This window comes from Clostridium lundense DSM 17049, from assembly GCF_000619945.1.
In the GTDB taxonomy this organism is placed as follows: Bacteria; Bacillota; Clostridia; order Clostridiales; family Clostridiaceae; genus Clostridium_AO; species Clostridium_AO lundense.
The window spans coordinates 1-57671 of record NZ_JHVC01000007.1 but is presented as its reverse complement, the minus strand read 5'-3'; the positions used below and the strand labels follow the sequence as shown (position 1 = coordinate 57671).

Genomic DNA, 57671 nt, shown 5'->3' with positions numbered 1-57671 from the left:
AGTTTGCTCTTAATGTATCTATTAAATCATCAATTACTCCTATATCATTTTTAGTTGCCTCTTCTGATTTTTGTCCTAAAAACAATACATCTTTTACAATTGGTTTTATCATAAATTTACCTCTTTTTCAGTTATATTTTTTATAAAATAAGATATGATTTTAAAATCTATCCTATTAACTACTCTATTCTTACTTTGCTTTATTACTTATTCCCTAATAAATATTATTTATATTATGTGTTAAGCTAATTAATATTAGATATGTAAATTGTTATCCTTTATTTTATCTTCTGTAAAGCAGACCTAATATCTTTATACACTAATGGTTGCATACTATCTCCATATATTTCTGTATCTGCTTTTAATAAAGCTTCTCTGATACAAGGTACTAAATCCTGCTTATATTTTGCAATATTGGGTAATGCCTTAATACATTGCCTTGCGGTAATAGGTTTCACATCTAAAATGTGTTTCAAATATTTATCAATAATTTCATCAATTTTATTGTCTATATCCCATTTGGCATTAGCAGATATTAAAATAATTCCTCTTGTTCTAATATAAGAATTGGTATCTTCTATCATCTCAACGAAGGTATCAAAAAACTCATAGGCAGTATTAGATTGTTCGCTTTCCGATTCCAGAAGTTTTAAACATTTATAAGCAATCTTATTATCTTTGGAGTACAAACTTGCAATTAATTCAGGAATATTATTCATAAGCTCACCTCATATTTTCTAATAAACAAATGTTTAAAATTAAGCAATTTCCCATAATTTTATACTTTCATAATAGATTTAATGGTAATGTAATTATACCATAACGAGTAATATAATGGTTTTATGGTAAATATATAATATAATCTTAATATTTGCTTATAAATAAAATATAAAAATAGCAGCTCCAGTTTGTAATTGGATGCTGCTATTTTTAGTACTTTATAATACATCTTAACAATGTCATTTTAGCAAGCAACGATTTCCTTAATCATAAACTCTTTTCCACATAGTATCTCCCAATCTTTACTTGCGCAATTTGGACATTTATTATTATTCTCAATGAGATTAAAAGCTTTATTACACCTTTTGCAAATAGCATTGCCTGGCAATATCTCAATTTTTAATTTTGTATCTTGCAATAATGTACCATCAACTGCAGCTGGGTAACATGCTTCAATATATCTTGGAATTACAGATGAGAGCTCACCAATCTGAAGAACTAATATATCTATTTTTGTTAATCTATTTACTCTTGCAAAATTTTCAATATTTTTAATAACTTCAATCATAATTCCCACTTCATGCAACTGATCTCACCTCTCTTGTAAAAGTATAAATAATGTATGAAACTAATCTCTCCCATCTTTTGTCTCAAATAATACTTTAATTATTCTGTCTTGCCTTTTTCTCTTGAGAAAATTGATTTCACTGATTTCTTTACACTTTTCACTGCAATTCTTCCTTGACGTTTTATAACATGTTTTATAACTGCAGGTTTCATATCCTTAAACTCTAAGCCAGAACTATCATATTTTCTTATCAATGAGATTGCGTCAAATTTACATTTTATAGTACACATTCCACAACCCACACATTGGTATTGATCTACAACCACAGCACCACAGCCAAGGCAACGCTTAGTTTCCTCCTTTATTTGTTCCTCAGTAAATGTACCACGCAAATCCTTAAAGGTTAACTTTGATTCACTTCCTTCAACATGAAGTGGTCTTTGTCTAGGCAAACGATCATAGCCATCCATATTTAAGTTTTCTTTATCAAAAGCATGATATTCTCTTTCACGGCTTATTGTTAAGTTATCACCATGAACATAACGATGAATTGAAATGGCACCTTGCTTGCCTAAAGCAATGGCATCAATAGCAAACTTAGGTCCTGTTAATGCATCTCCACCAGCGAATACATCTGCCTCACCTGTTTGGAAAGTAATAGGATCAGCTTTTATTGTCTTATTTGGATTTAATTCTATTTTGGAATCTTTTAATAACTCCCCCCAATTCATTCCTTGGCCAACTGAAGTCAATACACTGTTTGCTTTAACAATCTTTGTTTCATTTTCATCGAATTTAGGACTAAACTTTCTATTTTTATCAAAGACAGAAATACATTTTTTAAATTCCACACCAACAACACGTCCATTTTCCTGAATTATACGTTTAGGTCCCCAAGAATTATTGATGCTAATACCTTCTGATAATGCTTCTTCAATTTCTTCCCCAAGTGCAGGCATTTCTCGTCTATTTTCTAAACAATACATATCTACTTGTGAAGCACCAATTCTTTCAGCAGTTCGAGCAACGTCAATAGCAACATTTCCTCCACCAATAACGACAACTTCCCCTTCCATCTTTAACTCTTCACCTAGGCTTACTTTTCGTAAGAAATCTACACCTGTCATTACTCCTTCAGCTTCTTCACCCTCAAGCCCTAGTCTTCGACCAGCTTGAGCTCCAATTGCTACATAAAATGCTTTGTAGCCAAGTTCTCTCAGTTTAGGAAGAGTAATATCCTGTCCAACCTGAACTCCTGTTTTAAATTCTACTCCTAATTCCTTCAAAATATCAATTTCTGCATTTACTACTTCTTTCCCTAACCTAAATGAAGGAATTCCAAGGGTTAACATGCCACCAAGTTTTTCTTCCTTTTCAAACACTGTTACCTGGTAACCATCAACAGCTAAGAAATAAGCACAAGATAGTCCTGCAGGACCTGCTCCAATTACAGCAATTTTTTCCGGCCTCTCATCTTTCCTTTCAGGTACAAAGCGGTGTTCTTCTTTTAAATCCTGCTCAGCAATGAATTTTTTGATTTCATCAATAGCAAGTGGTTCATCTACACCTGATCTTGTACAAGCAGACTCACATTTTCTGGGACAAATACGTCCACAGATTGCTGGAAATGGATTTTCTTTCTTTATAAGTTCCAAGGCTTCTCCATATCTTCCTTGAGATGCCATCTTGATATACCCTTGAATAGCTATGTGAGCTGGACATTCAGATTTACACGGACTTGTTCCGCCCTCAGCAACAACTTTACGATGACGATAATCGGGATTCCATTTGTCTTTTCCCCACTTAGTATCATATGGGGTTTCTTTTTCCTTCTCCACTGCAATAGGCTTCTTTGTGCATAAATTTTGTCCTAGTGTTAATGCATTGGATGGGCAATTTTCTACACATTCTCCACAAGCAACACATTTATCTTTATCTACCTGTGAAACATAGTTTGATCTTGAAAAATCAGGGTTTCTATAAAGATTGGCATTCCTTAATCCAAAGCAGGAACATCCACAACAATTGCAAATAGCAAGGGTTTTTCCCGGTCCTGATAAATTAGGTATCTGATGTATCAAACCTTCCTTTTCAGCTTTCTTACAAATAGCAATAGCTTCTTCTCTAGTAATCTGTCTACCTCTTCCTGTACGAATATAATACTCTGCAGCTGGACCAAGCTGAATACACATTTCTTCAACGGTATGTCCACAACCTTGCCCAATAACTCTCATGGATGTACGACATGCACAATCCGCAACAGAAAAAATCTCATGTTTATTAAGCAAATCTGAAATTTCCTCATAAGAGGCTCTTCTTGTATCACCTTCAATGGCGCTTTCAATTGGTATAACTCTCATTACACCCATTCCTACAGGAATATTTCCTGCCATTAATCCCCCTAATTTTCTTGTATATTCTTCAAAGGATTCAGGAATTACTGGATACTTCTTTATATTTTGCCTATTTGCAACCATGTATTCCATGACACCAGGAACATAAAGTTCAAGAAAATATTTATCAACACCATTTTCCTTTTCTACTTTAACTGAGCCATCAACTGCCATCTGGTATAGAATCTTCTCTACCTCATCTACAGGTTTTTTGCAAAGAGCAGCAACTTCCTCCAAAGTTTTGGGTTTGCGGATCTCTAGATGAAGTGCTACTTCTGCCATTTCATCTGTAGTAACTGTGGCAAGAATTTTATATTCTGGATCCGTTGGTTTTACTTTTACTAACCCACCAGTAATGCCAGCAGCAATCTTATTGGCCAGTTCAAGTACTTTTTTCTTTACCATATTTATTTCCCCCCAAATTAAATTTCACAGCTACTTATTTATACCCTCCAATTTTTTACTTCAGTACGTATCCAATTGATCCATTCATCTATTCCCTCACCAGTTTTAGCCGAAATTTTCATAACCTTAGTATTAGGATTCAAATTTTTTATACGTTCTTCCACCGCCTTAAAATCAAAGTCAAAATTAGCTATTGCATCTATCTTGTTAATTAATACAACATCAACAACAGAGAACATCAAAGGATATTTTAATGGTTTATCATCTCCCTCTGGTACACTTAAAATCATAGCATTTTTAGATGCACCAGTATCAAATTCTGCTGGGCATACCAAATTGCCTACATTTTCTAATATGGCAAAATCAATTCCTTCTGTTCCAAGTCCCAATAAACCTTGTTTGGTCATATCTGCATCAAGATGACACATTCCACCTGTGTGCAATTGAATTACTTTTGCACCAGTCTGAGCAACAGTATGAGCATCAACTTCAGAATCAATATCTGCTTCTAAAACACCAATGCTCATTTCATCTTTCAAGGCTTCAATTGTTCTTAAAACAGTTGTTGTTTTACCTGAACCTGGTGATGACATCAAATTTAATAAAAAAGTCTTCTCTTTCTTTAATTCTTCCCTAAGCAAATTCGCTTGTCGATCATTATCTTCAAAAACACTTTGCTTAATTTCAATAACTTTATATTTGTCCATATCACTCGTACCCCCATTTTATAGTAAAGTTTATTTATATTTTTTCTATTTGCTAAATAAAAACTATTATCCTATTGACATGATATTTATTCTGCAAGTGATTTAACTTCCTTATATTTTTCTAGATCTGTATAAAGCTCGCCAAGATAAGGATTTCTCTTTGTTTTACCTATTTTGTAAATCATATAAATAAATACTGCTATATTTACAACTAGTGCTACAAAACTAAATGCAAATAGTAGTGCTGGATTGTATGGTGACATAACAGCAAAGGCACCCTTATCAATAAATGATGGGAAGGTTTGTGCAAACATACACCATAATGCCAGCGTTTGTGCACGGTGCTGCAGCCATGCTCCTTTTCCTACAGTAAATGCACAAATAGTTGGAGCCAATAATAAAGCAAACCCACAATACCAAGCATGTCCTGGCAGACAGTTGTACGTATAAGCAAAATTCCATAAATCATATGCTATTATCCAAAACCATAGCATATCCGGCCATAGCATATCTTTGCTTCCATCTTTAGAAGTCTGTTTTTTTATACAAATTCCAAACCATCCGGTTATAGTTATTATATTCAAGATACCTGCTATACCATTCATAAAATTCCATGAACCACCAAGTACATACATAGCTTCATCTGCTAAAGTTCCTCCCCCATGATATTGAATACCAACTTGGAAATCACGGGCTACTGCCTCTACAATATTGATAGCAAGGATAAGCGGTGGAAAACATAATGCCCATTTTTTATCAGATAATCTCCACTCTTTACCTGTAAGTTTATTTTTCCATTTAACATGCCTGATACACCAAAAACCTATACATCCTGCTGTAGAAGAATACACCTTTGCTAAATGGAACCAGTCTGTATAAGTTGTATCACTTAATACTGTAAACCATAATATTGAAAGTATTAATGGTAAAATAAAAAAACAGAAGAAGCCAATATATTTCCATCTACGAGCTATTTCATTAAGACCAAAGAGCGCTAAAAAAACAATTATCCAAACACCCCATACACTTAATGCTGATGCTCCTTCGGCATAATTGAAAATAAACATACTGCGTACCTCCTTAATATAAAAGTTAGCATTCTATCAAGTTTATTATACAATTTATTCCAACGGCCCTTCAATAGACAGATAAATGGAAGTGTCTATTTAAACACTTTGATTTCCTTCACTTAAGCAATCTATCATTAAACTGTTAAAAACCTTCCTATAAAAATAAAAAATAGTAGTTTCCTACATAAAAGGATAGCTACTATTTTTAAGTATTAATTTTAATAATGAATTGTCTTTAGTATTACTCCCATTTAAAAAATCGAAGAGCTACACCAGTACATATTACTCCAAGAGCGATCATTACAATAATAGGCATTATGACGCTATCTATAGTCAAACCAAGCGTAGCAGCTTTTAAAAGCTTTATTCCTTGTGTTAATGGTAATATATTAGCAAATTTTTGAAGCGCTGTTGGCATAATCTCATAGGGCAACGTTGCTCCTGAAAAAATCAACATGGGAAAATATAATACACTTGCCATAATACCTGCTATCTTTATATTTGGAGCAATGCCTCCCACCATCATGCCTATGCTAAACATGGATGCCATTACCAAAAAGTAGAAACCTAAGAACTGAAGCCAGGAACCACTAAATCGAAAACCAAAGAAAATTGTTGCTATGGTATAAACAAGTATTAATGAAGCAATAGAATACAATGCATAAATTACTACCTGCACCATTAAAATCATGGCAGGACTTATAGGTGTTACTTTAAACCTTTTTAGAATTTTTCTATGACGATAGTCAGACATAACCAGCGGTAACCCCATCACTCCCCCTGCACATATTGCAATTGTAGTAATAGCTCCAAATGATTGCTCTAAAAATGTGTAGCCTGCACCATGAAAAGCTAATTTATTTCCATAGATGATACCTAAAATAATTGTTACTACTACTGGCATGCAAATTGCAAAAATAAACATATCCATCCCTCGTAGGGATAATTTCAACTCTGTTTTCAACATTGTTCTAAATACTCTCATTATCAACTTCCTCCTCCTTTGTATACCACAAATAAGCTTCCTCAAATTTTTCAAACGGACTTCCTTCAATTGCTTCCTGCACAGTTCCGTAGAAAATGCTCCTTCCTTTTTTAAGAATACAAATACTATCACATAATACCTCTACCTCATCCATAAAATGCGAAGTTAAAAAGATAGTAAGCCCTTTCTTCTTTAAATCCAAAAGTCCTTTCCATATATCTCTCCTTGCTTTGGTATCAAGCCCTGTTGTCAGTTCATCTAAGAACACAACTTCAGGATTAGGAATTAACGCAAGTATAATAAATAAGCGTTGTTTTTGCCCTCCTGAAAGCTCACTCACTTGGCTTTTGCATTTATCCAAAAGACCAAATTGTTTTAACAATTTCACATAATCTGATGGATGTTTGTAAAGGGCTTGTGTAACTTCGCAAAGTTCTCCTACTGTTAGTTTGTCTTGATAATTTGATTCTTGAAATTGAACTCCAACTCGTTGAAATAATTCCTTTCTCTCTGTTTGCGGATTCATTCCTAAAATGGAAATTGATCCACTATCAAATTTCTTTGTGCCTAAAACACATTCAATAGTCGTACTTTTCCCTGCTCCATTAGCACCAAGCAATCCGAACACTTCGCCACGTTTAACTGATATGCTAACACTATTTACGGCTTGTGTATTTCCGTATGCTTTACATAAGTCATGAATTTTAATTGTTTCCATATCCATAAACCTCCTACTCTTTAATACATAAAAAGAATAACACCAGAATGAAGTCTGGTGTTAAACTGTAGGGTTCATATTAAATTTTTCTTTCATGGTTTTTAGCTGTCTTAAAATGCACTTTGCATTTAATTCTGCATTGCTTAGTGAAGTAAGAAGTTTATCACAGACAGTTACAATATCTTCATCAGTTTTGGGTGTATTAATGACCTCTCGTATATCAATTTCTAAGTTATTTGACATGGCATTTATCATACGTAAAATTGCTGCAAGAGAATAATTGGCACAACGTAGAGAACGTATTATCTTTAATAACTTAATATCATTTTTAGTGTATACCCGATATCCATTCTGTTTTCGTTTTACAGAAACCAACCCATTCATTTCCCAATTTCTTAAGGTATCTATTGTAACTTGCAGATAATCTGCAGCTTGTTTTCTTGTCAAATATACATCCTTTTCTTCCTCCTGTATACCAGAAAGCAATTTTTTTGTAATTTCGATAGCCTCTTCTGCATTTTTCTGTTCTATTTTAACCTGGCCTATATAGTTATTAGTGCATAAAATTGCTTTTTGAAAATCACCTTTAGCAGATAATTTAATAATACTAATCATCTTTTTTCTAAGACCACTTTGCAGAACTTCAACTTTAAATGCTGTCCTAGCTAGCTTAAATTGTGCAATATGAAAATCCGTAAAAACTCGATATCCATTAGATAATCTTTGAGGTTCAGATATCAATCCTAGTTTTTCATACAAACGTACTGTGTTAGGGTGTATTCCTATTATTTTTGCTACCTGTGCTGTCTTATATTTATTTTCCATCATATTTCCACCTCCATTAACCCTATCATAACTCAGGTTTTTAGTCTGGTGTTATAATGGATAGTTTAATAGTAAAACAAACAAGACTATTTTTCTATACCAATAATATATAATAATCTATCACTGTTTATATCAGTAACAATCCCTTTTTCATGCCAATGATTCCTACATCCACAATAATCTAATAATACGCATTGAGGAATAAATCTTAACTCTTTTGCTTTCCATCCGCCTGAAATAAGGTTAAGAGCACAAGCTACACCTATTATACCTATATAATCTTCTTTAATTTTTTTCTTTGTAAATGCAGATGATTCGTGAGGAATAATATAAGTTTGGAAATTATACTTTTCCCCTAATTTTGTATATTCATTAATCTTACAAGATTTTGTACAATTTTTGCATACATATCCATTTTCAGTTCTGTAAGCTTTACAATTATGAAAATTTAATCTCATACACGCTGGCAAAAGCAATCTTTTTTCTTTCGTTTTTAAAAATTCTTCTCTATAAACTCTATTTAATATATCAGCTCCTACCATATTTAAATGATATTCTACTCTTTTGCGCCCGCAATATATATAATCTTCTTTCCATTTATGTTTTTTATGAGTAGAATTATGAAACTCATTAACATTTTTAGTGTAAATGCCTAACACTTCTTCACTTCTTATTTCAAACCATTCACCTAAATTTATTATTAATAATAAAAAATTCTTAATTTCATCTTCTGATTTATTAGATAAAAATCTTTCCCATCTTTCTAATCTTTTGATTTCTTGTTTAAACTCACCTGTAGCTGATAACCACTGGATTAATTTTTTTACATTATCTAATGTATAATCTACCTTATGACTACTATTTTTATCTAAAAATAATGTTTCTAAAACACCTCTAAAAAAATCTGATAACTTTTTCATGTTCTCTTTTTCTCTTAAATCAGCTAATTTTATGAGAATATTTTTAGGTGTATTTTTTAGTAAAATTGCTTTATTTATATAACATGTCCATAATACGCCTAACATAAGTAGTTCAAGCAAATACTCTACATTACTTCTTAATTTTTCTATATTATTTTTAACTATAAATTTTTTAAAATCACTTATCCAATCATTAGCTTCATTATATATTTTACTTATCACTTCATCTGTAAAAATCGATACCTCTTCATAATATCTATTAGAGTTTTTATCCTTATTACATAATGTGTAAGTTATAATTTCTTTCATTAAATTCTTCTTCGCACTCCAATCAAAGTATTTATTGTCTTATTACCATAGTATCTATATTTACATACGATTCATATTATTTTAACTAAATTCATGGCCTGGTATTCCATTATTAACATAAGTTTTACCTTTCAATGGCTCAAATCCAGATACCTCCATGTCTGTTACAACAGGAAATGCACCATGATGATTTGGAAATGTAAAATGAAGAGTATAATTTTTTCCATAAAAAGCAGCTTTTGTTCCATCTCCTGTAAAAATTGCTGTATTTGTAAGGAAAATAACTTTTTTCTTTTCTGTTTTTTCATCTACTTCATAGATGGTAAAATCAAAAGAAGTATCAGTCACATTAGAAATAACAACTTCACAATAGTTTTTCAAGGTCAAGATATTATCTCCAAAACGCCTGTCATCAAAATAGGTGCCTTTATATAACTTAACTTTTCCCTTTACTTTATCTGTTCCTGGAGAGATATTACTTTTATAATTTTTATCTTTCCCTGATTTTTCAGTTGAGTCAACTTCTTTAGAAGAATCTTTTGATATCTCTTTTTTCTTATTTTGTGATATTGAAGAATTTTTTTTATTGTTAGAATCTGTTGGAGTTGTATTAATAGAGCAGCCAGCTAATATATTTGAAAATAATAAGGATAAAACAACAAGATTAATTTCTTTCTTTAAAAATTTTGACTTCATTATATACAAAATCCTTTCTATAAAAAGTTGTTGTTTTGTCATTAAACATAGTAGAAACATAATGTATCTAATTCTGTTCTTCTATTGTCCTTAAAGTAATTCTATTATATCATAAAAACATGAAATTTTTTCTAAATTATATCTTAGAAACAGAATATAAATATAGGCCTACCCCTTAGAGTAAGCCATGTTACATTCTTTATCATAAAATCGCAATTTTTATCTATTATTTAATCATTCAAGGATAATTCTGATTTAAATATTATTACAGCATTTCCAGAAACCTTAACTTCAACAGGCTCTTTATCTTCTATTTTCACCTGAACTTCAATAATACCTGGTCGTTTTATAGCTTCCCCCTGCTTAGCCTTAAATCTAAACACAGAATTATTATGTTTAACAAGATTATGATGAACAAGGTATGCACCTAGAGGACCATTTGCATTACCAGTGACAGGGTCTTCACTAATACCTATTGCAGGCGCAAACATTCTACCATGTATTAAAATATCACTATCTTGTGAATCAACCGTAAAAACATAATACCCATTACATTCAATAATCTTACTTAATCTAGAAAGTGAATCATAATCCGGTTTTAATGTATTTAAAGTATCAATATCTTTTATAGCAATCATAACCTTAGAATGCCCTGTGGAAACAATTTGTACTTCATAATCTTCCAGTAAATCATTATTTTCTATATTAAGAGCTGATATAATTTCTTTTTTATTTTCCCCCTCAATAGTTGCACCAAACTCAATTTTACCCTGTGTCATAACAATTTTGTAATCTCCATCTTCCTTTATTACATCAACAGGTAAAATTCCAGCACCTGTTTTATGATAAACCCTTGAAGTGTCTAGTCCATTTTCAACAGCACGAGCATAATGAGCAGCAATAGTAGCATGACCACAAATTGGAACTTCATTTGTTGGAGTAAAAAAACGTACATGAGCATCATACTCATTGCTATTTGAAGAAAAGATAAAGGCCGTCTCAGAGTTATTAAGTTCCCTAGCTATTTTCTGCATTTCATGATCAGTTAATCCATCTGCATTGGTTATTACTCCTGCTGGATTTCCTGTAAATTTTTCCTTTGTAAATGAATCAATTTGATATAAATTGTATTTTTTCACCATGATTTACCCCCTAATAGTTTATACTCTATTTCTTACTTAACCATATATCGTAGTATTGTTTTTAATTTATTACGTTCTACTTTTCTTGCATCTGACAAATATATTTCTCTATGAGTTTTCCCTCTTCTTTCTAAATTATTTTCATTCATAAATTTTATTATCTTTTCAAAGCTTTCTGGCTCATCATCATAATCCCCCATATGAAGAATTTGTACTGAGAAACCTTCTTCTATTTCATCATAATAAGCTTCTTTTAAAAGTGGGTTTGGTTTTTTCACATTTGCTATTTCAAAGGCTCTTTTTGCAACATCCTCTGTAACAAAATCTGGTTGCCTTATCATGATTGTATAAGAAAATGTAGATTTATCACTTGTATCACACTCTTCCCAAACCCCTTCAAGTGGATATACAGTGTATTCAAAATATCCATCTGGTACAAATCCGCTTTTATGCATCATTCTAACCGCATATGATAAAGAATATAAAACGCCTATTCTCTCTGAAAAATCCTCATCATTAGGATTCCCTTTTCCTTTAATCATAAAGAATTTTTGTTTTGGAACAGATAATAACTGTGGTATCTCCTTAGGTGCATATAGTTCTTTTTCATTTTTTCTCCATTCATGCTTCATTTTTTATTCCCTCCAAAATCCTATGATATGCTTTTTCTTCAAGGTCTGCTATGTCATTAATCATATATGGTAGTCTATTAAGTTCTTTAATTTCCTTCAATAAGTAATCTACTATTAAATCTGTCATCTCTTGAATAATAATGCCGCTCTTTTCAAAAAGATCCGCTGCTACTTTCCACTGTTGAAAACCGTACTTATCTCCTAATTGCATTAATAAATTAGCATATTCTCTTCGAGCAGCTTGATGTTCTATTTCATCTTTTTCTTCTATCTTAGTTAGTCTGTTGGGGAGAATTGGAACAGTACCTGTACACATAACAATATGTTTAAGAGCTGTTTCATATTCTTCAGCAGTTAATTCATCTTTCCAATTAAGAATTTCTTTGCTTAACTTTCTCATGCCGGGAATTCCGCAAAATCCTACCTTAGGATTGAGCATTTCCCGTGCTTTTTCATAAAATCCCCTTATAGCAATTTCTCTAATGCTCTTAATTTTATCATCAAACTCTATAAGGCAAATGGAATTTTTATCAGATAAAGATGTCTTTTCAATATTCATAGCCTTTTTAAGAGTTTCATATTTAATTTTTTGTAATTTTTCAATTCCACAATCATATACATATGCACACTGCTCTTCATCATCATATCCAACCATTAGTATATAATGAATTGGTATATGTTCTTTGTAATAAAACTTTGGATAATAGCTTAAATAATACATATCTAAACATCCAAGAACAACTGGTCTTTCATTATCAATCTGTTCTTTTGCTCTTTTCATTACATATTCAAATTTTCTACCTTCTATATGCTTATATTTAAATCCTACAATATTACAAATTGATGCATACATTTTTTTCGTTCTTCCATCATTCCATGAAGCCATTCTTCGCATATTCCCACTACTAAACTTCAAATATACAAATTTCCCTATTCCACTTAAACAAAAGAAAAAATAATCTGGTATATCTTCACCTAATTTTGTTCCATATAAATCTTCAATACCGTTCCACATACAGGTATAATCACAAACTTTATGTCTTAGTTCAATTACTTTTTTAGGCATATTTTCATCACTCCTTCTATAAACAGAGTTCTTGGCTTCAGAAGGAGTTTTTACTCCCACTGAAGCTTTAGAAATCGTTATCCAGGGACGTAGCCGCTCTTTACCACCACTTTAAAGAAGATGAGAGTATTAAAGCGGATAGTCATCGGATAAAATTTTGTTTATTTATAGAAAAAGCATATACCCTCGCATTGTGCTAGAGTCAATACATTATCTTTTTTTAATAGGAAAACATACTTCTGTAACAAATTTTTCTTCGTTTACTTCATGTTCTGGCGAAATATAATAAATGTTAAATGCAGGTCCACAAATTTCAAATCCATTTTGAGTTATCCATTTGGCTATGTAAATATTTATATCTTTAAGTTTGCTATACCCACCTTGATATACTAGTGAGGCTACCTGACAAGATGGTATATTATAAAACTTAACCTTACCTGTACTTTCATAAATATTTTCAACTAATCTTTGAACTTCAACATCAATGTAATTTTCATCAAAATTTATTTCATGTTGAATAGCAATAGAATAATTTGAATCTGCAAATTGAACATTTAACTTTTTACATTCATCACCAAGTGTTTTCCATAAGATCCCCTCATCTGAAAACTCTTTAATCTTCATTCTAAAGCTAGCAACTTTTCTATCTGGTATACACTTAATCACTATAGACAATGGGTGTGTCTTCTCACTTGTCAAATCCTTTAGTGCATTTTCCATTTGTGCTAACTGTCTTCTAATTATTTTTGCTTCTTGTTCTTTAGCCTCAATTTTATTTTTTAATACATCTTTAAACTTGTCCATTTGCATATCTTCTAGTCGTAACTCTGCTATTTCTTTTAGTCCAAATCCCATCATCTTTAAAGCCACAATTTGATTTGCAATTGGCAATTGATCACTTTCATAATATCTATATCCTGTCCATTCATCTATATACTTAGGTGTTAACAATCCAATTTTATCGTAGTTTCTAAGCATATGAATACTTATAGATGTAAGTACTGAAAATTCACCTATTTTAAACATTTTTTATCCTTCCTAAACTTATTATATTAGCTAAGTTATAATCTTTTATTACTTTCTAATTCTTTATCTCATTGCTGTATTAAATCAGCTTTCTAATAAAATTATAAGCTTCCTCATCTTCAACTGAAGATAATTTTACATGTCCAAAAGTTGTTTCTTTACAAGAAAAGTTTAAAAGTTCTTTTAATCTTTCGTAATGTAATTTCCTATCTACCCTTATTTTGCTGAAGAGAATCTTTTGAGCACAAGGTTTACTATTTGCATCTGAAGGTAACATAAGGAGAGCTATACCTCCCACATATTTATTTTTATTCACATTAGGTTTAACCATATTTATATATGTAATACCGTCATTAGCACTTTGTAAATTAAAAAATATAAGCTTATCAAAAGTATTGTAATCTCCTTTAAATAACTTAACAACTTCACTATTAGAAAGAATTTTAAATACTACATTATCATTGCAAAATTCAACAATTCCTTCATGTATAGCTCCTTCTTTAGCTATATTAGTAACTAAAAAATAAACATGGTATTTATCTTCAAATATATCTGTATTAATATCCATATTATTTTCTAAGTTTTCTATATCAGCTGCTGTTAGTGGAGTAGAAATAAGTTTATCTATGCCTATATTATATACTTCACAAATATATATTAAGGTTTCTATAGATGGAAAAGCTTCTGCTGATTTATATTTAGAAAGTAGATCTTCTGAAACACCTATTTTCTTGGCAAGATTTTTTTGTGTTATTTCTAGCTGAATAAGCTTTTTTAAATTATATATAAATATTTTAGATGTTTTTTCATATATGTTATTTTTTAAAGCTTTTATTGTATTAATATCGCACATCGCACTATCATTATTAGATTTTATATAATTTAATCTATCTTTTACTTTTTCATTCATTTCTCTAATTTTACATAACTCATTCTTCAAAATTATCCCTCCAAATTATATTTATAATCAAGTTACTTGAATAATATTCAACTTAAACTTTTATACTTTTCAATTTATTTTGATACTAATATATAGTTATTGTTACAACTCAATCACTATATTACCATAATTATAAAGTTGAAATAAATTTTTATAACAAATTAAACTATAGAAATTACAACATTATCAAGAACTTAATAGACGTTAACAAAATATTAGGTTAGAAAGGATTTATTATGAGCACTATTATCTATGCTGTACTATTCAGTTTTTTATTATCTACAATTACTGGCTTATTGCTTATACCATTATTTAAAAAATTAGATTTAGGCCAAAACATTAAAAATGGAATTCCAATAAACCATAAAAAGAAGGCTGGAACTCCTACATTTGGTGGTATTATTTTTATTTTTTCATCAATAATAACAATGTTGTTATTGATAAAAAATTATAATAGAGAGCTGCTGCTTGTGATATCTTCACTTATTGCTTTCGGACTTATAGGTTTCATTGATGATACTTTAAAGAAAATACATAAAAAAAATGAAGGGTTAACTTCAAAAGGAAAAATGATTTTATTGCTTTTTGTATCAAGTATTTTTGCCATTTATTCATATTATAATCCTTCAATTGGTTCAATAATTATGTTTCCATTTACTAAAAAACTATTTGACTTAAAAATTTTATACATACCCTTTATTATTTTTTATTACGTATCAACAACTAATGCATTAAACTTAACAGACGGTCTAGATGGGCTTGCTACTTCTATAACATTACTTGTAATAACTTTTTTTACTTTACTATCTTTTGGAATGGGGCATTATACATTATCAATTAGTTGTGGTTGTATAGCAGGAGCTTTATTAGGATTCTTACGATATAATTGTTATCCTGCTAAAATAATTATGGGAGATACTGGTTCCTTAGCCCTTGGTGGTGCTGTTGCAACAATAGCTATGATACTGAAAAACCCATTTATTGTTATTATTGTTGGAGGAATTTATGTTATTGAAGCATTATCATCATTAATTCAAATAGTATTTTTTAAACTATTTAGTAAACGTATTTTTAAAATGGCTCCTATTCATCACTCATTTGAACTACATGGCTGGCATGAAACCAAAATAGTTTCAGTATTTTCTATAATAACAACAATTTTATGTCTTATTGGATTTCTATCTATTTATTAAATTTATTAGAAAAGCCATAAGCATGAACATTTAGGTCAGATTTTGACATAATCTAAAACATGTTGATAATTATATGTACTATTACTATTTAACCAACATATTCAACATAACTTGTTTAGGATATAGTACGATTTACAGCATTATTATTCATATTTGACTATATCAAACCTATAAAGTTTTTCTTAAATAAAAATGAACCATAACTATAAAATTAGTTTTGGTTCATTTTTATTTTTTAGATTTTATTTTTTTAATAATACAATTAGAACATAATGCTTTAATATCTCTATATTTTTATTTGTAACATCTAACTCTCTTCTAAATTTATATATATTATATCTTTTGTATTAGGTAAATATTTAATTTTGACCACATCTCCTTCATAACAATTTTGGAGAATATAATCATAAACATTATCACCATTAAATACTTCAAACTTATTATTATTTGTTTCTATTTCTATGTATTGATACTTACCTTTATCCACCATATCAATATATTTAATAGTTGTAATTTCTTCAACATAACTTTTTGATACAACATAGTGCAAATCTTTGATTCTTGCCTTTAAACTTGATGGATATGATTGTGCAAAAAAATTAAAACTTATCCAAAATAGTAGCATTAAAATTACTGCTATAGCCTTTAAATATTTTTTACATTTAATCATATAATTGATCAATAATACCATGATATTAATAGTAAGCACTTTACTAAAAATATCTAGTATAAGACAGTCCCAATAATCCGAATATGTATTACTCCTTAATCCCATAGTTGCAATAATTTTCCATAAATATATTATAATAATAGGACATAGAATTAATAAACCATATTTATTTTTGAATATGCTTTTTATATCTATAAATAAAAGTAGTAGATTTCTCATAAAATCTGAATCTCTAACTTTTAGCCATATTCTATCTTTAAAACTTATTTTTTCATTAGTTTCATTTTTATTAATAAATCCTTCATATTCAAGATTCATATATTTCATTTGAATATCTTTTATTTTCTTCTTAAATAGTGGTGGTAGTTTTTTCTTATCCTCAAGTAAACCATTAATTATAAGTTTTGCTTTATTTTCTTTTCCTATATTAAAATATATTTCAGCTTTTAATATAGCATAAAATATATCATTTTTTTTATCATAATCAGCTTCTAAAAGAATTTTATTACTCTCTTCGTATAAACCTTTGAAGTTATTGTAATTCATATTCAAATTTCTATACAATTGAGGATATTTTTCTTTTATTTCTTCTAGTGCACTTTGTGATTCTTGCCAAAGCTTATCAACCATAATTTCATCACTAGCAGCAATATAGCAATTTATTAAATAATAATAATATACACTTCCTATAGAATTATCTAATCCATTAATATCTAAAGCCTTTATTGTCTCTTCTGCTTTTTCTAATTGATTGTTAAAATAATATGCATTATATAAATTTAAGATTGCTACTATTTTTGATGTTTTATCATTTATTTTACTCACAGCCTTTTGTTGCTGCTCTATGAATTTTTCATAGTCATTAAATTTTGTCATTATATACATTCTTCTTTTTTCATTACACTTATGATATATAAGCTTTATAAGTTTTAAAATCCACATTTGTCCCCCTAAATTTAAAATTTTCATTAGTTTCTTCTTTTGAATTCTTATCTTCTAGATATTAAATCTAACATCATGTCTAACTTTTCATTTATCGTATTATAAGTCATAATCTTAATAATTCAATTGTAAAAACTTACTCTATAAACTTCATTTATCCTATAAAACCAAAACAATACTTATAATGAAGCTTTTCCATTTGCCTCACACTGAAACAAATACAAAAACGCCCTAATTCTAACTAGAATTAGAGCGTTTATATATTCCTTAAGCTTCATGTTTTCTTTTCATCGCAATCAGAAAATTGCAGTTAATAGCACATAACTTAAATTACTAGCCATGAAAATAACCAGTTCTTGATGAAACTACAACATAAGGCACTTCGGAACCATTTTTTATAATATATGCCTGGTATAAATCACCTTCCAAATGTTCTAATCTAACAACTTTTTCTCCATATGTGTCATATAAATCTTTTTTAAATAACCCTTGCCAGTCATTAGAAATAGGTGCATTTAGAGTCATATAGTTGGCAAAGTCCTCCAAGTCGTCAGCATGGCCTCCATTAGCTATATATTGCTTATATAAACTTTCAATATCAACTCGATTTAGAAATGTTTTACTCCACTTTATTTTTTGTGCTTCTAGTTTATTTTCTTGACCATTAATAATATAATTTTTAACTTTTTCAGTAATATTTTCTCCTGAATGAACTTTATTTTTCACGTTATCCTTAGAAGAGAGATATTTACCCTGCGAAGTATTATCATAGCTTTTGTTAAAAGCTTCACTTGTCTTATTATTATTTTTACTTGGAGTAGTTGAATTTTCTGAAGTTGTTCCAACATTAGATTGAGTATAAGTTTCATTTTTATCTTTTGTACCATTTAAACTAATGTCTGATTTATTAGTTTTTTTTGAACAGCCAGCAAAAATAAATACTAACAAAACTACAATAATTACTATAATTGATTTTTTGTTAAATAAAGATATCATAATTATTCTCCTTTTATTAAATTTATTAAAAAAGTCATAAGCATCAACATTTACGTTAGATTTTGATAGACTCTAAAACATACTGATAATTATATGCATCACTACCATTTTAACTCTATTAAACCAATATAATCAAGACAACTTGTTTAGGGTATAATTCAATTTACATCATTATTATCCCTATTTACCTATAATTAAGCCTATGAAATTTTCTTAAATAAAAATGAACCATAACTATAAAATTAGTTTTGGTTCACAAATATTACTCTTCTTAATTATATTAGCTACTGACAATTAGATTTATTTAATGGTATAGGTTGTTTTCCATCTATATCTTTATAACCATAATCTAATGCAACTTGTGCCGCTATTTGCTTTGTTCCACTCTTTTCTAATACATTCAAATCAGTAGCTAAAGCAGCTATTGCAAGTCCAATGAATTCTGTTGATTCAGAATTAGATAAGTCAAAAAATTCTGCCGACTTAATTACTGATTCGGTTCTTACAAGTCCTGGATAAACAGTAACAACACTAATATTATGTTCTCTAAGTTCATGTGCCATTGTTTCTGTCATTTTATTGGTTGCTGCCTTTGCCATTCCGTAAGCAACTCCCATGTCATTTCTTTCTGCTGCCCAATAGGATATATTAACTATAAGCCCGCTCTTCTGTTTAATCATTGAAGGTACTGTATAACAAGTGGTCACATAATGCGCCCTCACACCAGATTCAAACATTTTATCAAAGCGACTAATTGGCGCAGTCCAGAATCCCTTTTCATTCCAAAATTCTGTTCCATCATTAAAATATTCATATCCTCCCCAAACATTATTGACTAATATATCTATTCTCCCTTGCTCTAAAACAATTTTATCTATAACCATCTTGGTCTGTATATCATCTTTATGATCACATTTAATACCATACCCTATACCCCCTACCTGCTTGATTGCCTGTTCAGTAGCTTCTATTGAACCTCCAAGTTTCACTGCTCCTTGGTATTCTTTTTCTGTTCTTCCAGTAAAATATATAATTGCTCCCTTCCTTGCAAGTGATATAGCAATTCCTTTTCCAATTCCTCTAGTAGCCCCTGTTACTAATACAACTTTTCCTTTTAAATTAAACATTATCATTCTCCTTTACACATTAAATAAATACTTTATAATTTTATTTTACTTCACTTGATTTGACACCAATATACATGATCTCATAGTTAATGTTTAGATGGAGAGAGTAGTTCTATTAAGCAAACTCCACCTTAACCTAAGAATCACTTAATTGGAATATAAATATCAATCTCTGATAAACGATTATTTGCACCTTTAAACCTTTCATCATATAATTCAAAATCATCCCTCATATCAAGCTCTACCTTAGCTAAAGGAATCCACGTTCCCCAGATATACTCATAAGTTTTTTGTAACTTATCTATACTTCCCTTATGAGTAAATACTACATATTTTCCCTGTGTAATAATTTTAGCTACCATTCCCTCTGGTATATAATCAAAAGAGGTAACTTCTATACCCACAATTTCACTATATACTACATTGTTACCAAATTGATTATTTGCCCCATCATTTTCACAAATTCCATAATATTTAAGTGGTTCAGCCTTATTTATTATTTTTGAGCTATTCATGTTAAAAGCATTCCATAAATCAGGTAATAAATTATCTTTTAGTGTAGTCTTTCCCTTTATACCTATGACTTTAACTTCAGGTATAACTTTAGTTACTGGCTGAATGGTAATATTATTCAATATATGCTTTAATCTTTCATTATCTATATATTTCTTGTTTCCTTTTAATACATCAATTCTATTTTTTCTATATTCAGTAGGACTAGTATCATATATTTTTTTAAATGCTCTTGTAAATGCTTCCGGTGATTTAAATTGAAAGTCTAATGCTATATCTATAATCTTTTTATCTGTATATATTAAATCTTGCGCTGCTTTTGTAATTCTTCTTTTTCGTATATAATTTCCAATAGGTTCACCTAACAAGCCTTCAAATAAGCGAGTAAAGTGGTAGTAAGAATAACCAATGGACTTAGCTACATCCTCTGCTTTCAAATCTTCATTCAGATTTTCTTCAATGTACATAATTGCTTTTTCTAATGATTTAATATAATCCATAATGCCTCACAAAATCCTTTCTTGGTTATATGCTTCACTTTACTAATCTTTTTAAGTTTTTCATAACTACTTTCCTCCTTAACTTTGTTTTGTAATATAAAGTTATCATTTTTAGAAAATGTATACCTGATATTTTCTGCTATTTACAGTGTATATGTATAAATAATTTTTTTATACATATACATAAATTAAAATAGCCCGGAAAAATCAAACAACTTTAATTTTCCGGACTAAATGGTGGAATATGATAATAAATCCACATGACTATACAACCTAATAATAAAAAGGATTATTTCACCCTCATATTACACACTACAACATCTCCAATCTTCACAATTCCATATATCGGTTGTAATATCTTTATAAAACTCTGGCTCATGACATACTAGAATTATGCTACCATCATACTCTTTTAAAGCACGCTTAAGCTCATTTTTTGCATAAATATCTAAGTGGTTTGTAGGTTCATCTAAGACTAATACATTGCTAGGTTCATTGATTAACTTACACAATCTAACCTTAGCCTGTTCCCCTCCACTTAATATATTAATAGGGCTGTCTATATGCTGTCTTGTTAACCCACATTTAGCAAGACTACTCCTTACTTCTGTTTGAGTTAAATCGGGAAACTCATTCCAAACATCATATAAAACTGAACTGGCATTATCCTCCATAACTTCCTGTTCAAAATATCCTATCTTTTTATACTCGCTTAAAGTCACCTCACCATTTATAGGTTTTAAAAGTCCAAGTAAAGTTTTTATTAAAGTAGTTTTACCTAAACCATTAGCACCTGTTATTGCAATTTTTTGTCCTCTTTTCATTTTTAAATTTAGAGGTTTGCTTAATGGTGTGCTATACCCAATAATTAAATTACTGGCATTGAAAATTATATTTTCTGGCATTCTCACACTTTTAAAATTAAAATATGGTTTTATGATTTCTTTTTTGATTTCTATTTTTTCAATTTTATCAAGCTTTTTTTCTCTTGATTTAGCTTGTTTTGCAGTGGAAGATCTTGCCTTATTTTTTCTTATATAATCTTCAAGCTTTGCAATCTCGTTTTGCTGCTCTTTATATTCAATTAACCTTTGCTCTTTTCGTACTTCATAAAGTTTAACAAAACAATCATAGTTTCCCGCATATCTTGTTAAGGTTTTGTGCTCAAGATGATAAACCACATTTACTACACTATTTAAAAAACTATTATCATGTGATATTAATATAAATGCACCTTCATAATTTATTAAATAACTTTTAAGCCATTCTATGTGTTCTTCATCTAAATAGTTGGTTGGCTCATCTAGTAGTAAAATATCTGGCTTCTCTAAAAGTAGTTTTGCAAGTAAAATTTTAGTTCTCTGTCCTCCACTTAAAGCTGAAACATCCCTATCTAAAAGGTCCTTAATTCCAAGTCCAACTACAGTTGCTTGTATTTTAGAGTTAATACTGTAAAAATCATTCTTATCTAAAATCTCCTGCATGGTTGCAATTTTGTTTAACGTTTTATTCATTTTCTCTTCATCCATATTGCTAAGATTATTATATAAATTATTAATTTTATTCTCTATATCAAATAGCTTTATAAATGCCTTTTTTAAAAAATTGAATACAGTAATTCCTTCTTTTAATTCAACCAATTGATCCATATATCCAAGGCTAAATTTACTATTCCAATCAATAGTTCCTTCATCAACTAAAATTTCATTTGTAATAATTTTCATAAAGGTTGACTTACCTTCACCATTAGCTCCAACAAGACCTATATGCTCCCCTTTTAATAATCTAAAGGATACATTTTTAAATAATATTCTATCTCCAAATGAATGACTCATGTTTTCAACTGTTAAAATGCTCATAACCATACACCTCCTTGTATCCTCTAATTGAATGATAACACCACAAAGGCTCAAGTCCAAGTTCATAAACAAATCTGTACTGTTTATGATCACAGTATGTGGCATTAAAATAAATAATATCTATAAAATATAAAACTGATCATAAGCTTAGGATAAAAATTTAAGGCATGTTTTTCATAGTAATAACTATGAAAAACATGCCTTTTATATTAACCATAACTTTTCTGATTTCTTATTATTCTTCTAATACTACCTTCTGTTAGGAAATACTCTTCAGCTAACACTTTAACAGAAGCTCCTGAGGAATATTTATTGAATATCTCTTTATCCCTTACTTTAAGATATCTTTTAGTTTCAGTATTTTCTCCCCAAGACCTTTTATTTTCATTTTTTTTAGGTATATAAATATATCCACCATCAATATAATTTTGAATCATCTCAATTATACCATCTGGTAATATATTTTGTGCTTTTTCATATTTCATAATTCTTCGCTCCAATCTACATTTATCAATTCTATAAATGAAGATGCAAAGGTTGATTAAAATATGAAAAACTCAATATTAATATATTGGCTCCAAGCAAAAGTTTTTCATATACTACAATCTTTGCATGGAGCTAACTACTATAACTAATAACATTGCAATCCACCTTCCTTTTTATTCTATATTATATCATTAAATTATATGCTTATTTTTTAAATTAACATATCTACTTAGATTCTAATATTCTTGCGGAATCATTTGTTATCTTAGTTAATAAATCATATTCTTCTTTTCCTAATATTTCTCTATAACGATTGTGTAACTTTACCCTATACTTTTGTATATCTTCTTGAATTTCTTCTCCATTTTTAGTTAAGTATATATGAGATAACTTTCCTTCAGCTCTCCTCTCAACCAAACCATTTATCACCAATTTATCTATAAGTCTAGTTATTGTAGACGGCTTTAAATGAAGTTCTTCACTTAATTCCTTTTGTGTTATTCCAGGTTTAAATTTTACACCAAGAAGTATATATACATATGTAGGCGACATTCCTAGTAACTTTAACTCGTCTTCAGCTATTTTAGCTGCTATCTTTTTTAACCTAGTTGCAGTAAAAAATAAACACTCGCAGAAATTTTGTTCTAGCATTATATCCTCCCTCATAAATTCTTATAATTTTTTCTATATAAATAATATATTAAAGATAATTTCTAACATTTGCAACTAAATTAATGCCACTGTTTTATATAAAAGTATTTTTATCCTATATTTTTACTATTAAAAGAATTATTTAATTGTATGAATAGTAGCTAAAAAAAGTTGATTAATAAATTAATAATCAACTTTTTTTAAACAACTGTATTTATTTAATAATTAATTGTTCTTTTCCATGAATAATAGCAGTAATTAAATCATTGTATTGTGTATTTATATTAAATTCTTTACCTTTTCTAGATACATATCCATTTATATAATCGATTTCTGTAAAACGATGATTCTGAATTAAATCTTGATGCATTGATGGATAATGTTCTCCAGCTTGGCTTGGATCATATATCTTTTCTATTCCTTTTGCAACTTCTTCAACATTTAATTCAACTCCATATTTATGAGCAACATTAGCAAATTCTTTTATAATGTTACGAATAAGTTGTGGTGCTTCTTTTAATTCTCCGAATTCCTTAATATTACAATCAAAAATTGTACAACAACTATTTAAAGTTCCATTTACACAAGCCTTGCGCCATATTGAGAATAATACATCTTCACTATAATGAGCTTTTAATCCAGCTTGGCTTAGTATATCACAAATCTCTTTTGCTTCTACATCCATGTTAGAATCAACGTTTTGTACTTCTAAGCTTCCATCTCCAACTAATACAGCATGTCCAGGGCCTGCTAAACCAGCTGTCCACAAAGTTACTCCCATAAGTATATTTTTTCTATCAACATATTTTTCAATAGTTTCACTATGACCTAATCCATTTAATAAGCACAATACTCTTGTATGCTTTCCTAAAATATTTTTTATAGATTTCAACATAGGTTCTAATCCCATTGACTTAGTAAATAAAATTATTAAGTCTGGAACTTCTGTAGCATCTTCAGGTAACACTGCTGGTATTTTTACCTTGTTTAATGCTCCATTCTCTTCAACTGTTAATCCTTCTTTATTTATAATATCTACATGTTCTTTCCAACCATCTACTAAAAGAACTTCATTTCCAACTTTATGTAACATATATCCATAACGTGAGCCCATAGCTCCTGCTCCAACAATTGCAATTTTCATTTTAAGCCACCATCCTTTTTTGCATTAATTTAAATGTATTTAAAAATATTATCATCATATAAATGTATAACTTTTCTACAGAACCAATCAATAAAAAATGCACCTACAAAAGGTATCACAATGAATGCTAATAACACTCCAACAATTGAGCTTGAACTATTTATAGCTGCTAAAGGGCCAACTAATCCAGTTATTCCAAATCCAGCACTTTTAGCTGTACCTGATATATTAAACAAATATCCACCTATTCCACAGAAGATACCATTGGCAATAATAGGTACTGCTATTATTGGGTACTTAACTAAATTTGGCATCATCATTTTCATAGCTCCTAATAAAACAGATAAAGTAACTCCACTTTGATTTACTCTTCTTGATCCAATTACTAAAACAGCTGTACAAGCAGTAACTCCAATAGCAGCTGCTCCAGCACCTAATCCTGTTATTCCTATTGCAATTCCTATTGCTACAGTTGAAATTGGTGAAATAATTAAAATTGAAAATGAAACACTAATTAAAATACACATTAATAATGGTTGTAATACTGCAAAGTTATTAATTACATTACCTATTACTAAAGTAATTTTACTTACATAAGGAAGCATAAATATCCCAATAATACCCACACCTGCTCCAGCTATAATTGGTAGTAGCAATATTGTTAAAGATCCTAGCTTATTTCCAATTGCTCTAATAGCATAAACTGCTATAGCTGAAAGTAACATTATATTTATTAAATCGCCTATACCAACCATTTGTACACCATGTTCAGTAACCTTATAAGCACCTGAACCTAAAAATACTGCTGATCCAACAATAACTGATTGCATAGGATTAAGTTCAAATTGCATAGCTACCAAAACTCCCACAAGAACTGGCACTATAAACTGCATAATACTCACAGCATTATAAAAAGTAGCGAATATAGGTGAATCATGCATTAAGCTTTTAAATATTGCACCCAAAATTGCATTTGGAATTAATCCAACAACAATTCCAGTTGCAGTTCCAGCCAAAACTTTATTTAAATAATCTTTAGGTGTTAATCTTTCTTTACATGTTGATTTTTCTTTTTCTACTATATTTTCTTCTTTAATTAACTTCTCTTGTATCATATTTCTCTTCTTCCTATCATAAAATTTGTCTTTATCAATTGTTTATTTTTTATCATCCGGATTTAAAATTTGTAAAATTATTTTTATATAAATTACTAGTAATTTGTTTAAAAGATAATTATTTAGACTTAATTATCTTTTATAATCCTGTCAGTTGTATGTACAACTAACTCTCCGGAAGTAAATATATCATACTTAGTCATAAATTTCAATACGTTTACAACATAAAAGTTAAAAAAATAACAATACATTGTATAAAATGACCATTTTTTCATTAATAATGAACCTCAATCTATTTATTCATAATATTTTGCAAGTACCAAATATAATACAATAAAAACAGCCAATCCAAAGTATAACTAAACACTTTAATTGGCCATTTTATATGCTTCTATTCAATTATCTTTTAAAAACTTTATTAAATCATTTACTCACCTTACAGTATGTAATCTATTCTTGTTCTTTATTTAATAAACTATCTATCCATTCTTCTACTTCTTTTTCTGTTAGCTTCTCTAAAATTTCTATATGAGGTGATAGTCCATCATGGCATTTAAAAGAAAAATTACTATCCCAGCTTCTGCGTCCCTTTATATTATCTTCCTTCATAATAATAATAGGACATCCTTTATGTTTTGGAAGATACTCTGGAGGCATTTCTCCAAAAATCATGTTGCTTAAATTTGATTTTTCTTCTTCTTGTCCATTTATTGCAAAATAAGTTTGATAGGAACAATGTGCTTCTATTGTGTATGTTTTTTTAGGATAAAAAGCCCCTATAGCAGTATTATAAATTTCTTCATTAAAAATATAATCTTTAAGTTCATAATCTTTATGCCAGCCTTTTCTATATAACTCTGCTTCTAACAATGTAAAAAGATAAAAACAATTATGAATGTCATAAGCTTTCATCAAAAAACCTTTTTTTGTTTCTGGTGCTAATACTAATACCTTTAAATCATAACAAGCATCATGTACAAATATTACATATACTATAGATTTTACATATGGCTCTAAAAATTCTAATTTTTTATATAACTTCTTTTCTCTCAAATAATAACGACTTTCCGGATTTCTTGCAATAACAGTCATAACTGCCAGTGTTAATAGTTCGCTACCATGATAAGCCTTAACTTCATTTGGAAAGTTTTTAAGTAATATATTCCAATCTGCATTATCTATATCTGGAATTTTAGTTATACATTCAGCACTTAAATTAATTACTTTTTCAAATAGATCTACTAAATTATTTCCTATATCAAATATATTACTTCCTTCAATTAATGCTCCACAAAAATGGGCAGTGGCACATGCCTTTGATATATCCATTTCCTTTAAGAAACTGCCTAGTATTTTTAATACATCTCCTATAACATCAGGATTTTCCTCAGTATATTTATATAACTTTTGAAACCTTTCATCTCCATAAAGGCTCTTAATTTCTATAGCTTCACTTTCTTTACAAGGTTTCTTACACCATTCAATATAGTCAGACAAAACTTCCTTCAATTAAACCACCCCTAATTAATTTTCTTTTCATTAGTTAAAATATCACCTCTATTTAAATCTTTTGCTTCAATATCAGACAAAAGAATGCCCACATTGCTTCCAACAGGTGCTATATTCATTTTCCCTACTCTTGGATTTTCCATCCCCATGACTTTGGATTGCAGCCTATTTCCATTGGTATCTATAATATATACTTCGTCACCGACTCGAATATCTGCACCTTTTACTATACCAACTACGATACAGCCTACTGTTTTAATTGTAAATATATCCTCAATATAAAACGTATAAATGCTAGATGCATCTTGGGACTGTAAATCCAATTTTTTGCTAAATAATTTATTCAAGAAACCCATCTTGTATTACCTCCTCCATCTGGATTTATTTAGATATATTATTAATTTATCGTAACTTTTAACCAATAGTACATAATTGATGTTAGTTTTTGCAGGTAATATAGTCATTTGATTACAACCTAGTTTAAGAAATATATATTCATTTTTCATTTAAAATCTTTAATTAATATAAAAAAAATACTATACTTAAGTGAGTGGTTAACTATTAATTTGGCTTACATAAACTTAATTATTAAAATAAATAAGACAATGAGTTGCCTTATAATTAATACCTATAAATAGAAAAGACTAGATGGAGGGGTTTATATATGAGAAAAAAAGATATACTTGAGTTAAAAAAACGTTTAAAGAAAGATCATTGCACCTTCACTAAAATGTGTGGTTGCTATGTTAATGGCGAAAAAAATATCATTTTAAATTTTAGAGAAAGCTTTTTAAATTTAGAGGAGGATGAGTACTTTAAGTATTTAGAAATTGCTAAAAAAGTCCTATCTGGAACTATTGGCAATAATATTTTGGAGCTTAACTTTCCACTTAATGAAAATCTTGAAAATGAAAAACAAATTTCTCTTATGCAGCTTAAAAAAAGCGGATTAAAAGATGATGCTCTTCTTCAAGATTTTTATAACTCCATTATAGATTGTTATGATTATACCGGTAATTTTTTAATACTAGTTTTTCATGATGCTTATGATGTTATTACTAAAACCACTGATAATGCTAAAATAGATGAGTCTGAAGAAATATATGAATATATTCTATGTGCAATATGTCCTGTTTCACTTTCAGATCCTGGACTTAGATACTTTGAAGAAGAACAGAAAATTAAAGCACGTATTAGAGATTGGGTAGTCAATTTTCCAACTATCGGCTTTATATTCCCAGCTTTTATTAATCGTGGTTCAGATGTTAACTCTATTATGTATTACACTAAAAATGCAAAGGATCCACATCCTGAACTAATGGAAGAGGCTTTAGGTTGTTATTCAAAACAGACTGCCTCTATCCAAAAAGAAACCTTCCAAACAATTATTAAAGATTATATTGATACTGATGAAAAAAAAGCTGAGGAAACTTTTATGGAAATACAAGAGAACCTAACTGCTATGATAGATGAACACAATGAAATATATGATGATACAGACGCTGAACCTATAACCTTAACACAAAAGGATATACAAAATCTTTTAATAGAAAGCGGAGTTCCTGAAGAAGCTACTACTAAAATTGAAAAATCTTATGTAGAAAACTTTGGTGAAGACATGCCTTTAGCAGAGAATTTAATTGACTCAAAAGTACTTAAAGCAAATGCCCAAAGAAAAAAGGAAAAACAACTTGAAAAGAAAGTAGAAATGCTTGAAGCTAGACTTGATCAAGTTAAACAAGAGTCGGCTGTAGATAATGAAACTCACCTATCTACAGAAGTTGATGATGATAATGTGATTTTAGAAGAAGCTGACGATACAAATTCAGAAGATAATAAGGCTACTTCTCACTATGATGTTATACTTCAAGTAAAACCTGAAAAAATACCTCAAATAAAATCTCAAATAATTGATGGTCAAAAATGCATAGTTATTCCTATTGATGAGCATGAACAAACTACAGTTAATGGCTTAGATGATTTAATTTAAGTTATATAGACAAAGTTCCTGGATTCAGGCGGAGTTTTTACTCTCACTGAAGCCTATCAACAGACTTCTTAGGAGTTTCACTCCTAAGAAGTCGTTATTCTTTAGAGGAAATCATTATCCAGGGGCGTAGCCGCTCTTTACTCTTTCTAATTTATTAAAATTGTATTCACAATTTAATTATATATCCTAGAGGCTTCCTGTTTTTCTATTCTTCATAGCAAATAATGGGAGTTCCCTCTTCTATATTTTCAAAAATTGTTTTAGCTAAATGTAATGGGGTATTTACGCATCCATGGCTTCCATTTCTCCTATATATATTCTTTCCAAAAGAATGTCTCCAGCTTGCATCATGTATCCCTATATTTCCGTTAAAGGGCATCCAATAAGTTACTTCTGAACTATAGTTTTCTCCTGTCAAAGTTGCTCCTTTTTGTTTATAATTAAGCATATACACTCCAACAGTAGTCCCATTTCCTTTATTAGGATTACCTGTTACTACAGCCCCTTCTGTTATAAGCTCTCCATCCTTATAAAACCATAAATGTTGTCTTGTTATGTTAATTTCTACATAAGTATTCCCTATGTCATCCTCATCCCTAAATAAAGCCTTTTGAACATATATAGGTTCTTTTTTTATTACTTCACCAAGTTTAATATTTTCCAATAACGCTTTTACTTCATCAGCATAATTAATTTTCCATCCATAAAATCCACCCTTAACTTCTACTATTTTATTTGTTGATGTTTTAATTTTTCTTCCTATTCCAACTGTATCATATTTTTTACTCAATCTTTGTACATATTCATTAACTGCTTTTTTATTTATTAATATATCTAAATTTTCATCAACACTAAGCCATTGATTTATTATATTTCCATCTAACATTTCATTTTTACTTCCAAATACATAAGTAATTTTTGTTCCTACATATTTATTTAGTAAATTTTTAGTTTTAAAAGTTTTATTGGATTTTAAGGTATACCTTGGATTTTCATAACAAAAATTTCTATTTAAATCTAATTTTGTTTTTCCTTCTAATATGCTCATTTCTATAGCCTCATCCAGTTTATCTTTATATATCTTATTCCCATATATCTCTTTAACGGTTTCATATGAACCATTCAAATACTTAAAACTTACATTTTGTGACTCTATAATATCTATATTTAAACAGTTTAATCTATTTATTTTATTTTGTAATTTATCTTCATTATAGACAAATAAATCACCTATATAATATTCTTGCTTATTTAATAAGGAACTTATCCACTTAAAAGAATTTTTCATTTTATAAATTTTATAAGCAGTATTTTTCTCATTGTACTGCATTCCTATATCTTGTCCTATTATTTCTTCTATTTCCCCATTTCTTTCAATCAGCTGTAACTTATAATCTTTAATATAATTTCTAATAGTATCATCTACATCATCATGTGCTTTTAATGATACATCTACTCCATTTATTACTGTATTAAAAAAATAATGATTAGCAAAATATAATGAAATAAGTAAATATATTAGTATAATTGAAGCTACTAAGATAATAATATTTCCTTTAATCCCCTTTTCAAATTCAAAGAATTTCTTTATATTAATATTTTTCATACCAATTTATACCTTTCATCAAAAATACAAACATAATAACTAATTCATTTTATGTTTGTATTTTTGATTTTAAAACTAATATATAGATTTAATCATTTAATGATAATTGGCATTAAAATATTATTACTTTTTTCTAAAAATCTTAACTTCAACAGCTTCTTTATATTCCATTTTTACCATCTACTTAAAAAATTTCTTAATAAGATTTAACTGTTTTTCATTGTATGGTGGGAAAAGCATTTTATTAACAAATCTATTACTCTTTTTTAAAACACTTTTTCTATGGGAAAAAGTTATAAAACTTTGTTCCCCATGATATGATCCTATTCCAGAATTTCCAACTCCCCCAAAAGGAAGCGCTGAATTAGCTAAATGAGTTATAGTTTCATTTATACAAACACCTCCAGAAGATATTTGACTTAAAACTTTATTCTCCACATTTTTGTTGGTAGTAAATAAATATAAAGCTAATGGCTTTGGCTGCTTTTTTATATCATTTATTACTTTATCTAAGTTTATATAGGTCATTATAGGTAAAATAGGTCCAAATATTTCTTCACCCATACTTGCTGCATCCCATGATGAAACCTCTACTATAGTAGGTTCAATATACTTTTCTATTTCATCATATTTTCCACCATAAATTATCTGCTCTTTATCCTTCTCTAGTATATTTTTTAATCTATTAAAATGTTTATCATTAATAATGCGACCTAAGGACTCACTTTTTTGAATATCTGTACCGAAAAATTCTTTAATACTCATTTCCATTTCTTTTATAAGTTTATCTTTTATTGAATTATGTACAACAACATAATCTGGAGCCACACAGGTTTGACCTGCATTTACTGTTTTTCCCCAAATAATTTTCTTTGCTGCCAATTTAATATCTGCACTACCATCTACTATTACTGGACTCTTTCCACCTAGTTCTAACGTAACTGGTACTAAATTTTTAGCTGCTGCTTCCATTATTATTTTTCCCACGGCTATACTGCCAGTGAAAAATATATATTCAAAATGAGAATTTATAAGTGCTGTATTTGTTTCTATTGATCCTTCTACACAACTTACATATCTATTTTCAAATGTATCCCCTATTAACTGCATAATTACCGAAGATACATTTGGTGACATGTCTGATGGTTTAAGTACTGCACAATTTCCTGCTGCAATTACACCTATTAATGGTTCAATAATAAGTTGAAAAGGATAGTTATATGGTCCAATTATTAAAACCGTTCCGTAGGGTTCACTTATTATAAAACTCTTTGCTGGCATTAAAACAACGGGTGTTTTTACCTTTTTAGGTTTTGCCCATCTCTTTAAATTCTTAATTGCCTCTTCAATGCTGTTATACACAAATCCAACTTCAGTAATATATGCTTCAACTTCATTTTTTCGTAGATCTTTTTTTAATGCTTCTAAAATTCTACTCTCATATTTTTTTATACCGCATTTTAATTTTTTTAATTGTTCAATACGAAAATCTATACTTTTAGTTTCCTGTGTATTAAAAAAAGCTTTATGCTTTTCAAGTATTACCTCTACATCCTCTAGTGTTAACTCTATTTTATCCATTATAAACACTCTCCCCTTATTAACTGTTACATATGAAATATTTATTTTCTTAATATTATAATACTTGTTAAGTATAGTTAATATATTAAATTCTAGTTCTGTACACAGCTACTTCTACATTCCTCTGAACAAGTTTTACTTAAAGTTTTCTTATAAAACATAGTAAATGTTATAACAGTTATCATTGTAGCAGTTATATCTGCTATAGGTTCTGCTAATAATACCGCAAATAATTTATCTTGTATAAATAATGGAAGAATAAATATAAGTGGTATTAATAACACTATTTTTCTTAGTAATGCTAACATAAGAGAAGACTTTGCCTGCCCTAATGCTAAGAATGTCTGTTGACAAGCTATTTGAGCTCCAAATATGCCCATACCTGCAAAGTATATTTTTATACTCCAAGAAGTAATTTTTAAGAGTTCAGGGTTTTTATTGAATATGCTTACAAATACTTCTGGAAACAACATTAAAGATCCCCACATAATTATTGTATATGTTATACAGCATGATATTAATAATTTGAAAGTTTTCTTAACTCTTTCTATTTTTTTCGCACCAAAATTATAACTTATAATAGGTTGAGCTCCTTGAGTCAATCCTGTAAGTGGAAGAAATATTATTTGCATAATGCTACTCATTATAGTCATTGCCCCTACAGCTAAATCGCTTCCATAAGCCTGTAATTTATTATTCATAGATATAAGTACTAAACTTTCTGTGGATTGCATTATAAATGGTGAAACACCTAATGCTATAATGGATAAAATCACCTTTTTATTAGGAACCAAATATTTTTTTCTGATCTTTATTATACTTTTCTTTCCAAACAAGAAAAATACCACCCATATAGCAGATACACACTGTGACATAACCGTAGCTATAGCTGCTCCTTTAACTCCTAAATTTAATCCAAATATAAATATTGGATCTAAAATTATATTTATAATAGCACCAATAACTACTGTAATCATTCCCATTTTGGTAAATCCTTGAGTATTTATAAAAGGATTCATACCTATAGCTATTAAAACAAATAGCGTTCCCATAAGATATATTGTTAAATAATCCTTAGCGAATCCAATAGTTCCATTACTGGCCCCAAACTTCCAAAGAATAGGTTCTTTAAATATTAAAAATACTATAGTAAGTATAATAGATAATATGACTAACATAGAAAAACTATTGCTCATAATTTCTTCAGCTTTATCATTATTATTTTCTCCCATTTTAATAGCAGCAAGTGGAGCTCCACCCATTCCTATAAGAGCGCTAAAAGCTGAAATTATCATAATAATAGGAAAAGCAATTCCTACCCCTGCCATAGCTATTTCTCCACTGGGCATTCTTCCTATAAATATTCTGTCTACTATGTTATAAAGTACATTTACTATCTGCGCAACTATAGCTGGTGCTGCAAGCCTAAGCAGTAATTTTTTTATATTACCCTCACCTAAATTTGTTGCCTTTTTACTCATGTTGTCCACTCCTTTTATAAAATTTATTTACTCTATTTCTACCATTACTAATCTCCCAACTTCCTAAGTTAGAGTATTAGCATAGTATTTACCAACTTTAAATGAATCATCATTCATATTATTGAGATATTTAATATAATACTACTTTTTCTGGAAAATATAAATGTATTTTTTGTTAATTATATAAAAACAAAAAAATAGTAGCTCTATTGTTCATAGAATACTACTATTTTTATATTTACTTTAAAGATCAATAGTTTCTTTATAATTTTCTATATTAATAACTATTACACTACTTTCACAGATATTATATCTTGAATTTGTGTTTTTAATTGATCTGATTTAGGTCCAAATATTGCTTGAACATTATTCCCAACTTCCATTACTCCTGCTGCCCCTAACTTCTTAAGCTCTGCTTTATCAACATTTTTTATATCATGTACACTTACTCTTAATCTTGTAATACATGCATCTAATTTAGTAATGTTTTCTTTTCCACCCAAAGCTTTTAATATTCCTGCCGCTAAATCTGAACCCTTAGCATTGACAGATTCTACTGACTCATTATCATCCTCACGTCCTGGAGTTTTTAAATTCCATTTTCTTATTGCAAATCTAAATCCTAAATAGTAAACCACAGCAAATCCTAGCCCTACTATAATTACTAGCCACCAAGCTGTTCTATTTGGAACTATACCAAATAAGAAGAAATCTATTACACCACCTGAGAATGTCATACCTATTTTAACATTTAAAATCTGCATTAACATAAATGAGAAACCTGCAAGTATACAATGAATTACATATAAACCTGGTGCAACGAATAAGAATGCAAATTCAATTGGTTCTGTTATACCTGTTAAAAATGAAGTAAATGCTGCTGACCCTAATAACCCTGCTACCAAAGCCTTCTTTTCTGGTTTTGCTTCATGATACATAGCTAATGCTGCCGCTGGAAGTCCAAACATCATAAATGGAAATTTACCAGTCATAAATGTACCTGCTGTAAATGGAACACCATCTTTAAGCTGAGCAAAGAATATATTCCAATCTCCTTGTACTAATTGACCTGCATTATTTGTATACTCTCCAAATTGGAACCAGAAAGGATTATAGAATATATGGTGTAATCCAAATGGAATTAATGCTCTTTCTATAACTCCAAATATAAATGCTGCTGCCGTTTTATTAGCATCAATCATGTTTAGTGAGAATGAATTTAACCCACTCTGAATGTGAGGCCATACAACTGTCATAACCATTCCAACAATTATTCCAGATGATGCTGTAACAATGGGAACAAATCTTTTTCCAGCAAAGAATCCTAAATATGGAGGAAGCTCAATATTATAAAATTTCTTATATAGTTGTGCTGCAACAATACCCATTATTATACCACCAAATACACCAGTCTGAAGTGTTGGAATTCCCATTACACTTGCAAATGCTTTGTTATGAGCTATCATATCAGGAGTAACTCCTGCAACTAATCCCATAGTTACATTCATTACCAAAAATCCTACTATAGCCGCAAGGCCTGCAACACCTTCTCCTCCAGCTAACCCTACTGCAATACCTACTGCAAATATTAATGAAAGATTACTAAAAATAATTCCACCTGCATTTTCCATTACCACTGCAACAGATTGAAACCCTGATGAGCCTAACGCAGGTATTAATCTTAATAAATACTCATTGTGAAAAACATTACCTAATGCAAGTAATATACCTGCTACTGGTAATAGTGCAACTGGAAGCATTAAAGCTTTACCTATTTGTTGTAAAACACCAAATGATTTCTTAAACATATACTCATCTCCTTTTTAAATTTCATTTAAACACAAAAGGCATGAGTAAAAGTATATTAGATTTAATCTAATATAAACTTTTACTCATGCCTGATCGAATCAGTAACACGTAAAAAAATATAGAGTTGTATTTAACGTTTACACTTAATAATACCAGTATTATTAGGATGATATTATTATATCGCAATATTTTTAATTTTTCAACATTTTTTGTTAAAATATTTTATTTTTCGATATTTTTTGTCACTCAATAACAAAACAAACTGTATTCATAATTTCTCTTACATTTTTTATTACTTTATGTTATCTTTATCAAATAATGAGATTTGAATATTTTCCTTAATATTCATTTTTTCTTTCATTGGCTTAGTATAACTACTAGAAAGATTATATTTATCTCTTAATTCATTAACAACTAGATATAATTTTTCTTTATATTCCTTACTTGCTCCGCCTTTACTATATAACTCTTGTAACTTTTCATATAAATTTGCATATTCTTCTTTTATAAAATTAAAAAATACCCTTCTAGTATCTCCTCTTAAATAAAGGGTTCCTGGTAGTACATAATTAACTTTACAGTCACTTGCCATGTTAAACATATTATTAAAATTATCATAGCTATCAGTAATATATGGTATTATTGGCATAACATGCAGACCAGTACTAGCATTAGTTTTTCTAAACTCTTTTAAAACTTCAAATCGTTCTAAGGTTGTTGCTCCAAATGGCTCTATTTTTCTTCTAACATTTTCATCCATAGTAGTTATTGTTTCAGCAATATTAACATAAGTTATTCTTGATAGTTTATCTATTAAATCATAGTCTCTCAATATAAGTTTTGATTTTGTTGAAATTATAGCTGGTGTTTTATACTTTATAAAAAGTTTCAATATTTCAGGCATAAGTTTATATTTACCTTCTGCTGGCTGATAACTGTCAGTTACACCACCAATATTTACGACTTCTCTCTTCCAGCTATTATTTTTTAACTCCTTCTCTAATACATCTACTATATTAGTTTTTATATGAATATCTTTAAAAAAATCTACTGATCCTAAATACTTGTGAGAATACATGGCATAACAATATTTACACCCATGTTGGCATCCTCTATAAATATTTAAATCCCATCCATAAGGTATTCTCCTCTTTAATTTATTTAAAGCATTTTTGCAAGTTTCCTCTTTAAATATTATTTTTTCCATACCAATATTCCTTTTATTTTATTAAATATTAAAGACTAAATTATCTACTTATCATGTGTAACTATGCCATTTCCACTTACAGGTATAGCATCTCCTAAATATTTAGGTTTTGATTTAATCATATTAACATTAAAATAGTCCTTTACTCTTGCTGCAATTTCTCTAGTTTTATATCTACCTATTCCCCAATAATTTCTTGGGTCGGAATTTACTCCATAAGCATCTAATCCAAGCTGCCTTGCTATATACACTGCCCTCATAAGATGATATTCTTGAGTTACAATTATTATTTTTTTAGCTTTAAAAATCTCTTTTGCCCTATACATACTTTCATAGGTGCTAAATCCAGCATGATCTAAAAATATATCCTCCTTTTTAACACCTTTCTTTTCAGCAACTTTCTTCATTGCATTTACTTCATCATAATTAACTTGTCCATGATCTCCACTAAATAATAATTTCTTAGCTTTATTGTTTTTATATAAATCTATTCCTACATCTACTCTGTCTTGCAACATATCACAAAGGTTACCATTTGGTTTAACATAAGCTCCTAAAACTAAAATCACCTCTGCCTCTGGAACATCTTTAGGATTTACAATATATTTTTTACCTTCTGTTCTTACCTTAAAATCAATAAAAAATACTACAGATGTTCCTATAAAAGCAATTACTATAATAAATGCTAATATCCTTTTTATTTTATTTTTCAAAGTTTTACACCTCCAGCCATATATCCTAACATATTTCAAAGTATAGATAAAAAACCTTTTATTATTCATTTCTTCACTATAAAAAATTACTTAGCAATCTATACTTTGTAGTTTTTTATATTATTAATTATAACATATTGCTAAGATAATTATGGTAAATCGGAATATTTTCCAATATCCTTATTAACTCCTCCTTTAAAAAAGATGAGAGTATTAGACCAGGCAATCATCAGATAAAAATAGCTAGTAAAATTCACCACATTTTACTAGCTATTTTTATAGGTGTTTATTCTGTTTTAAGCTTTCCTAAATTTGTATAGAATTTAACTCATTACATATATTATCAATATCATTATAACTGCTAGTTATATCCACTATACTATTATTAAGCTCATCAATGGCAGCAAATGTCTCTTCCATAGCTGTTGCTGTAGTCTCTACATTTTCACTAATATCATTTACTGAATTTAATATATTCCCTATTGAATCTTCTAATACAACAGATTGAGAACTAACATTTTTTGAGTGATTTAATAAATTTGAAGTATTTTTACTTATATCCTGAAATAAATTTTTAACATCCTTAGTATGTTTATTACATAAATCAATAGACTCTTGTTCACTTACCACTTCATCAGATACTACTCTTGTCCTGTTAGAAATATTATTTAATATTACCTCCACTTCATCAGTAGATGCCTTTGAATTTTCTGCAAGTTTTCTTACTTCTTCTGCAACTACTGCAAAGCCTTTTCCCTGTTCTCCTGCTCTTGCTGCTTCTATTGATGCATTAAGGGCTAATAAGTTAGTTTGCTCTGATATCTCATTTATAGTATTAATGATCTGTACTATTTTTGTGTTTTCTTCCCTCAATTCATTTATTAAATTTACTACATTTATAATTCTTGAATTTACATTATTCATTTCTAATGATAGTTTGTCTACTTTATTAGCACCTTCTAAAACAACACTTTCTGTAGATATTGATAATTGTTCCATTATCTTAATTGCCTTTGTAACTTCTTTTACCTTTTCTGAACCTATTGAGATTGATGATTTCATACTGGTCATTATTTCTACTTCTTCTGTTGTTCTATTAGCAACATCACTGGTAGAAGTTACTATTTCTTCTGCTATTTGACCTGTTGTAGAAATTCCACCTTTAATTTTTTCGTTAGCTAATGTTAAAATTTTTATTATATCGTATATTTTATTTAATAATACCTCACTCTTAGATTTTGCTTCTTCAATAACTTTATAATTTTCTGCTAAATTTTTATATACAGTTTTTGTCATAATTGCATTAATGGATAATATAATTGACCCTGCTATAATAGATAATATAAAAAATGCTAATTGTTCATATCCAACAGAAGCAAACAAAGTATTTTTGTAGTTTAAGAAGAAATATAATACAAGTATTATACTAGCTATTGCTTCTATTATCATTGCTATTAAGTCTTGATATACACTTATTAAAATGATGCCATAATAAATTAAAATAAAATTAGCGAAACTCGGTTCTGATACAAACATTATAAATATAACAAATACATACATTAATATTGTATAGTACATAGTTTGAATAATACATTTCTTTTTTATTAAAATAACATCTACTAGAGATAATGGAATTGATACTACAGCTAACATTACTATAAATTTTGGTTCTACTTTTAGACAGATATCCGAAATTATTCGTAATATTACCGAAAGTAAAAATCCTACTAACATAATCTTATTTTTCAACTCTAAATTTTTCTTATAATCCATAAATGTCCCCCTTCGCATATTAATCTTCTTTTTAAATTTTGAGTTTTATAATATTAAAAAAACATTAAGTATTTTTGTTATTTATACGACTTAATTCGATATTATACCATAAAATTCATCTTTTTTCTATATTTTGTATAATTTTAGATACAATATAAAAAACCTCCACAATACAATCCTATATTGTGGAGGTTTTCATATTGGAGGTAAACCGCTCCTGTTATCATATCTATCATTGGCAAAGTTTCTTATTTAGCCTCTAATTTCAATTCAAATATTAATATTTTATACTAGCACACATACATACTCAAAATTCTTAATAAAGGTTTTATATCCGTACCTTTCATGAATTCAAACTCTATTCTACCAAGTCCAGAACACCATACCTTCATTTCAGCATCAATATCAAATGTTCCCGCACTTTCACAAGAAAAAGTTGAAATCTTGGAAAATGGTATTATCATAAACTCCTTTTTCTTTCCTGTTATTCCTTGAACATCTATTACTATTAATCTTTTATTTGTTACAATTAATCTATCCCTTACAGATTTATAAGATATTAATATTTCCTCATCATTCAAAATTAAGAATTCATAAAGTTCACTTCCATTACTTGTATTCACCCCTGAAAGTGCAACTATTTTAGGTTGTATTTCTGCCATTTCTTTTCCTCCTATTATTTAATCTCTCTTCCCTTTTTATTATATATTTTTTCCTCTTTAAATACTATAGTCACTTTTTATACATAAATCACATTTGCCCTAGAATAAACCTTTAATCCCTATTTTTAAGTGCCTCGCTTAATGATATTGAGTTAATATATCTCTTTAATAACATATTGCTAATAAAATATGAAATCATTATTACTATTATTATACAGCAGTAATGTTTAGGTTCTAGTTTAATTAAAAAATACGCTTGTACATTGGCTACTAAGCTTGGATAAATTGTTTTTGTTATTTTTACTGTTAATGGTATTGAAAGAGCTATTGAAAATAATACAGTATATAATGAACTTCCTAAATACAACTTACTTATTTCTTTCTTATTAAATCCAAAAATTTTAACTAAAGAAATACTTGAAATACTTTTATCAATGGCTAATTTTAATAATAGATACATACTTATAATAAAAAGTATGCTTGAAAATATTATAAGAAGTATAATAGTTGGTAGCATCATAGAGGTCATATTTTTAGCTGACTTAACCATATCCTTAGATGTTATTTCTGAATATATATAATTCTTATTAATATTAAGTTTTTTATCAGATAAATATCCATTGAAATAAGACTTATCCTTTTTTAGTAATAAATTTAATTGGGTTTGATTCATAAACACATTTAGTCCTGAATTATAGTCTACAATTCCTTTTACTTTTAGGGTAAATACTTTATTTTCGCTTTTATCCTTTAAATTAATAGTATCTCCTACATTTAAATTAAACTTTCCCTTTACACTATTTGATATATATAAACCAGGATCATCTTCTGATATATTAAAAGAATAAAATTTAGAGTTTCCCTTAATCCCTTGAAGCATTACATCCATATCCATATTCAAATCTTTAAAATACAGTGATAACCCTTTAAATGTAGTTTTTTCAACCCCTTCATTTTCTGTAATTTCAATTGGAAGCTTTAAGGTATACATATAATTATATACTGCTTCTTTTTCAATATTTTTTACATATTCATTAATAGCAGAATTTATACAAACTCCAAAAACAAGTAAAAAAGTTGAAATTAAAATTCCAAAGAAAAGAATAATACTTCCTCTAATTTCTCTTAAAAACTCTCTTAGCCTAAATTTAGTTACAAAATTAAAATACCCTATTTTAATAGCATTTAACTTACTTGCTTTCTTCTCTTTTCTTAATAATTGAAGAGGAGTTCTATTAAGTTTTTTAGAAATTATAAAATAGTTTATTACTACTACTATTAACATTGGAACAATTATACCTAAAAAAATCAAATAAGGAGAATATATTCTTTCGATTTTAGGAAGTGCATATATATCTGTAGTTGATTTTGATAATAGCTCTTCTATTGCAAATCCTAAACAAGTTCCAATAGCAGCCCCTATACTAACAACCATTATAGGTAAAATCATAAAGTGATTTAATATTTCTTTTTTTACATACCCTAAGGAATATAATGCTCCAATTATTGGGCTTTCTTCATCTATTGAATTAATAATAGACATAGAAATCATAAAACTAACCATTATACATAATACAATCCCAATTATTATTACTACATTTTTATTTATTTTGCTATCATCTATATATCCTATAGCTCTTGAATTATCTTCTATCTTAATAAATTCTGTTACATTAGCATTTTTAGAAACAATATTTTTCACTTTATCGGCGGAAGCTTTATTTAATTTAAATACATATGAATAAGACTTGTTTTTTAAATTTTTAAAATCCTCTTCATTCATAAAACCAATACCAAATCTTTTAGAATTAGGTACTATATCACCAAACTTTTGAATAATATTAGTGTAATCTGGTGCTGCCCCATACCCAACTACCTTAAAATTTTTATTTTCAATGGTTAAATTGTTGAAAAGCTTATAACCATTGGCTTTCCCAAAATGATCATCTATAACCATTTCACTTAATTCATTTAAGTTGCTTCCTTTATTTATTGATATTTTATTTATATTTTTTCTTTCTTTAAATATCCTAATAGTTTGATTTTCATAAAGCTTATAATCTACATAAAAGTTTTCTTCAATGTGAACTCCTAATGTCCTTATTTTTTGGAGTGTTATATTATTTAATCTATCATCAACATAAAATTCTCCATCTTCTAGATTATTTTCAATTGCAGCTTTTTTTCCAGTATGTATAATACAATCTGTGGAATTTGCAAAGCCTACTATCAACATAGAACTTATAAGTACTAATACTATTAGTCCTAAATATTTCCCAATATTTTCTTTAAGTTCCCTTATAATTCTTTTATTTAATACCATTTATTCACCCTTTTCACTACCTATGAATTATTCTAAATTGCTACCAAGTGATATCTTTTGCTGGAATTAATGTTTCATTTTCATACTCTTCTTCAATCTCTCCATCCCTAACCTTTACCACTTTATGAGACATATCCTTTATAGCATTATTATGAGTAACTATTATCATAGTTGTGCCATATTTTTTATTAACAGATTCTAAAAGTTGAAGAATTTCCTTAGATGTTTTATAATCTAAGGCACCTGTAGGTTCATCACAAAGCAATAATTTAGGATTTTTAATAAGCGCTCTAGCTATAGCAGTTCTTTGTTGTTGTCCTCCAGACAAATGCCTTGGAAATTTATCTTGATGTTCCCAAAGTCCTAATATATTTAACAATTCTTCTTTATCTAAAGGATCTTTTGTAAGATATTCACACACCTCTATATTCTCTTTAACTGTAAGATTAGGAACTAAATTATAAAATTGAAATATAAAGCCCAACTTTTCTCTTCTATAAAATGCTAAATCATCCGAATTCAAATTTGAAATTACAATTCCATCAACTCTTACCTCACCAGAATCTATACTTTCTAAGCCACCAATAACGTTTAATAAAGTTGATTTACCCGATCCAGAAGGCCCTAAAATTGTACATATCTTTTTTTCTTCTAAAGTAAGGCTTGCCCCTTTTAATACTTCCACCTTACTTCCCCCTTCTCCATATGCTTTTTTAGCGTCAACAACTTCTAAAAACATTTTTCCCACCTACCTTCTATTAATCTTAACTTTATTTCCAATTTCATAATCAGAAGGATTATTTAGAACTATAATTCCATCCTTAATATCTTCTCCAAAAACTTCTACATTAAGATCTGTTTCCGTACCTTTAGTTATAGGAATTTGTTTAATAATATAATTCTTTTCCTCTTTATCAGCTATATATAAACATTCATTATTATCCTTATCTTTTATTATGCTTTCAGAAGGAACTGTATAAATGCCATCTTTTTCACTTAAAATAATGTCAACTTTTGCTTTCATGCCTATTTTAAGCTTATGATTTTTATCATTTATTTTAATCTTAGTTTCAAATTCTGCTTCTCTATCATTAGAATCATCATTAAGATTTAATAAATCTTTATCTTCAACTTTAGCTATTGGTTGTACACTTATTACTTCTCCCTGAATAATATCAGTGCCAGTTGCATCTGTCTTTATTTCAGTCTTTTGTCCTTTTTTAATTTTTTCAACATCCACTTCTTTGACATTTACATTTACTGTTATATTGTTATTATCCTTAATTTCAAATAGTATTCCTGAACTTGGATTGCCAACACTTGCATTTTTAGCACTAACTATTCCATCCACAGGTGATTTAATTACAGCATTATTTAAATCCTTTTTTAAATTTTGAAGAGAAATGCGTTGACTATTATCCTCATATTTTGTCCTTGCTAAATCATAATTGTTTTTAGCTGTAGTTAAATCCAGTTGTACTTTAGTTTTTATATTGTTTAATGCTACAGTACATTTTTTAAAAGTGTTTTTTGCATTTTCATAAGAAATTTCATATTCCTTTAAGTCTTGTTTTGCAACACTGCCACAATTAAATAATATCTTGTTATTTTCATAAATCCTTTTTTTATTTTCAAAATCTAATTTTGCTGCATTTAATGCTGTTTCTGCACTTTTAATATCTCCATTTTTTTCATCACTTCCTAAAGCTAATGCGTTATCATATACTGCTTTTGCTTTATCAAGTGCTATCTTATTGCTAGAATGGGATGTAACAATAGTGGCTTCTAACTCCTTTATTTGATCCTCTAATTTGCTTGTATCTAAAATTGCTAAAACATCATTAATTTTAACTTTATCTCCAATGTTTACCTTAACCTCTTTAATTGTAAGGGTTACACTTGAATAAACATTAGTAGTATTTTCACTTTTCACTTCACCTTTAACATTTATTTTGTTTATATTTTTTCCTGATTTAAGAATAGTATATTTATCTTCTTTTAATCCCTCATTAGCTAATATTTCATTAGTTATTTTAAATCCCGATCCTACAATTATCATAAATATTACTATAATTATTAGCTTTTTATTAAGCTTAATGGAAAATCTCTTTTCTTTAGAACTATTCATGTTAGTACCATTATTGCTGGATTTGTTTTTAATTAATTCTTTCATTTTTCCTCCTCCTAATCCTTTTTTGACTCTACATACTTGCTATGAAATAAGATTTTAGAACTATATCGCAATTAATATAACAGTGTTATAAGCTATGTAACACTGTTATATTACCCTTTTTTACTCTCCTTGTCAATATTGATTTTCAATTGATAACGTTTTTCATTATTTTTTATATAAAAAATAGTATGAAAATCTAGTTATCCACATAAACACTGGACTTATCACACTTTATCAAGGGCAAACTCAATCAATTTACTACTAATTTACTACTTATGAATGAGCTTTGATACGACGATTTACCCTTGAAAAGTGAAGAAACAAAGATACTTCCAATAAAAAATTGAATATGTAAAAGGTAGACACTTCAAAATGAGGTGTCTATTTTTTACCCAATTTTGAAAGAACGTGATACCACGAAAACAGAAAACGGAGAAAATAAAGGTCGCTCCCCACCGTATAGACCATCAAATAAAATAAGATTCATTTAACTATTAAATAGAAAGGATAGGTACAAATATGGAACTTAAATTTGTAATTCCCAATATGGAAAAGACTTTTGGAAATTTGGAGTACTGGATCTATGTCAATATCTTAGACACAAAAAGTTGAACTTTTTATGCAATTTTTCTAGCTAAATCTTCACATTTTTGTAGTGAAATATAACCAATGCTGCTATGTATTCTTTTTCTGTTATACCAAGCCTCTATATATTCAAATATTGCTAACTTTGCAGTGTCAAAATCAAAATACTTAACAAGATGGACTTCTTCCTTTTTTAAAGAGGCATGAAAAGATTCAATGCAAGCATTATCGTAGGGGCAGCCTTTTGAACTGAAGGAATGGGTAATTAATTTAGTACTATCTATGTATTCCTTAAAAGCGGAGCTTGTGTATTGACATCCTAAATCACTATGTAAAATTAAAGCTTTAGTTGGTTTCTGAGGCCTTACGGCGTTTTTTACAGCCTGCAGAGCTAATGAGGTATCAATAAACTTAGACATAGAATATCCAATTATCTTTCTACTATACAAATCCATAACTGAAGCTAAATAACAACAACCGTCTTTAATTGTATGGATATAAGTGATGTCTGTTACCCACTTTTCGTTGATAGTAGTTGCTTCAAAGTTTCTTTTTATTTTCTAATTCTCGATTGCTTGGCTTCTTATTTAGATATTTATAATAAGAGCTCCTAGACACCTTTAAAACTTTACACATGAGCTTAATATCATGATATTTCTTGTTGTTAGTAATGAACTCAAATACAGTAGTTATTTCCTTGCGAATATGCCCATAGCTTTTTTTAATATTTCGATTTCCTCTTCAAGCTTTGCATTTTTCTTTAATAGGTTTTTATATTCTTCTGCTGTTATGGTTGTATCTTTATCCACAGAAACAGGTTTATTTTTCTTTATCCAGCCAATTATTGTTGATTTTGATACGGCATATTCACTACTTAACTCTGCTAGGCTCTTTCCAGAGTTATAAAGCTCTACTATTGTATTTTTAAATTCATCTGTATAATGTTTTTGACCTCTTGCCATTATAAACACTTCCTTCTCTTTCCTATATTTTAAAGTGTTCGGCTTTCTATGTCTACAATATTATACTAACACCAAATTCGACCATTACCAGTATTCCTATGAAATCCGACTATGAACCAGTTCCAATTGAAAATGACGGAACGGTGAATTCTATTATGACGAATGAAATCAATGATTTTTTGACTACATTCTTTAAGCTCTATCCTACTTCAACAATGAATGAACTGTCTTACTATGTGAATGAGGGTGTCTTGAAACCTATCGGCAAGGATTATGTATTTGCGGAACTGGTAAATCCTATTTACAACCGCAAGGATAATTAAGTTACGGTATCGCTGGCAGTGAAATATCTCGACCAGCAGACCAAAGCGACACGGGTGTCGCAATTCGATTTGGCATTAGAAAAAATCGGTAATAACTGGAAGATTATAAAATAGTTAGTTTTGATTTAAGACACATACTATATGCTGTGTGTTGAAAACTTAATATTGATAGTTAATAGATATTCTTCTATAAAAAATTAGTCTTGACAAGCGACCAACGGTCGCTATATAATAAAAGCGAAACAGCAAACGACCGTTGGTCGCTACAAGGAGGTACCATCACATGCCAAAAGGAATTATGCTTACACCCGAACAACAAGCAGCGCGCCGAGAAGAAATAATCGGTGTTGCTTTGCGGCTCATAGAGAAAAATGGATTCCAAAAAACATCAATGCGGGAAATCGCGGTTTTAGCAAACATGGGAAAGTCCAGTCTGTATGATTTTTTCAAAACGAAAGACGAGATTGTTGTATACGCAGTTGAGAAAAAAATAGAAGAAACAATTCAAAAGGTTCATAGAATTATTGCTGATGAATCTTCGCCGGAACAGTGCCTTAGAAAAATCATGCTGAATCATCTTGTAGTACCAAAGCAGTATAGAACTGTGCTGATGTGGTTAAATACAGAATCTGACTACTTAGAAGAAGAATATCGAAAGCGGCTGAAAGCTGCGCGTTACGCATATCAGGATATTATAAAATCTGTGATTGAAAATGGAGTGACCGCAGGCATCTTTCGTAAAACGAATGCCGATCTTATGGCGCGTTTATTAATTAACTCCGTTATAGCAATCATCTACACATCTCGACCATCAACCAGTCCGGAAAAAATGCTTGATGAAACAATGAATATATTTCTACACGGAATTATGAATGATGGAGGTGAATTATTATGATTTATTATATCCTACCCTTGGGGCATAAACAGGCAACCGTTGAAATGGTCGGCGGAAAAGGTATGTCTTTATCAAAACTTATGACAGCGGGCTTCCCTGTGCCAGACGGCTTTCATGTTACGACTGCTTCATACCAGAGTTTTGTTGAGATGAACCGTATTCAGCCTCACATTAATAAGTTGCTGGCTGGTATTGATTCCAACAATACCAGCCAGCTTGAAGATGTTTCTACGCAGATTGGGATGCTTTTCCATAATGGAGAAATGCCGCAGGAAGTGTCGGCGGCAATTAAAACCGCTTATGCCGGATTAGGGAACATCACGGTAGCTGTCCGTTCCTCCGCGACCGCCGAGGATTTGCCCGACGCTTCTTTTGCGGGCCAGCAGGAAACTTATCTTAACATACAAGGTGAGAATGAAGTCCTTGCCGCTGTAAAGCGGTGCTGGGCTTCCCTGTGGACAGCTCGCGCTATTGTTTACCGCGTGAAGAATGATATAAAGCAGGAGATTGTCGCGCTTGCTGTTGTAGTACAAAAGCTTGCGTTTTCCGATGCGTCCGGCGTTATGTTTACGCTAAACCCTATCAATGGCAAACGTAGCGAAATGATTATTAACGCCGCGTGGGGACTTGGCGAATCGGTGGTTTCCAGCTTAGTCACCCCTGATACAATCGTTGTAGATAAAAACGCCGAACGAATTGTATCGTATGAAGTAGCAAACAAAGAGATTATGACGGTTCGCACCTCAGATGGAACGGAAGAAATCCTAGTTCCTGAACGGTTGAGGAAAAAACATGCTCTTACCCGCAATCAAGTCATGCGGTTGACACAGCTTGGGAAGGAAATTGAGAAGTATTATCAAATTCCTATGGATGTAGAGTGGGCACTGGAAAAAGATAAATTGTATATTGTTCAGGCTCGCCCCATTACTGTCCTGCCGCCGGAATGGACGTTACCGGAAAAGGATGTTATATACACAAAAGGCAGTCTGGCGGAACACCTGCCAAATCCTGTTACGCCCTTGTTCGCCACGCTTGGCCTTGAAATCGTCAACCGTGCATCGGCACTTTTATGGGTAGATATGTTTGGTAAAAGCGCGAAAAAGCTACTGCCAGAAAACGGAGCATATACGATTATTAACGGATATGTTTATCTTTCCGCTAAATCAAAGCCACTTTTGATTGCTGTCAAATCCCTTTCGCCCCGCTCTTTGCGCCGGGCGCTCACGAACAGCGTTGCACGCTGGAAAGTGGCACGAAAAGAATTTGAGGATGTGATTAAACAATGGGAAGAAAAGCCCATGCATATGCTGAGCGCTCATCAAATAATGGAGGGGATTCAGACTGTATTTTATGCCGCGTGTATTTATTTCACAAGGATTCAGCTTACATTGCCTGCCGCCTCTATCAGCGAAACATTATTTACAAAATTATTTCAGGGAGCGGCTCGCCGCGCTGGTATGACAGATACTTCTGTTTTCCTGCTTGGATTTGATACGATTGCTCTGCAAGCGGAAAAGAACCTGTGGAGCCTCTCGGAATGGGTAAAGCAAAATAGCACCCTCAACCTTTATCTGCAAAACAATCCGACAACAAAGATAGCGGAAGATTTTATGTCCTCAGTTCTGCCTGACGAAGTTTCGCAGGAAGTATGGATAGAATGGAAAAATCGAATCAATCAGTATTTTAAAGAGTTTGGTCGTACCGCTTATGAATTCGATTTTGCGTATTCCACACCGCAGGAAACACTTACACCAACCTTTGAATCCATAAAAACATTTGTGGAAGGAAAAGGTGAAAGTCCTTTTTTACGTCAAGCTACATTTGAAAAGCGTAGGAAACAGGCAGAAGAAGAAATTTTACAACATATAGGTAGCTCACGCAAAAAACTGTTTTTGAAGTTGCTCCATTGGGCGCAGGAAACCGCCCCTATGCGTGAAAATGCTATTTATTTGATGGGAATGGGGCATCCGCTGATTCGCCGGATGTTTCAGGAAATTTCAGCCCGCCTTATACGTGGCGGAGCTACTTCGCATCTGGATGATATTTACTGGCTCACAAAATCGGAATTGGAAAAACTCATAGTACAGTTAGACGAAAATATACCTTTATCCGATAGAAGGAAGGCGATACTTGCGCGAAAAACGGAACTAAAAAAATACCAGAGTTATGTGCCGCCAGCTCAGTTACCTGAGAAGAATGCAAAAAGCATATCACATGCACTACAGAAACAAAAAGATGGAAAAACCGTGTTGAGGGGTATAGGAACCAGTTCTGGTGTTGTGACAGCTCGCGCCTGTGTACTGAATAGTCCGGCAGATTTTGAAAATTTCCAGCCGGGAAGTGTATTGGTTGCTGTTACTACAACTCCTGCTTGGACACCCTTGTTTGCCTCTGCAAGTGCAATTGTAACGGATATTGGCGGTCCTCTCAGTCATTCAAGCATTGTTGCACGGGAATATGGTATCCCTGCTGTTATGGCGACACACACCGCTACGAGAAGCATTGAAAGTGGACAAATGATAACGGTGGACGGTTCGGAGGGAACGGTGACGATTAATGGATAAAAAGCCTATTTTCGCTTTAAAGCTTGCGACTTTGGTGATTGCGTTAGGATATAGCCTAATTCTTCCGGCCATGCCGTTTTACATGAAAAATCTAGGTGCAGGCGGTCGCGAGCTTGGATGGCTCACTGCCGTATATGCGCTGGCACAAACAGTATGCGCGCCTTTTTGGGGGGCGCTGTCCGATCGAATCGGTAGAAAGCCGATTATCAGCATTGGTATTATAGGATATTCCATCAGCTTGTTCCTGTTCGGTTTGGCTTCATCCTTTTGGACGCTGTTTATCGCTCGCAGTTTATCAGGTATTTTGTCATCTGCTACGTCCGTTGCGTCTTTGGCATATGTCGGAGATTCCAGCTTGGAGGAAGAAAGAAGCAAGAATATGAGTCAACTTGGAGCTGCAATGAGCGTTGGCGTAATGATGGGACCACTATTGGGTGGCATTCTTGCAAGCTATTCGCTTGCCTCCCATTCTTTACAGGAGCTGGCATTTCATTTATTGCCTTTCTGCTAATTCTAACGCTTTTGCCAGAGTCAATTGATCGTTCAGAACAGACGAAAAAAAGAAAACCCTTTGATTTTTCAGACCTGAAAAGTATGGTTTTCGGCTTATTCGCGGTATCTTCTGCTATACAGTACCCACATTAAACGCAAGCCTTTCAAAAACTGACAATCAGCACAAAGGAACACTGATGGGATTTGCCAGTACCGCCGGAAATCTTAGCAAAGTTGTTGCTCCTTTGTTAGCTGGGTATCTGTATGAAAGCAATATTGAATTACCATATATCACCATGGGAGCGATAGCCTTAATCGGAGTGGTTATCTGCTTTATCTGGATAAAAAATAAAAAGAACAAATGATGGAGGAGGAAGTTTATATGGAAATTATACAAAGTAACCAATCTGGTGTAGAAATTCAATTGAGGCTTTTGGACTCTATTAAAGTCTTGCTACTACTTAAACCTATAACATCCTTAATTCATTATGACATAGATCCAGTATTGAGGTATCTCTCTACTTAATCAACTCATTCCATCCAGCAAAAAAGAAGGAATTCATTTTTTCAAATTGTTTTATTGCAATTTCATAAGGTATATCATGTTTTATAAATTCAGTTGCTGCATTCATGTAGCATTCTACTATTACATGAATAGTAAATTCATCCAAACCTGAAGTTTCTTTAACAAATTGAATGGGTTCTTTATTTTCTTTTAAAACTTTTTCTATCAAAACATCCATATAATTTTCCATACTGGAACCACTTGAGCACATAATCAATAGCTTACAAACATCAAAGTTATCATATAAATAATTAATATATTTTATATGCTCTTCTTTTGCATCAATCATTTCATTTTTTAGTTTTGTATTTTTATCATATATGTCATTCTGTTTTCTCTCTATTTCCTCTATTAAATTATATAATCCATGAACCACGTCTTTAACAAGAGTTACAAAAATATCATCTTTATCCTTAAAATAACCATAAATTGCACCAGTTGTCACACCAGCTTGCTTAGCTATATTTCTAAGAGATGCATCCTTAAAACCTTTTTCTAGAAATTCAGCTTTAGCACAATTTAAAATATTATTAATAGTACTTGATCCATCTTTAGTTTCTAATTTCTCCTTCATTTAAATTACTTCTCCTTACTTATAATGTATAACACTGTTATACATTATAAAGTTAATCCAGTCAAATTTTTAATCCGCACACTAAACTATTATCCATTTTTCATTTTACTTTATATCAAAATCATTTATCTCCATATCTCCGCCTACATTCTTAAATTCCTCCCAAAAGTTTGGATAGGATTTTTCCACTGCTTCACTATTATTTATTATTAAAGGTTCTTCACAAGCTATAGAGGCTACAGCTAAAGCCATGGCAATTCTGTGATCATTCCAACTATCTACAACGTCACCTTTTAATTTTTTATTACCCTTTATTATAAGTCCATCTTCCAGCTCTTCAACTTCTCCACCAATTTTATTTAATTCACAAGCTATTGCATGTAATCTGTCACATTCCTTTATCCTTACCCTTTTTGCATTAATAATTTTTGTAACACCGATGCTTACTGACCCTGCCACTGCAAGAATTGGGACTAAATCTGGGATTTCAGAGGCATCAATGGTTATCCCCTTTAATCTGCTAGGACTTACTTTGACAAAATCATCATTTATATCTATATTTCCTCCCATAGATTTTATTATATTTATTATTTCCTTGTCTCCCTGTAATGAATTTATATTTAAATTTTTACAAATTATTTCTTCTCCAATTGCTCCTGCCACAATCCAAAAAGCTCCTTGAGAAAAATCACCTTCAACTTTATAATTTCTAGATATATAGTTTTGATTTCCTTTTATATAAAACTCTTTATAGAGATTATTTTCAACCTTTACTCCAAACTTATTTAATATATCTATAGTTAAGTTCACATACCCCTTTGATTCCAGCTTTGATGTAATAATTATCTTTGAATCACCATTAAGAAGAGGAAGAGCAAACATGAGTCCTGTAATAAATTGAGAGCTTATATCTCCCTTTAGATAAAATTCACCTGATTTTAACTGTCCCTTTATCCTTAAAGGTAAATTCCCTTTTTCATTTTGATAAAATATATTCTCCTTATGAAAAATATTATAATATTCATCTAAAGGACGTTGTGGCAATTTACCTCTTCCTATAAAGGTTACTTCCTTGTCTCCCTGCAAAAGAGCTATAGGAATTAAAAATCTTAAAGTAGAACCTGATTCTATACAATCTATAATGTTATTTTTTATTTCAATTCTACTTACACCTTTTACATTTAATACTTTATCATCATCTTTATATATTTCATTAATGCTAACTCCAAAGTTTTTCATTCCATGAATAGTAGCTATTATATCTTTGGAATATGATATATTTTCTATAATACTTTCTCCTTTAGCAAGCCCTGCAGCTATTATTGCCCTATGAGCCAAGCTTTTAGAAGGAGGAATATTTACGCTTCCTTTTAAATTTTTGGGACAAATTTTAATCTTTTGCATATTATCGCTCCTTTAAAAACAAATAACTTTATCTAATTACTACATAAAATTTATTCTTTGTATTCCATATAAGTAAATACATTTTATAATCCTTGCTTAAATCACGAACACTTTATTTTATCATGATTGTAGAATACTTTAAATCTTTACTTACATTGATTATTTTATAATTTACATTATATAACTAACTATTTATTCCTAAATTTTTAAAACATGACTTTGTAGCACCTCATCTATCTCCTGTTGTTTATGGATTCCTATATTCATATCTTTATTCATAATTGAATTATTCTTATCTAAAATTTCAAGCTTAAGTGTATCTTCATCTATCCATTTATAATTTTTAATTTCACTCCACTTATAAAAATAAGAATAGTTTCCATTTTGCATAGATATACCATTTGTTCTTATTCCTGAATATAATCTTATATGCATAATATTTAAAATACAAAATTGTATCCAATATATACTGGTGAAAAGAACTTTTGCATCCATTTTATCATTATTCAAATATTCTGTAATATTATCAAAAAATAAAATGCCAAATAATACAAGCATTACTATGTAAAACTTAGAAGGTTTATTTCTTTGTATTTTTATAATAAGCTTTCCTTCTTTCACCCTTTTATATAGTCCAAATAATATAAAACAAACCATTATTATATTCAATCTAATAATAAATGTCATACATAATTCCCCCTAACTCCTCATTCTCCCCTCTTAATTTTTTAAAATATAACTTTGTAACACTTCATCTATTTCCTGCTGTTTATAAGCCCCTATTTCCATGGTTTTATATATGGTTGGATTATTCTTTTGTAAAATTTGGAATTGGAATTCATCTTCATTTATCCATTTGTAACTCTTAATTTCATTCCATTTGTAAAAATAAGTTTCTTTGTCATATTGTACGGATATGCCATTTTTCTTTATGCCTGAATACCTTCTTGCTTGTAAAAGCATACACACACTGCATTGCAGCATAATCATTTCTTGAAGAAACTTTTTACTATTAACTTCCTCATTATTTAAATACGATACAATGTTAAAAGTAACTGAAATTCCATAGAATATAGTTAATCCTATAAACAGCATAGCCTCTATAAAAATTATGTTCTTTTGTGTCTTTACAATAAGATTCCCTTCTCTAATTAATCTATATAATTGTAATAACATAGAGCAAAATGCTACTATAATGGCTATAATATATAACATCTTAATATCAATCATATGTAATTATCCCCCTTCAAGCCTCTTACTTTATCAACTTAATCATTCATTACCATATGTTAACTATTATTCATTAAAATATTTCTAATCTCTTTAGGTAATATTAATAACGAGGTGATTTCTAGTGATTAAAAAAGCATTAATAATTTTATCTATTTTACTTTTTTCATGTACAAATGTTTATGGAGAAGAGTATGTTAGCATTGAAATATTTGATATTAATAAAAATAACGTGGTAAAAAGAAGTGAATCTTCTCCTAAAATCGAAAAAGAAATTGAGAAATATCTTCAAAATATAAAAGGAATATATGAGAAATTCAACCCTATTCCTGATAAAGGATATATGGTTAAAATTCCTCTAGACACACCTATAATGATTCAAAATAAATGGATAAACTCCTTTATAGATGAAGTTATTATAATATTCCCTGAAAATGAAACACCTTATTTGATGGTTCTTGACAATGAAGAAAGAACACTTTTTTTATCCTTTGATGGTGATACAGATATATTATTAAAATACCTAAACTTTACACCTGAAAGCTCTGTTAATTTATTTAATTTCAAATTAAAATCCACCTAAAAATCTTATGAAATCAATACACCAGTGAAAGGATATAGCTGTCTCTAAATCTCTTTTATATTGTAAATAAGCCATAGGCAATCCAAATAATAAACTAGTTAGCATAAGCATTACAATAGCACTTATTGGATTTACTATCCACAACTGAGAAAAGTGACATAAACTATGAGGTACAACTCCTAAAAACATACTTATAGCTATGGTATGTTTCTTATCAACGTGCTTGCTTAAAATAGTAATAAATACATTCATTATAAAAAATCTAAACACTATTTCTTCTGCAATACCTGGCTGAAGAGCTAAGAAAGCTGATGTAATTGGATTTTGCCAATTTAAGTATCCTGTTGTATTTTTAAAATAGAAAAAATTTATAATAGCTAATGGCATACTTATAAGAGCTCCTAATACCAAAGATAAAATTGCTTTTTTAAATTTACTCTCTACTAGTGAAGATTTAATATTATTATTACCCTTTGATAATAGACAAGCAGCTATAAAAGAGCAAAATAAAATTACTGCTTCTTTTATAGTAGTACCAATATCCGATCTATTTAAAAGACTTATTGAGCTAATAAAAGTTAGCACTATAGCTGGAAATATAAATTCAGCTTTTATATCTCTAAATTTAGCTGCTATAACTACAAATGAAGCAATTCCTATTATATACTCTGTCCACATCCAAGCCCTATACATAAACATTCCATCATTTTTTGTTTGTGTAACTTTAATTGATAATATATAACTAAGGATAAAAATCATAAAAGTAACTAAAGAAATCATGTATGCACTTTTCTTACCATTACTTTTACTACTAAAAGTATTTCTGTTTATTTGCATTTTTCTACCTCCAAATTATCTAGTGTGTAAAAACTGTATTATAACTAATATTTTACCATATCATAATTTATATGTATATTAACCTCATTAGGTCTATTATATTGTTAACCAAAATACACTTATTAGTTTACAAATAAAAAATAATATGATACTATTAAAAAAATGAAAAGCACTTTTTTCAAGGGGGGTTTAAATTGAAATTATCAGCTAAAGACTTAGTTTTATGTGGAATGTTTGCTGCATTAACAGCAGTTGCTTCTCAAATTTCCATACCTATTCATCCAATACCTTTTACAATGCAGGTATTAGCAGTTTATTTAACAGGAATTATATTAGGTTATAAAAAGGGCTTTATATCTATTTTTGTATATGTACTTTTAGGAGCTATAGGTGCACCAGTATTTACGAATTTTTCTGGAGGAATACAATCAATTGTAGGACCTACAGGAGGGTTTATTATAGCTTTTCCCTTTATGGCTTTACTAGCTGGATACTCTTCTCAAAAAAGTTATAATAAATTGAAATCAGCTGCTGCTTTAATCTTATCATTAGTTCTATGCTACACATTAGGAACAACTCAACTATGCTTAGTTACAGGTATGTCTATTTCAAAGGCTTTAAAAGTTGCAGTTATACCTTTTATTATGTTTGACCTAGTAAAAATAGCTATAGCCTATATTATAGGTCTTAAAGTTAAAAATAAAGTAAAACTAGGCGTATCCTAATGATAACTTTAAGACCACATCATATCTTATGCTTTCAAGGTTATATTGGAAAGGGATATAGTAAGTCATTTATAGATAATATGAATATCGTAGTTGCAAAATTAAAAGAAGATCCATCCATAAACATTAAACTTACACCTTATGCTGATGATGTTTGTAAAAAATGTCCTCACAAAGTTAAAAATGTGGGATGTACTTCAAATAACAAAGTATTGTCTATGGATAAAAAAGTTATGGACTATCTTAATTTAGATTTTAAAATATATAGCTATAAATATTTGTTGAATAGACTACAGCATAACATAACTATAGAAGCTTTTAATGATATATGTAGTAGCTGTGAATGGTGTAAATATGGATTATGTCATGAAGCTATACTTGATAAAGTGAAAAGTTAAAAATGAAGAGTGAACGAATAAAGGATAATTTTTCTCCATTAACATTACGAAAAATGAGAGTGTGAAAGTTTTTCTGTAAATAGCTTTCTATGATAATTATTTTATAGGCATGGAGGTCATGGTAAAACTCCATGCCTTAATTACAATATAATTAACAATGAATTGCATGTCAAGAACACCCTAGGGAAGGGCGTGTTTTTTTGGCCGTAGGCTTAATTAAAAAAGTCTTCCTTCAAACATTATTGATAACTCACCATATACTTTTCCCCAATTACGAAGAGGCATAGTCCACTTTTTCGTAGCTTCAAATGTTGCTAAGTACAAAGCTTTCATTAATGCAGTATCACTTGGAAATACACTTCTTTGGCGATTTAGCCTGCGGTAAGTAC

At 29.7% G+C, this 57671-nt stretch carries 52 protein-coding genes and 3 pseudogenes (1 of these 55 running past the window's edge); 10 read left to right on the top strand and 45 right to left on the bottom strand.

Features of this window, described 5'->3' with window-relative positions; all coding sequences use genetic code 11:
- The 16 genes from T514_RS0109065 to T514_RS0108990 all read right to left on the bottom strand — a co-directional run.
- Window positions 1-112 carry the 5' portion of a peptide deformylase gene (locus T514_RS0109065; protein WP_027624490.1) on the bottom strand. Its footprint begins 299 nt before the window's first position, so the window shows 112 of its 411 coding nt (coding positions 1-112); it begins with the start codon at window positions 110-112; its stop codon lies beyond the left edge, outside the window.
- A gap of 166 nt (window positions 113-278) precedes the next feature.
- Window positions 279-719 (bottom strand): hypothetical protein, encoded by a 441-nt coding sequence (locus tag T514_RS0109060; protein WP_027624489.1) that lies wholly within the window; start codon window positions 717-719, stop codon window positions 279-281.
- Window positions 720-964: 245 nt separating this feature from the next.
- Complete coding sequence (locus T514_RS0109055; protein WP_027624488.1) at window positions 965-1306, bottom strand: hydrogenase maturation nickel metallochaperone HypA/HybF; 342 nt, start codon at window positions 1304-1306, stop codon at window positions 965-967.
- An 80-nt stretch (window positions 1307-1386) separates the two neighbouring features.
- Window positions 1387-4086 carry an FAD-dependent oxidoreductase gene (locus T514_RS0109050; protein ID WP_027624487.1) on the bottom strand — a complete coding sequence of 900 codons (2700 nt, stop codon included), beginning with the start codon at window positions 4084-4086 and terminating at the stop codon, window positions 1387-1389.
- Between the two features lie 38 nt (window positions 4087-4124).
- Complete coding sequence (gene hypB, locus T514_RS0109045) at window positions 4125-4793, bottom strand: hydrogenase nickel incorporation protein HypB (RefSeq protein ID WP_027624486.1); 669 nt, start codon at window positions 4791-4793, stop codon at window positions 4125-4127.
- Between the two features lie 86 nt (window positions 4794-4879).
- Window positions 4880-5860, bottom strand: a complete 981-nt coding sequence (locus tag T514_RS0109040; protein WP_027624485.1) for a DUF5692 family protein — start codon at window positions 5858-5860, stop codon at window positions 4880-4882.
- Window positions 5861-6104: 244 nt separating this feature from the next.
- Window positions 6105-6848, bottom strand: coding sequence for an ABC transporter permease (locus T514_RS0109035; protein ID WP_027624484.1), 744 nt, complete (start codon window positions 6846-6848; stop codon window positions 6105-6107).
- Window positions 6835-7566, bottom strand: coding sequence for an ABC transporter ATP-binding protein (locus tag T514_RS0109030; RefSeq protein ID WP_027624483.1), 732 nt, complete (start codon window positions 7564-7566; stop codon window positions 6835-6837). The genes T514_RS0109035 and T514_RS0109030 overlap by 14 nt, the downstream gene beginning before the upstream one ends.
- A gap of 60 nt (window positions 7567-7626) precedes the next feature.
- Window positions 7627-8391 carry a MerR family transcriptional regulator gene (locus T514_RS0109025; protein WP_027624482.1) on the bottom strand — a complete coding sequence of 255 codons (765 nt, stop codon included), beginning with the start codon at window positions 8389-8391 and terminating at the stop codon, window positions 7627-7629.
- A gap of 86 nt (window positions 8392-8477) precedes the next feature.
- Window positions 8478-9620, bottom strand: coding sequence for a DUF116 domain-containing protein (locus T514_RS0109020; RefSeq protein ID WP_027624481.1), 1143 nt, complete (start codon window positions 9618-9620; stop codon window positions 8478-8480).
- An 81-nt stretch (window positions 9621-9701) separates the two neighbouring features.
- Window positions 9702-10316, bottom strand: a complete 615-nt coding sequence (locus T514_RS0109015) for a hypothetical protein (protein WP_027624480.1) — start codon at window positions 10314-10316, stop codon at window positions 9702-9704.
- Between the two features lie 230 nt (window positions 10317-10546).
- Window positions 10547-11458 carry a PhzF family isomerase gene (locus tag T514_RS0109010; RefSeq protein WP_027624479.1) on the bottom strand — a complete coding sequence of 304 codons (912 nt, stop codon included), beginning with the start codon at window positions 11456-11458 and terminating at the stop codon, window positions 10547-10549.
- 32 nt (window positions 11459-11490) lie between these two features.
- Entirely contained in the window at window positions 11491-12090 is a 600-nt protein-coding gene (locus tag T514_RS0109005; RefSeq protein ID WP_027624478.1) for a GyrI-like domain-containing protein, read from the bottom strand.
- Window positions 12080-13216 carry a BtrH N-terminal domain-containing protein gene (locus tag T514_RS0109000; RefSeq protein WP_242850578.1) on the bottom strand — a complete coding sequence of 379 codons (1137 nt, stop codon included), beginning with the start codon at window positions 13214-13216 and terminating at the stop codon, window positions 12080-12082. The genes T514_RS0109005 and T514_RS0109000 overlap by 11 nt, the downstream gene beginning before the upstream one ends.
- A gap of 150 nt (window positions 13217-13366) precedes the next feature.
- Window positions 13367-14182 (bottom strand): MerR family transcriptional regulator, encoded by an 816-nt coding sequence (locus T514_RS0108995; RefSeq protein WP_027624476.1) that lies wholly within the window; start codon window positions 14180-14182, stop codon window positions 13367-13369.
- A 79-nt stretch (window positions 14183-14261) separates the two neighbouring features.
- A complete protein-coding gene (locus tag T514_RS0108990) occupies window positions 14262-15122 on the bottom strand; it encodes a helix-turn-helix domain-containing protein (RefSeq protein ID WP_027624475.1) in 861 nt (286 codons plus the stop codon).
- 236 nt (window positions 15123-15358) lie between these two features.
- Here T514_RS0108990 and mraY point away from each other — a divergent pair, with 236 nt between their 5' ends.
- Window positions 15359-16315: a phospho-N-acetylmuramoyl-pentapeptide-transferase gene (gene mraY, locus T514_RS0108985; RefSeq protein WP_027624474.1), complete on the top strand. Its 957-nt coding sequence runs from the start codon at window positions 15359-15361 to the stop codon at window positions 16313-16315.
- 307 nt (window positions 16316-16622) lie between these two features.
- On the opposite strand, the gene T514_RS0108980 is transcribed toward mraY, so the two are convergent.
- The 11 genes from T514_RS0108980 to T514_RS0108930 all read right to left on the bottom strand — a co-directional run bounded on the left by T514_RS0108980 (window position 16623) and on the right by T514_RS0108930 (window position 28183).
- Complete coding sequence (locus T514_RS0108980) at window positions 16623-17927, bottom strand: tetratricopeptide repeat protein (RefSeq protein ID WP_027624473.1); 1305 nt, start codon at window positions 17925-17927, stop codon at window positions 16623-16625.
- Between the two features lie 333 nt (window positions 17928-18260).
- On the bottom strand, window positions 18261-18923 hold the full coding sequence (locus tag T514_RS0108975; RefSeq protein WP_051541970.1) for a hypothetical protein: 663 nt from the start codon (window positions 18921-18923) through the stop codon (window positions 18261-18263).
- A 284-nt stretch (window positions 18924-19207) separates the two neighbouring features.
- The gene (locus T514_RS0108970; protein WP_027624471.1) at window positions 19208-20050 is read right to left on the bottom strand and encodes an SDR family NAD(P)-dependent oxidoreductase; all 843 of its coding nucleotides are present in this window, start codon (window positions 20048-20050) and stop codon (window positions 19208-19210) included.
- A 143-nt stretch (window positions 20051-20193) separates the two neighbouring features.
- Window positions 20194-21063, bottom strand: coding sequence for an AraC family transcriptional regulator (locus T514_RS0108965; RefSeq protein ID WP_027624470.1), 870 nt, complete (start codon window positions 21061-21063; stop codon window positions 20194-20196).
- Window positions 21064-21368: 305 nt separating this feature from the next.
- A complete protein-coding gene (locus T514_RS0108960) occupies window positions 21369-22922 on the bottom strand; it encodes an ABC-F family ATP-binding cassette domain-containing protein (RefSeq protein WP_027624469.1) in 1554 nt (517 codons plus the stop codon).
- A 209-nt stretch (window positions 22923-23131) separates the two neighbouring features.
- Complete coding sequence (locus tag T514_RS0108955) at window positions 23132-23407, bottom strand: CD3324 family protein (RefSeq protein ID WP_027624468.1); 276 nt, start codon at window positions 23405-23407, stop codon at window positions 23132-23134.
- Between the two features lie 226 nt (window positions 23408-23633).
- On the bottom strand, window positions 23634-24059 hold the full coding sequence (locus tag T514_RS0108950; protein WP_027624467.1) for a MarR family winged helix-turn-helix transcriptional regulator: 426 nt from the start codon (window positions 24057-24059) through the stop codon (window positions 23634-23636).
- Window positions 24060-24273: 214 nt separating this feature from the next.
- Window positions 24274-25203: a 2-dehydropantoate 2-reductase gene (locus T514_RS0108945; RefSeq protein WP_027624466.1), complete on the bottom strand. Its 930-nt coding sequence runs from the start codon at window positions 25201-25203 to the stop codon at window positions 24274-24276.
- Between the two features lie 29 nt (window positions 25204-25232).
- On the bottom strand, window positions 25233-26318 hold the full coding sequence (locus T514_RS0108940; RefSeq protein WP_051541969.1) for a PTS sugar transporter subunit IIC: 1086 nt from the start codon (window positions 26316-26318) through the stop codon (window positions 25233-25235).
- A 450-nt stretch (window positions 26319-26768) separates the two neighbouring features.
- Window positions 26769-27827 (bottom strand): hypothetical protein, encoded by a 1059-nt coding sequence (locus T514_RS0108935; RefSeq protein WP_027624464.1) that lies wholly within the window; start codon window positions 27825-27827, stop codon window positions 26769-26771.
- An 11-nt stretch (window positions 27828-27838) separates the two neighbouring features.
- Window positions 27839-28183: a hypothetical protein gene (locus T514_RS0108930; protein WP_027624463.1), complete on the bottom strand. Its 345-nt coding sequence runs from the start codon at window positions 28181-28183 to the stop codon at window positions 27839-27841.
- Window positions 28184-28491: 308 nt separating this feature from the next.
- Here T514_RS0108930 and T514_RS0108925 point away from each other — a divergent pair, with 308 nt between their 5' ends.
- Window positions 28492-29817, top strand: coding sequence for a DUF4317 domain-containing protein (locus tag T514_RS0108925; RefSeq protein WP_027624462.1), 1326 nt, complete (start codon window positions 28492-28494; stop codon window positions 29815-29817).
- Between the two features lie 205 nt (window positions 29818-30022).
- On the opposite strand, the gene T514_RS0108920 is transcribed toward T514_RS0108925, so the two are convergent.
- The 12 genes and pseudogenes from T514_RS0108920 to T514_RS26550 form a co-directional block, all read right to left on the bottom strand.
- Complete coding sequence (locus tag T514_RS0108920) at window positions 30023-31423, bottom strand: L,D-transpeptidase family protein (protein ID WP_027624461.1); 1401 nt, start codon at window positions 31421-31423, stop codon at window positions 30023-30025.
- Window positions 31424-31603: 180 nt separating this feature from the next.
- Window positions 31604-33004 (bottom strand): aldehyde dehydrogenase, encoded by a 1401-nt coding sequence (locus T514_RS0108915; RefSeq protein WP_027624460.1) that lies wholly within the window; start codon window positions 33002-33004, stop codon window positions 31604-31606.
- Window positions 33005-33096: 92 nt separating this feature from the next.
- Window positions 33097-34485: an MATE family efflux transporter gene (locus T514_RS0108910; RefSeq protein ID WP_027624459.1), complete on the bottom strand. Its 1389-nt coding sequence runs from the start codon at window positions 34483-34485 to the stop codon at window positions 33097-33099.
- Window positions 34486-34772: 287 nt separating this feature from the next.
- On the bottom strand, window positions 34773-36293 hold the full coding sequence (gene ptsG / locus T514_RS24270) for a glucose-specific PTS transporter subunit IIBC (RefSeq protein WP_084284454.1): 1521 nt from the start codon (window positions 36291-36293) through the stop codon (window positions 34773-34775).
- Window positions 36294-36586: 293 nt separating this feature from the next.
- Window positions 36587-37501 (bottom strand): SPL family radical SAM protein, encoded by a 915-nt coding sequence (locus tag T514_RS0108900; protein WP_027624458.1) that lies wholly within the window; start codon window positions 37499-37501, stop codon window positions 36587-36589.
- Window positions 37502-37545: 44 nt separating this feature from the next.
- Window positions 37546-38214 carry a SanA/YdcF family protein gene (locus tag T514_RS0108895; protein ID WP_027624457.1) on the bottom strand — a complete coding sequence of 223 codons (669 nt, stop codon included), beginning with the start codon at window positions 38212-38214 and terminating at the stop codon, window positions 37546-37548.
- Between the two features lie 306 nt (window positions 38215-38520).
- Window positions 38521-39987: a methyl-accepting chemotaxis protein gene (locus tag T514_RS0108890; RefSeq protein WP_027624456.1), complete on the bottom strand. Its 1467-nt coding sequence runs from the start codon at window positions 39985-39987 to the stop codon at window positions 38521-38523.
- Window positions 39988-40277: 290 nt separating this feature from the next.
- Window positions 40278-40649 (bottom strand): PH domain-containing protein, encoded by a 372-nt coding sequence (locus tag T514_RS0108885; RefSeq protein WP_027624455.1) that lies wholly within the window; start codon window positions 40647-40649, stop codon window positions 40278-40280.
- Window positions 40650-40761: 112 nt separating this feature from the next.
- Window positions 40762-42972 carry an FtsX-like permease family protein gene (locus tag T514_RS0108880; protein ID WP_027624454.1) on the bottom strand — a complete coding sequence of 737 codons (2211 nt, stop codon included), beginning with the start codon at window positions 42970-42972 and terminating at the stop codon, window positions 40762-40764.
- A gap of 40 nt (window positions 42973-43012) precedes the next feature.
- A complete protein-coding gene (locus tag T514_RS0108875) occupies window positions 43013-43711 on the bottom strand; it encodes an ABC transporter ATP-binding protein (RefSeq protein WP_027624453.1) in 699 nt (232 codons plus the stop codon).
- A gap of 9 nt (window positions 43712-43720) precedes the next feature.
- Window positions 43721-45145: an HlyD family secretion protein gene (locus T514_RS0108870; RefSeq protein WP_027624452.1), complete on the bottom strand. Its 1425-nt coding sequence runs from the start codon at window positions 45143-45145 to the stop codon at window positions 43721-43723.
- Window positions 45146-45762: 617 nt separating this feature from the next.
- A pseudogene (locus T514_RS26550) lies at window positions 45763-46692 on the bottom strand (IS3 family transposase).
- A 26-nt stretch (window positions 46693-46718) separates the two neighbouring features.
- Between T514_RS26550 and T514_RS26085 the strand changes: the two are divergent.
- The 5 genes and pseudogenes from T514_RS26085 (at window position 46719) to T514_RS27280 (ending at window position 51331) form a co-directional block, all read left to right on the top strand.
- Window positions 46719-47129 (top strand): annotated as a pseudogene (locus T514_RS26085) (conjugal transfer protein).
- A 169-nt stretch (window positions 47130-47298) separates the two neighbouring features.
- A complete protein-coding gene (locus T514_RS0108855; RefSeq protein WP_027624449.1) occupies window positions 47299-47910 on the top strand; it encodes a TetR/AcrR family transcriptional regulator in 612 nt (203 codons plus the stop codon).
- The gene (locus tag T514_RS0108850; protein WP_027624448.1) at window positions 47907-50474 is read left to right on the top strand and encodes a PEP/pyruvate-binding domain-containing protein; all 2568 of its coding nucleotides are present in this window, start codon (window positions 47907-47909) and stop codon (window positions 50472-50474) included. Before T514_RS0108855 ends, T514_RS0108850 begins: the two co-directional genes overlap by 4 nt.
- Window positions 50467-50985 (top strand): MFS transporter, encoded by a 519-nt coding sequence (locus tag T514_RS27285; RefSeq protein ID WP_242850577.1) that lies wholly within the window; start codon window positions 50467-50469, stop codon window positions 50983-50985. Before T514_RS0108850 ends, T514_RS27285 begins: the two co-directional genes overlap by 8 nt.
- Window positions 50986-51163: 178 nt before the next feature.
- On the top strand, window positions 51164-51331 hold the full coding sequence (locus T514_RS27280) for a hypothetical protein (RefSeq protein ID WP_423219349.1): 168 nt from the start codon (window positions 51164-51166) through the stop codon (window positions 51329-51331).
- Between the two features lie 153 nt (window positions 51332-51484).
- Here T514_RS27280 and T514_RS0108835 read toward each other — a convergent pair whose 3' ends face one another.
- The 4 genes from T514_RS0108835 to T514_RS0108820 form a co-directional block, all read right to left on the bottom strand.
- Complete coding sequence (locus tag T514_RS0108835; protein WP_027624447.1) at window positions 51485-52105, bottom strand: TetR/AcrR family transcriptional regulator; 621 nt, start codon at window positions 52103-52105, stop codon at window positions 51485-51487.
- A gap of 105 nt (window positions 52106-52210) precedes the next feature.
- Window positions 52211-53509, bottom strand: coding sequence for a 3-phosphoshikimate 1-carboxyvinyltransferase (aroA, locus tag T514_RS0108830; protein WP_027624446.1), 1299 nt, complete (start codon window positions 53507-53509; stop codon window positions 52211-52213).
- A gap of 198 nt (window positions 53510-53707) precedes the next feature.
- On the bottom strand, window positions 53708-54196 hold the full coding sequence (locus T514_RS0108825) for a DUF5673 domain-containing protein (RefSeq protein ID WP_027624445.1): 489 nt from the start codon (window positions 54194-54196) through the stop codon (window positions 53708-53710).
- A gap of 33 nt (window positions 54197-54229) precedes the next feature.
- Window positions 54230-54739: a DUF5673 domain-containing protein gene (locus tag T514_RS0108820; RefSeq protein ID WP_027624444.1), complete on the bottom strand. Its 510-nt coding sequence runs from the start codon at window positions 54737-54739 to the stop codon at window positions 54230-54232.
- Window positions 54740-54863: 124 nt separating this feature from the next.
- Here T514_RS0108820 and T514_RS24260 point away from each other — a divergent pair, with 124 nt between their 5' ends.
- Window positions 54864-55322 carry a hypothetical protein gene (locus T514_RS24260; protein ID WP_051541968.1) on the top strand — a complete coding sequence of 153 codons (459 nt, stop codon included), beginning with the start codon at window positions 54864-54866 and terminating at the stop codon, window positions 55320-55322.
- Here the strand turns inward: T514_RS24260 and T514_RS0108810 are convergent.
- On the bottom strand, window positions 55308-56159 hold the full coding sequence (locus T514_RS0108810) for a CPBP family intramembrane glutamic endopeptidase (protein WP_027624443.1): 852 nt from the start codon (window positions 56157-56159) through the stop codon (window positions 55308-55310). The genes T514_RS24260 and T514_RS0108810 overlap by 15 nt on opposite strands.
- Before the next feature lie 194 nt (window positions 56160-56353).
- On the opposite strand from T514_RS0108810, the gene T514_RS0108805 reads away from it, so the two are divergent.
- Together T514_RS0108805 and T514_RS0108800 are read left to right on the top strand one after the other, a co-directional pair.
- On the top strand, window positions 56354-56884 hold the full coding sequence (locus tag T514_RS0108805) for a biotin transporter BioY (RefSeq protein ID WP_027624442.1): 531 nt from the start codon (window positions 56354-56356) through the stop codon (window positions 56882-56884).
- On the top strand, window positions 56884-57282 hold the full coding sequence (locus tag T514_RS0108800) for a DUF1284 domain-containing protein (protein WP_027624441.1): 399 nt from the start codon (window positions 56884-56886) through the stop codon (window positions 57280-57282). Before T514_RS0108805 ends, T514_RS0108800 begins: the two co-directional genes overlap by 1 nt.
- Window positions 57283-57498: 216 nt before the next feature.
- Here the strand turns inward: T514_RS0108800 and T514_RS26080 are convergent.
- Window positions 57499-57671: pseudogene (locus tag T514_RS26080) on the bottom strand (IS256 family transposase); the annotation flags it as partial.

What these genes read in the sequence shown, in the direction of transcription:
- T514_RS0109020 (WP_027624481.1), bottom strand. Translation starts at nt 9,620, where the DNA reads ATGAAAGAAATTATAACTTACACATTATGTAATAAGGATAAAAACTCT.
- T514_RS0108960 (WP_027624469.1), bottom strand. Translation starts at nt 22,922, where the DNA reads ATGAGCATTTTAACAGTTGAAAACATGAGTCATTCATTTGGAGATAGA.
- T514_RS0109010 (WP_027624479.1), bottom strand. Translation starts at nt 11,458, where the DNA reads ATGGTGAAAAAATACAATTTATATCAAATTGATTCATTTACAAAGGAA.
- T514_RS0108950 (WP_027624467.1), bottom strand. Translation starts at nt 24,059, where the DNA reads ATGCTAGAACAAAATTTCTGCGAGTGTTTATTTTTTACTGCAACTAGG.
- aroA (WP_027624446.1), bottom strand. Translation starts at nt 53,509, where the DNA reads ATGCAAAAGATTAAAATTTGTCCCAAAAATTTAAAAGGAAGCGTAAAT.
- T514_RS0108945 (WP_027624466.1), bottom strand. Translation starts at nt 25,203, where the DNA reads ATGAAAATTGCAATTGTTGGAGCAGGAGCTATGGGCTCACGTTATGGA.
- T514_RS0108875 (WP_027624453.1), bottom strand. Translation starts at nt 43,711, where the DNA reads ATGTTTTTAGAAGTTGTTGACGCTAAAAAAGCATATGGAGAAGGGGGA.
- T514_RS0109035 (WP_027624484.1), bottom strand. Translation starts at nt 6,848, where the DNA reads ATGAGAGTATTTAGAACAATGTTGAAAACAGAGTTGAAATTATCCCTA.
- T514_RS0108980 (WP_027624473.1), bottom strand. Translation starts at nt 17,927, where the DNA reads ATGTGGATTTTAAAACTTATAAAGCTTATATATCATAAGTGTAATGAA.
- T514_RS0109040 (WP_027624485.1), bottom strand. Translation starts at nt 5,860, where the DNA reads ATGTTTATTTTCAATTATGCCGAAGGAGCATCAGCATTAAGTGTATGG.
- T514_RS0108870 (WP_027624452.1), bottom strand. Translation starts at nt 45,145, where the DNA reads ATGAAAGAATTAATTAAAAACAAATCCAGCAATAATGGTACTAACATG.
- T514_RS0108900 (WP_027624458.1), bottom strand. Translation starts at nt 37,501, where the DNA reads ATGGAAAAAATAATATTTAAAGAGGAAACTTGCAAAAATGCTTTAAAT.
- T514_RS0108810 (WP_027624443.1), bottom strand. Translation starts at nt 56,159, where the DNA reads ATGCAAATAAACAGAAATACTTTTAGTAGTAAAAGTAATGGTAAGAAA.
- T514_RS27280 (WP_423219349.1), top strand. Translation starts at nt 51,164, where the DNA reads ATGGGATTTGCCAGTACCGCCGGAAATCTTAGCAAAGTTGTTGCTCCT.
- T514_RS0108825 (WP_027624445.1), bottom strand. Translation starts at nt 54,196, where the DNA reads ATGACATTTATTATTAGATTGAATATAATAATGGTTTGTTTTATATTA.
- T514_RS0108975 (WP_051541970.1), bottom strand. Translation starts at nt 18,923, where the DNA reads ATGATATCTTTATTTAACAAAAAATCAATTATAGTAATTATTGTAGTT.
- T514_RS0108820 (WP_027624444.1), bottom strand. Translation starts at nt 54,739, where the DNA reads ATGATTGATATTAAGATGTTATATATTATAGCCATTATAGTAGCATTT.
- hypB (WP_027624486.1), bottom strand. Translation starts at nt 4,793, where the DNA reads ATGGACAAATATAAAGTTATTGAAATTAAGCAAAGTGTTTTTGAAGAT.
- T514_RS0109050 (WP_027624487.1), bottom strand. Translation starts at nt 4,086, where the DNA reads ATGGTAAAGAAAAAAGTACTTGAACTGGCCAATAAGATTGCTGCTGGC.
- T514_RS0108955 (WP_027624468.1), bottom strand. Translation starts at nt 23,407, where the DNA reads ATGAAATATGAAAAAGCACAAAATATATTACCAGATGGTATAATTGAG.
- T514_RS0108800 (WP_027624441.1), top strand. Translation starts at nt 56,884, where the DNA reads ATGATAACTTTAAGACCACATCATATCTTATGCTTTCAAGGTTATATT.
- T514_RS0109030 (WP_027624483.1), bottom strand. Translation starts at nt 7,566, where the DNA reads ATGGAAACAATTAAAATTCATGACTTATGTAAAGCATACGGAAATACA.
- T514_RS0108965 (WP_027624470.1), bottom strand. Translation starts at nt 21,063, where the DNA reads ATGGATTATATTAAATCATTAGAAAAAGCAATTATGTACATTGAAGAA.
- T514_RS0108920 (WP_027624461.1), bottom strand. Translation starts at nt 31,423, where the DNA reads ATGAAAAATATTAATATAAAGAAATTCTTTGAATTTGAAAAGGGGATT.
- T514_RS0108970 (WP_027624471.1), bottom strand. Translation starts at nt 20,050, where the DNA reads ATGTTTAATTTAAAAGGAAAAGTTGTATTAGTAACAGGGGCTACTAGA.
- mraY (WP_027624474.1), top strand. Translation starts at nt 15,359, where the DNA reads ATGAGCACTATTATCTATGCTGTACTATTCAGTTTTTTATTATCTACA.
- T514_RS0108850 (WP_027624448.1), top strand. Translation starts at nt 47,907, where the DNA reads ATGATTTATTATATCCTACCCTTGGGGCATAAACAGGCAACCGTTGAA.
- T514_RS0108885 (WP_027624455.1), bottom strand. Translation starts at nt 40,649, where the DNA reads ATGGCAGAAATACAACCTAAAATAGTTGCACTTTCAGGGGTGAATACA.
- T514_RS0108855 (WP_027624449.1), top strand. Translation starts at nt 47,299, where the DNA reads ATGCCAAAAGGAATTATGCTTACACCCGAACAACAAGCAGCGCGCCGA.
- T514_RS0108890 (WP_027624456.1), bottom strand. Translation starts at nt 39,987, where the DNA reads ATGGATTATAAGAAAAATTTAGAGTTGAAAAATAAGATTATGTTAGTA.
- T514_RS0108925 (WP_027624462.1), top strand. Translation starts at nt 28,492, where the DNA reads ATGAGAAAAAAAGATATACTTGAGTTAAAAAAACGTTTAAAGAAAGAT.
- T514_RS0109005 (WP_027624478.1), bottom strand. Translation starts at nt 12,090, where the DNA reads ATGAAGCATGAATGGAGAAAAAATGAAAAAGAACTATATGCACCTAAG.
- T514_RS0108880 (WP_027624454.1), bottom strand. Translation starts at nt 42,972, where the DNA reads ATGGTATTAAATAAAAGAATTATAAGGGAACTTAAAGAAAATATTGGG.
- T514_RS0108910 (WP_027624459.1), bottom strand. Translation starts at nt 34,485, where the DNA reads ATGAGTAAAAAGGCAACAAATTTAGGTGAGGGTAATATAAAAAAATTA.
- T514_RS27285 (WP_242850577.1), top strand. Translation starts at nt 50,467, where the DNA reads ATGGATAAAAAGCCTATTTTCGCTTTAAAGCTTGCGACTTTGGTGATT.
- T514_RS0108835 (WP_027624447.1), bottom strand. Translation starts at nt 52,105, where the DNA reads ATGAAGGAGAAATTAGAAACTAAAGATGGATCAAGTACTATTAATAAT.
- T514_RS0109015 (WP_027624480.1), bottom strand. Translation starts at nt 10,316, where the DNA reads ATGAAGTCAAAATTTTTAAAGAAAGAAATTAATCTTGTTGTTTTATCC.
- T514_RS0108995 (WP_027624476.1), bottom strand. Translation starts at nt 14,182, where the DNA reads ATGTTTAAAATAGGTGAATTTTCAGTACTTACATCTATAAGTATTCAT.
- T514_RS0108930 (WP_027624463.1), bottom strand. Translation starts at nt 28,183, where the DNA reads ATGGGTTTCTTGAATAAATTATTTAGCAAAAAATTGGATTTACAGTCC.
- T514_RS0109025 (WP_027624482.1), bottom strand. Translation starts at nt 8,391, where the DNA reads ATGGAAAATAAATATAAGACAGCACAGGTAGCAAAAATAATAGGAATA.
- T514_RS0109060 (WP_027624489.1), bottom strand. Translation starts at nt 719, where the DNA reads ATGAATAATATTCCTGAATTAATTGCAAGTTTGTACTCCAAAGATAAT.
- ptsG (WP_084284454.1), bottom strand. Translation starts at nt 36,293, where the DNA reads ATGTTTAAGAAATCATTTGGTGTTTTACAACAAATAGGTAAAGCTTTA.
- T514_RS0108915 (WP_027624460.1), bottom strand. Translation starts at nt 33,004, where the DNA reads ATGGATAAAATAGAGTTAACACTAGAGGATGTAGAGGTAATACTTGAA.
- T514_RS0108940 (WP_051541969.1), bottom strand. Translation starts at nt 26,318, where the DNA reads ATGATACAAGAGAAGTTAATTAAAGAAGAAAATATAGTAGAAAAAGAA.